Annotated in this window: 57 protein-coding genes and 3 pseudogenes (2 of these 60 only partly in view); 34 read left to right on the top strand and 26 right to left on the bottom strand. The window is 40.3% G+C overall.

Annotated features, from left to right (window positions below; genetic code table 11):
• On the top strand, window positions 1-65 hold the final stretch of the coding sequence (locus tag ACO1QW_RS15545; protein WP_486260075.1) for an MBL fold metallo-hydrolase. The gene continues 832 nt to the left of window position 1, outside the view; the window shows 65 of its 897 coding nt (coding positions 833-897); its start codon lies beyond the left edge, outside the window; it ends in the stop codon at window positions 63-65.
• 3 nt (window positions 66-68) lie between these two features.
• Here the strand turns inward: ACO1QW_RS15545 and ACO1QW_RS15540 are convergent, their stop codons facing one another.
• Window positions 69-626 carry a UbiX family flavin prenyltransferase gene (locus ACO1QW_RS15540; RefSeq protein ID WP_486260073.1) on the bottom strand — a complete coding sequence of 186 codons (558 nt, stop codon included), beginning with the start codon at window positions 624-626 and terminating at the stop codon, window positions 69-71.
• A 38-nt stretch (window positions 627-664) separates the two neighbouring features.
• Between ACO1QW_RS15540 and ACO1QW_RS15535 the strand changes: the two genes are divergently transcribed.
• Complete coding sequence (locus ACO1QW_RS15535; protein ID WP_486260071.1) at window positions 665-1,198, top strand: thioredoxin family protein; 534 nt, start codon at window positions 665-667, stop codon at window positions 1,196-1,198.
• Between the two features lie 346 nt (window positions 1,199-1,544).
• Here the strand turns inward: ACO1QW_RS15535 and ACO1QW_RS15530 are convergent, their stop codons facing one another.
• Window positions 1,545-1,970 carry a hypothetical protein gene (locus tag ACO1QW_RS15530; protein ID WP_486260069.1) on the bottom strand — a complete coding sequence of 142 codons (426 nt, stop codon included), beginning with the start codon at window positions 1,968-1,970 and terminating at the stop codon, window positions 1,545-1,547.
• A 98-nt stretch (window positions 1,971-2,068) separates the two neighbouring features.
• Window positions 2,069-2,551, bottom strand: coding sequence for a YkgJ family cysteine cluster protein (locus tag ACO1QW_RS15525; RefSeq protein ID WP_486260068.1), 483 nt, complete (start codon window positions 2,549-2,551; stop codon window positions 2,069-2,071).
• A 170-nt stretch (window positions 2,552-2,721) separates the two neighbouring features.
• Here ACO1QW_RS15525 and ACO1QW_RS15520 point away from each other — a divergent pair, with 170 nt between their 5' ends.
• From ACO1QW_RS15520 to gcvP, 4 genes are read left to right on the top strand one after another with little or no spacing between them, the layout of a single operon-like run.
• A complete protein-coding gene (locus tag ACO1QW_RS15520; protein WP_486260066.1) occupies window positions 2,722-3,042 on the top strand; it encodes an ArsR/SmtB family transcription factor in 321 nt (106 codons plus the stop codon).
• Window positions 3,039-3,536, top strand: coding sequence for an SRPBCC family protein (locus ACO1QW_RS15515; protein ID WP_486260064.1), 498 nt, complete (start codon window positions 3,039-3,041; stop codon window positions 3,534-3,536). The genes ACO1QW_RS15520 and ACO1QW_RS15515 overlap by 4 nt, the downstream gene beginning before the upstream one ends.
• Window positions 3,537-3,577: 41 nt before the next feature.
• Window positions 3,578-3,781, top strand: coding sequence for a hypothetical protein (locus tag ACO1QW_RS15510; RefSeq protein WP_486260062.1), 204 nt, complete (start codon window positions 3,578-3,580; stop codon window positions 3,779-3,781).
• Window positions 3,782-3,795: 14 nt separating this feature from the next.
• The gene (gene gcvP / locus ACO1QW_RS15505) at window positions 3,796-6,660 is read left to right on the top strand and encodes an aminomethyl-transferring glycine dehydrogenase (protein ID WP_486260060.1); all 2,865 of its coding nucleotides are present in this window, start codon (window positions 3,796-3,798) and stop codon (window positions 6,658-6,660) included.
• Between the two features lie 65 nt (window positions 6,661-6,725).
• On the opposite strand, the gene ACO1QW_RS15500 is transcribed toward gcvP, so the two are convergent.
• The 3 genes from ACO1QW_RS15500 to ACO1QW_RS15490 all read right to left on the bottom strand — a co-directional run bounded on the left by ACO1QW_RS15500 (window position 6,726) and on the right by ACO1QW_RS15490 (window position 9,794).
• Window positions 6,726-7,526 carry a DUF5694 domain-containing protein gene (locus ACO1QW_RS15500; RefSeq protein WP_486260058.1) on the bottom strand — a complete coding sequence of 267 codons (801 nt, stop codon included), beginning with the start codon at window positions 7,524-7,526 and terminating at the stop codon, window positions 6,726-6,728.
• Window positions 7,527-7,603: 77 nt separating this feature from the next.
• Window positions 7,604-9,322 carry an amidohydrolase family protein gene (locus ACO1QW_RS15495; RefSeq protein ID WP_486260056.1) on the bottom strand — a complete coding sequence of 573 codons (1,719 nt, stop codon included), beginning with the start codon at window positions 9,320-9,322 and terminating at the stop codon, window positions 7,604-7,606.
• Between the two features lie 94 nt (window positions 9,323-9,416).
• Entirely contained in the window at window positions 9,417-9,794 is a 378-nt protein-coding gene (locus tag ACO1QW_RS15490) for a DoxX family protein (protein ID WP_486260054.1), read from the bottom strand.
• A gap of 220 nt (window positions 9,795-10,014) precedes the next feature.
• Here ACO1QW_RS15490 and ACO1QW_RS15485 point away from each other — a divergent pair, with 220 nt between their 5' ends.
• The 6 genes from ACO1QW_RS15485 (at window position 10,015) to ACO1QW_RS15460 (ending at window position 15,682) form a co-directional block, all read left to right on the top strand.
• Entirely contained in the window at window positions 10,015-10,563 is a 549-nt protein-coding gene (locus ACO1QW_RS15485; protein WP_486260052.1) for a hypothetical protein, read from the top strand.
• A 78-nt stretch (window positions 10,564-10,641) separates the two neighbouring features.
• Window positions 10,642-11,493, top strand: coding sequence for a dienelactone hydrolase family protein (locus tag ACO1QW_RS15480; protein ID WP_486260049.1), 852 nt, complete (start codon window positions 10,642-10,644; stop codon window positions 11,491-11,493).
• 152 nt (window positions 11,494-11,645) lie between these two features.
• Window positions 11,646-13,532: a glycoside hydrolase family 10-like protein gene (locus ACO1QW_RS15475; RefSeq protein ID WP_486260048.1), complete on the top strand. Its 1,887-nt coding sequence runs from the start codon at window positions 11,646-11,648 to the stop codon at window positions 13,530-13,532.
• Window positions 13,533-13,538: 6 nt separating this feature from the next.
• Window positions 13,539-14,072, top strand: coding sequence for an STM3941 family protein (locus ACO1QW_RS15470; RefSeq protein WP_486260046.1), 534 nt, complete (start codon window positions 13,539-13,541; stop codon window positions 14,070-14,072).
• A gap of 47 nt (window positions 14,073-14,119) precedes the next feature.
• Complete coding sequence (locus tag ACO1QW_RS15465; protein ID WP_486260044.1) at window positions 14,120-14,614, top strand: GAF domain-containing protein; 495 nt, start codon at window positions 14,120-14,122, stop codon at window positions 14,612-14,614.
• A gap of 12 nt (window positions 14,615-14,626) precedes the next feature.
• Window positions 14,627-15,682 (top strand): saccharopine dehydrogenase family protein, encoded by a 1,056-nt coding sequence (locus ACO1QW_RS15460; protein WP_486260042.1) that lies wholly within the window; start codon window positions 14,627-14,629, stop codon window positions 15,680-15,682.
• Here the strand turns inward: ACO1QW_RS15460 and ACO1QW_RS15455 are convergent.
• Window positions 15,679-16,281 carry a hypothetical protein gene (locus tag ACO1QW_RS15455; protein ID WP_486260040.1) on the bottom strand — a complete coding sequence of 201 codons (603 nt, stop codon included), beginning with the start codon at window positions 16,279-16,281 and terminating at the stop codon, window positions 15,679-15,681. The two genes, ACO1QW_RS15460 and ACO1QW_RS15455, sit on opposite strands and share 4 nt — an antisense overlap.
• Before the next feature lie 2 nt (window positions 16,282-16,283).
• Between ACO1QW_RS15455 and ACO1QW_RS15450 the strand changes: the two genes are divergently transcribed.
• The 3 genes from ACO1QW_RS15450 to ACO1QW_RS15440 all read left to right on the top strand — a co-directional run bounded on the left by ACO1QW_RS15450 (window position 16,284) and on the right by ACO1QW_RS15440 (window position 19,702).
• Window positions 16,284-16,946, top strand: coding sequence for a J domain-containing protein (locus ACO1QW_RS15450; RefSeq protein ID WP_486260176.1), 663 nt, complete (start codon window positions 16,284-16,286; stop codon window positions 16,944-16,946).
• Between the two features lie 117 nt (window positions 16,947-17,063).
• Entirely contained in the window at window positions 17,064-17,621 is a 558-nt protein-coding gene (locus tag ACO1QW_RS15445) for a fasciclin domain-containing protein (protein ID WP_486260038.1), read from the top strand.
• Between the two features lie 167 nt (window positions 17,622-17,788).
• On the top strand, window positions 17,789-19,702 hold the full coding sequence (locus ACO1QW_RS15440) for an ABC-F family ATP-binding cassette domain-containing protein (RefSeq protein WP_486260036.1): 1,914 nt from the start codon (window positions 17,789-17,791) through the stop codon (window positions 19,700-19,702).
• Between the two features lie 147 nt (window positions 19,703-19,849).
• Here ACO1QW_RS15440 and ACO1QW_RS15435 read toward each other — a convergent pair whose 3' ends face one another.
• The 5 genes and pseudogenes from ACO1QW_RS15435 to ACO1QW_RS15415 form a co-directional block, all read right to left on the bottom strand.
• A complete protein-coding gene (locus ACO1QW_RS15435) occupies window positions 19,850-20,284 on the bottom strand; it encodes an acyl-CoA thioesterase (RefSeq protein ID WP_486260034.1) in 435 nt (144 codons plus the stop codon).
• A 168-nt stretch (window positions 20,285-20,452) separates the two neighbouring features.
• On the bottom strand, window positions 20,453-22,111 hold the full coding sequence (gene glgP / locus ACO1QW_RS15430) for an alpha-glucan family phosphorylase (RefSeq protein WP_486260032.1): 1,659 nt from the start codon (window positions 22,109-22,111) through the stop codon (window positions 20,453-20,455).
• 85 nt (window positions 22,112-22,196) lie between these two features.
• Window positions 22,197-22,589: a RidA family protein gene (locus ACO1QW_RS15425; RefSeq protein WP_486260030.1), complete on the bottom strand. Its 393-nt coding sequence runs from the start codon at window positions 22,587-22,589 to the stop codon at window positions 22,197-22,199.
• 91 nt (window positions 22,590-22,680) lie between these two features.
• Window positions 22,681-23,091, bottom strand: a pseudogene (locus tag ACO1QW_RS15420) (endonuclease domain-containing protein).
• Between the two features lie 54 nt (window positions 23,092-23,145).
• Entirely contained in the window at window positions 23,146-24,099 is a 954-nt protein-coding gene (locus tag ACO1QW_RS15415) for a hypothetical protein (RefSeq protein ID WP_486260028.1), read from the bottom strand.
• 166 nt (window positions 24,100-24,265) lie between these two features.
• Between ACO1QW_RS15415 and ACO1QW_RS15410 the strand changes: the two genes are divergently transcribed.
• The 4 genes from ACO1QW_RS15410 to ACO1QW_RS15395 all read left to right on the top strand — a co-directional run bounded on the left by ACO1QW_RS15410 (window position 24,266) and on the right by ACO1QW_RS15395 (window position 29,478).
• Window positions 24,266-24,925 (top strand): metal-dependent transcriptional regulator, encoded by a 660-nt coding sequence (locus ACO1QW_RS15410; RefSeq protein ID WP_486260026.1) that lies wholly within the window; start codon window positions 24,266-24,268, stop codon window positions 24,923-24,925.
• Window positions 24,926-24,944: 19 nt separating this feature from the next.
• The gene (locus ACO1QW_RS15405) at window positions 24,945-26,825 is read left to right on the top strand and encodes an Nramp family divalent metal transporter (protein ID WP_486260024.1); all 1,881 of its coding nucleotides are present in this window, start codon (window positions 24,945-24,947) and stop codon (window positions 26,823-26,825) included.
• A 162-nt stretch (window positions 26,826-26,987) separates the two neighbouring features.
• Window positions 26,988-28,541, top strand: coding sequence for a redoxin domain-containing protein (locus ACO1QW_RS15400; RefSeq protein ID WP_486260022.1), 1,554 nt, complete (start codon window positions 26,988-26,990; stop codon window positions 28,539-28,541).
• Window positions 28,542-28,680: 139 nt separating this feature from the next.
• On the top strand, window positions 28,681-29,478 hold the full coding sequence (locus tag ACO1QW_RS15395; protein ID WP_486260020.1) for a 3-keto-disaccharide hydrolase: 798 nt from the start codon (window positions 28,681-28,683) through the stop codon (window positions 29,476-29,478).
• A 139-nt stretch (window positions 29,479-29,617) separates the two neighbouring features.
• On the opposite strand, the gene ACO1QW_RS15390 is transcribed toward ACO1QW_RS15395, so the two are convergent.
• The 6 genes from ACO1QW_RS15390 to ACO1QW_RS15365 form a co-directional block, all read right to left on the bottom strand.
• Window positions 29,618-30,319 (bottom strand): head GIN domain-containing protein, encoded by a 702-nt coding sequence (locus ACO1QW_RS15390; RefSeq protein ID WP_486260018.1) that lies wholly within the window; start codon window positions 30,317-30,319, stop codon window positions 29,618-29,620.
• A gap of 322 nt (window positions 30,320-30,641) precedes the next feature.
• A complete protein-coding gene (locus ACO1QW_RS15385; RefSeq protein ID WP_486260016.1) occupies window positions 30,642-30,851 on the bottom strand; it encodes a hypothetical protein in 210 nt (69 codons plus the stop codon).
• A 148-nt stretch (window positions 30,852-30,999) separates the two neighbouring features.
• Entirely contained in the window at window positions 31,000-32,202 is a 1,203-nt protein-coding gene (locus ACO1QW_RS15380) for a sensor histidine kinase (protein ID WP_486260014.1), read from the bottom strand.
• Window positions 32,203-32,425: 223 nt separating this feature from the next.
• Window positions 32,426-33,493: a sensor histidine kinase gene (locus ACO1QW_RS15375; RefSeq protein WP_486260012.1), complete on the bottom strand. Its 1,068-nt coding sequence runs from the start codon at window positions 33,491-33,493 to the stop codon at window positions 32,426-32,428.
• 9 nt (window positions 33,494-33,502) lie between these two features.
• On the bottom strand, window positions 33,503-33,946 hold the full coding sequence (locus tag ACO1QW_RS15370; RefSeq protein WP_486260010.1) for a response regulator: 444 nt from the start codon (window positions 33,944-33,946) through the stop codon (window positions 33,503-33,505).
• A gap of 25 nt (window positions 33,947-33,971) precedes the next feature.
• On the bottom strand, window positions 33,972-35,768 hold the full coding sequence (locus ACO1QW_RS15365) for an ATP-binding protein (protein WP_486260008.1): 1,797 nt from the start codon (window positions 35,766-35,768) through the stop codon (window positions 33,972-33,974).
• 388 nt (window positions 35,769-36,156) lie between these two features.
• Between ACO1QW_RS15365 and ACO1QW_RS15360 the strand changes: the two genes are divergently transcribed.
• The gene (locus ACO1QW_RS15360) at window positions 36,157-36,345 is read left to right on the top strand and encodes a CsbD family protein (protein WP_486260006.1); all 189 of its coding nucleotides are present in this window, start codon (window positions 36,157-36,159) and stop codon (window positions 36,343-36,345) included.
• Between the two features lie 300 nt (window positions 36,346-36,645).
• Complete coding sequence (locus ACO1QW_RS15355) at window positions 36,646-36,942, top strand: DUF202 domain-containing protein (RefSeq protein WP_486260004.1); 297 nt, start codon at window positions 36,646-36,648, stop codon at window positions 36,940-36,942.
• Between the two features lie 8 nt (window positions 36,943-36,950).
• Here ACO1QW_RS15355 and ACO1QW_RS15350 read toward each other — a convergent pair whose 3' ends face one another.
• The 6 genes from ACO1QW_RS15350 to ACO1QW_RS15325 form a co-directional block, all read right to left on the bottom strand.
• Window positions 36,951-38,138 carry a Kelch repeat-containing protein gene (locus tag ACO1QW_RS15350; protein ID WP_486260002.1) on the bottom strand — a complete coding sequence of 396 codons (1,188 nt, stop codon included), beginning with the start codon at window positions 38,136-38,138 and terminating at the stop codon, window positions 36,951-36,953.
• An 85-nt stretch (window positions 38,139-38,223) separates the two neighbouring features.
• On the bottom strand, window positions 38,224-38,865 hold the full coding sequence (locus tag ACO1QW_RS15345; protein WP_486260000.1) for a response regulator: 642 nt from the start codon (window positions 38,863-38,865) through the stop codon (window positions 38,224-38,226).
• Window positions 38,862-39,509 carry a sensor histidine kinase gene (locus ACO1QW_RS15340; RefSeq protein ID WP_486259999.1) on the bottom strand — a complete coding sequence of 216 codons (648 nt, stop codon included), beginning with the start codon at window positions 39,507-39,509 and terminating at the stop codon, window positions 38,862-38,864. Before ACO1QW_RS15340 ends, ACO1QW_RS15345 begins: the two co-directional genes overlap by 4 nt.
• Before the next feature lie 98 nt (window positions 39,510-39,607).
• A complete protein-coding gene (locus tag ACO1QW_RS15335) occupies window positions 39,608-40,249 on the bottom strand; it encodes a hypothetical protein (protein ID WP_486259998.1) in 642 nt (213 codons plus the stop codon).
• A gap of 6 nt (window positions 40,250-40,255) precedes the next feature.
• Window positions 40,256-40,828, bottom strand: coding sequence for a hypothetical protein (locus ACO1QW_RS15330; RefSeq protein WP_486259996.1), 573 nt, complete (start codon window positions 40,826-40,828; stop codon window positions 40,256-40,258).
• Between the two features lie 321 nt (window positions 40,829-41,149).
• The gene (locus ACO1QW_RS15325) at window positions 41,150-42,061 is read right to left on the bottom strand and encodes a pYEATS domain-containing protein (RefSeq protein ID WP_486259995.1); all 912 of its coding nucleotides are present in this window, start codon (window positions 42,059-42,061) and stop codon (window positions 41,150-41,152) included.
• 109 nt (window positions 42,062-42,170) lie between these two features.
• On the opposite strand from ACO1QW_RS15325, the pseudogene ACO1QW_RS15320 reads away from it, so the two are divergent.
• From ACO1QW_RS15320 to ACO1QW_RS15290, 7 genes and pseudogenes are all read left to right on the top strand, one after another.
• Window positions 42,171-43,721, top strand: a pseudogene (locus ACO1QW_RS15320) (type I restriction-modification system subunit M).
• Window positions 43,722-43,759: 38 nt separating this feature from the next.
• The gene (locus tag ACO1QW_RS15315) at window positions 43,760-45,007 is read left to right on the top strand and encodes a restriction endonuclease subunit S (protein WP_486259994.1); all 1,248 of its coding nucleotides are present in this window, start codon (window positions 43,760-43,762) and stop codon (window positions 45,005-45,007) included.
• A 146-nt stretch (window positions 45,008-45,153) separates the two neighbouring features.
• On the top strand, window positions 45,154-45,471 hold the full coding sequence (locus tag ACO1QW_RS15310; RefSeq protein WP_486259992.1) for a hypothetical protein: 318 nt from the start codon (window positions 45,154-45,156) through the stop codon (window positions 45,469-45,471).
• A gap of 10 nt (window positions 45,472-45,481) precedes the next feature.
• Complete coding sequence (locus ACO1QW_RS15305) at window positions 45,482-46,582, top strand: hypothetical protein (RefSeq protein ID WP_486259990.1); 1,101 nt, start codon at window positions 45,482-45,484, stop codon at window positions 46,580-46,582.
• Window positions 46,583-47,031: 449 nt separating this feature from the next.
• On the top strand, window positions 47,032-48,747 hold the full coding sequence (locus tag ACO1QW_RS15300) for a hypothetical protein (protein WP_486259988.1): 1,716 nt from the start codon (window positions 47,032-47,034) through the stop codon (window positions 48,745-48,747).
• Window positions 48,748-48,812: 65 nt separating this feature from the next.
• Window positions 48,813-49,369 (top strand): annotated as a pseudogene (locus ACO1QW_RS15295) (type I restriction endonuclease); the annotation flags it as partial.
• Window positions 49,346-52,075: a type I restriction endonuclease subunit R gene (locus ACO1QW_RS15290; RefSeq protein ID WP_486260174.1), complete on the top strand. Its 2,730-nt coding sequence runs from the start codon at window positions 49,346-49,348 to the stop codon at window positions 52,073-52,075. The pseudogene ACO1QW_RS15295 and the gene ACO1QW_RS15290, both read left to right, overlap by 24 nt.
• Before the next feature lie 413 nt (window positions 52,076-52,488).
• Here the strand turns inward: ACO1QW_RS15290 and ACO1QW_RS15285 are convergent, their stop codons facing one another.
• Entirely contained in the window at window positions 52,489-52,701 is a 213-nt protein-coding gene (locus ACO1QW_RS15285; protein WP_486259986.1) for a helix-turn-helix domain-containing protein, read from the bottom strand.
• 456 nt (window positions 52,702-53,157) lie between these two features.
• Between ACO1QW_RS15285 and ACO1QW_RS15280 the strand changes: the two genes are divergently transcribed.
• On the top strand, window positions 53,158-53,796 hold the full coding sequence (locus ACO1QW_RS15280) for a DUF6266 family protein (protein WP_486259985.1): 639 nt from the start codon (window positions 53,158-53,160) through the stop codon (window positions 53,794-53,796).
• A gap of 177 nt (window positions 53,797-53,973) precedes the next feature.
• On the opposite strand, the gene ACO1QW_RS15275 is transcribed toward ACO1QW_RS15280, so the two are convergent.
• Complete coding sequence (locus ACO1QW_RS15275; RefSeq protein WP_486259983.1) at window positions 53,974-54,096, bottom strand: hypothetical protein; 123 nt, start codon at window positions 54,094-54,096, stop codon at window positions 53,974-53,976.
• On the opposite strand from ACO1QW_RS15275, the gene ACO1QW_RS15270 reads away from it, so the two are divergent.
• The 5 genes from ACO1QW_RS15270 to ACO1QW_RS15250 form a co-directional block, all read left to right on the top strand.
• Complete coding sequence (locus tag ACO1QW_RS15270) at window positions 54,095-55,321, top strand: sensor histidine kinase (RefSeq protein WP_486259981.1); 1,227 nt, start codon at window positions 54,095-54,097, stop codon at window positions 55,319-55,321. The genes ACO1QW_RS15275 and ACO1QW_RS15270 overlap by 2 nt on opposite strands.
• A complete protein-coding gene (locus tag ACO1QW_RS15265) occupies window positions 55,318-55,917 on the top strand; it encodes a response regulator (protein ID WP_486259979.1) in 600 nt (199 codons plus the stop codon). Before ACO1QW_RS15270 ends, ACO1QW_RS15265 begins: the two co-directional genes overlap by 4 nt.
• Window positions 55,918-56,121: 204 nt before the next feature.
• Entirely contained in the window at window positions 56,122-56,796 is a 675-nt protein-coding gene (locus ACO1QW_RS15260) for a hypothetical protein (protein WP_486259977.1), read from the top strand.
• A 77-nt stretch (window positions 56,797-56,873) separates the two neighbouring features.
• Window positions 56,874-57,251, top strand: a complete 378-nt coding sequence (locus tag ACO1QW_RS15255) for a YccF domain-containing protein (RefSeq protein WP_486259976.1) — start codon at window positions 56,874-56,876, stop codon at window positions 57,249-57,251.
• Window positions 57,252-57,379: 128 nt separating this feature from the next.
• On the top strand, window positions 57,380-57,478 hold the 5' end (the start) of the coding sequence (locus ACO1QW_RS15250) for an oxidoreductase (protein ID WP_486259974.1). 738 nt of this gene lie beyond the right edge of the window; 99 of the gene's 837 nt are visible here — the first part of the coding sequence; its start codon is at window positions 57,380-57,382; the stop codon falls past the right edge of the window.

Genomic DNA, 57,478 nt, shown 5'->3' with positions numbered 1-57,478 from the left:
AATGGATCGGCGATGGTATTCAACGTTCATTAACTGCGGCGTATGAAGAGTTGACGATGAAGTAGACATCACTTCCCCCACCGAAACGTTTTCACATCAATCCCAGCAAGATCAAGCACACGATCAACAACTGTTGCGGCCACTTCTTCAATTGTTGTTGGTACGCTGTAAAAACTTGGTGTGGCAGGACAAATAATTCCGCCAGCAAGCGTGATCGTTTCCATATTACGGATATGTATAAGATTGTAAGGTGTATCACGCACCACGCAGATCAGTTTTCTTCTTTCTTTCAATACCACATCAGCCGCACGTGTAATCAAATCGTTTGACACACCTGTTGCAATGCGACCCAACGTACCCATGCTGCAGGGAATAATGATCATGGTATTGAACTGGCCGGAGCCTGATGCAAATGGTGCATGAAAATCAGTTGTTGAATAAGTTTTGAATGGAAGATCGTTGTATGTTTCATCCTGCAACTCAGTGCGCCACACTTCTTTAGCGTTCTCCGTCATTACCACTGCTACCTCCTGCCATTGGTCTTTGGCTGCCAAAAGCTTTTGCAATAACAGTTTCGCATAGATCGAGCCACTGGCGCCTGTAACAGAAATAACAATTTTATGCACGTGTAAGCGTTTAATTTTGTACAAGTAACAAAAATACTATGCAAAAGTTTTGTTTTTACTCCGCCCTCTTTTTTCTCTTCATTAGTATCAGTTCTTTCCAGCGAAATGATTCAAAAGAAAAGTTGAATTGGATCACTCTGGAAGAAGCTGAATTAAAAATGAAAACTGATCCACGGCCCATTCTTGTTGATCTTTACACCGACTGGTGTGGTTGGTGCAAGGTGATGGATCGCAAAACTTACACAAGCCAGGACCTCATTAAGTACCTCAACACAAACTTTTATACCGTAAAATTAAATGCAGAAACCAGATCGGAGGTAACATGGAAAGGCAAAACCTATAAGTTTAACCCGTCTTATAAAACCAATGAGGTGGCTTTAATGCTTACAAATGGTGAGTTAGCTTATCCCACAACTGTGTTTATTCCTTCGTTAACTGATGAACCTCAGCCTATTTCCGGGATGTTAGAGGTGAAAGAAATGGAGTTGGTAACAAAGTATTTTGCCGAGCGAAAGTATGGCCAGGTAAGCTTCGACGACTATGCGAAAAATTTTAAACCGAGTTGGAAATAATTTAACGTTTCAACAATAATTCAAAAAAATATTCTATTTTGCCATTGATGATAAGGTTTAATGGTTAATGGTAACTGATTAGCGCCTCTTCCCTCACCGGAAGAGGTTTTTTTATGCCCACAATAATCGCACTTCGTTAATTTTCGACGCCCCTGTTGAATTATGACAAAACGATGCAACTCTTCAAAATAATAATCAGTCTATTTGTGTGATGATAAGGTTTAATGGTTAATGGTAACTGATTAGCCATATCCCCTCCTTTCCAGGTGGGGATATTTTTTTGTTTAAGTTTCAACATAAAAAAAGGCTCATCACTGAGCCTGGCAACAGAAGAAAAGTCGACTCCTTATTTGCTTGCTACAACTGAACTTGCAAAAATGATATACATCGGCCCCTGCGGAATATAAGCAGCAGGCATATGCTGATTTTTTTCGGCCGGTACACTTACAATAGTTTTATTTCCAAAAGAAGCTACTTTATAAAAATTATAGCGCTCCATGATCTTCCGGTTGGCAAGTCGGTCGTCTAATGTATTCACTCCATCGGGCCAGGTGTTCTCTTTCGCATAGCGCACAATTTCATCGAGTAATGATTTATTATTCAACTGGCGTGTGACTTCTGTTTTTTCCGCTTGCGATAAATTATAAGTGGAATACATTTCTCCCAAATCGGTAATTTTTACTGTCGTTGCTTTTTTCCCATCAATATAAAATCCTTTTGTGCAGGCAGTAACTGTCAGAACAACTAAAAGCAAAACAATTCCAGATTTCATTGTATTCATGTTTGAGTTTTATATGCAATGAAAGTAAAGATTAATTTCTTCAAACAAAACAATTAGAGCCGGTGCCTGTAAAATTAACAGGTTGCTGATTATTTCTGCTGCATCAATTTCTCCAATACAAAATAGGTGGCAGGACAAAAAGTGCTGTTCTTTAACGTGAGCTGTGGCCGTTTAAGAATTACATCTTCATCTGTGTAGGGGAAACGCTCACAATCGGACGGACGCACTTCATAAATACTGCAATAATTATCGGCACCAAGAAACGGACAAGGTTTTGACTTAACAACATAATCGCCTTCGTTATCGAGATAGAGGTATGTATCAATGAAGTCACTCTCCTTCATGCGGAGGTGTTTGCTGATGCGTTTTATATCGGGCGTTTTGAAACGAGGCGAATAATTTTTACAACAATTTGCACATTGCAGGCAATCAACTTTTTCAAATGCCTCTTCATGCAAATCGGGCAATTGCTTCAACACTTTATTCTTATCGGCACGTTTTAAAAAACGGGCATAATCTTTCTGATGTTCCGCCGCCTTCTTCTCCCAATTATGTAATAACTCATCAGCCATCGTGCAAAGGTACTGGTTAGCTGAAAGCGGCAAGCTATTTGAACCTCCCTAAGGCACAACAAAGTCTCCTTTTCTTCCATTCTTTTAAAAACACCGCCAAAAATTTGCGAAACCAAATGGTTGCATGTATATTTGCAACCGAACGGTTTCATAAAGAACCTTTTTAAATAATGAGAAGAGACGTTTTCCAGGCAATTGCCGACCCAACGAGACGGGCAATTATTGTGTTGATCGCTACCCAGTCGATGACGCCCAATGCAGTTGCAGAGCAGTTTGATACCAGCCGGCAGGCAATATCGAAGCATCTGCGCATTTTAACCGAATGCCAGCTTGTGAAACAGGAACAAACCGGCAGGGAGATCTATTACCATTTGAATGCTAAGAAAATGAAAGAAGTAGCCGATTTTATTGATCCCTTCCGCCAAATGTGGGATACTAAATTCAACCAATTAGACAAAGTATTATCAACTATAAAAACAACAAAGAAATGAGTACGAATAAAACAAACGTTACAAAAGATTTCCAGGAGAAATCGGTTGTTGTGTCAAGAGAATTTGCTGCACCCGTTGCCGATGTATGGCGGGCATTTACAGAACATGAATTGCTTGATCAGTGGTGGGGACCAGCACCCTGGCGTGCCGAAACAAAATCGCAGGATTTCAGACCCGGTGGCTATTGGTTATATGCTATGGTTGGGCCCGAAGATCAACGGCATTGGGCACGCATGAACTACATCGCTATTAATAAGCATAAAGATTATGACATTGAAGATAGTTTCTGCGATGAAGATGGCACAATCAACACCGAACTTCCAGTTTCAAAAGGAAAAAATGTTTTTACTGAAACTGGCTCGGGAACAAAAGTGGAGTTCAAAATGATCTATCCAACAGAAGCCGCACTTCAAACTATTGTAGATATGGGTTTTGAGCAAGGAATTTCTATTTGCTTCGACCAACTGGAAGAATTACTTAAGAATAAGCTGTAAGCTACAGGCAAGCTGCTCGCAAATACAGGTTTGCTTCATTCATGTATCAACTTGAAGCTAATAGCGAGCAGCTTGCAGCTTCATTCTCCCTGCGCAACCGTTTTCACAGCCTTTCCCCAACTGCTAACAGCTGTTTATTTGAATCGTTTCTGCCCGTAACTTTGCCCCTCTTTAAATTCTCCCTGAGCATGAGAGAAAAATTAAAGGAAACTGCGGTGCAGTTTTACTATTCCGGATTTGAATAAACGTAACACATCACATGAATCTTTTTGAAGCGCAACAAAACGAATTTTCCCGTCGCCACATTGGAACAACTGGTGCAGAAGCAAGCCTTTTGAAAACAGTTGGCGTTAGCAGCCTGAACGAATTGATCAGCAAAACTGTACCTGCCTCCATCCGCAATCATGAAAAATTAAATATTCCTGATGCCATGAGTGAAGCTGACTTGCTGAAACATTTGAAAGACGTTTCTCTCAACAACAAATTATTCAAAAACTATATCGGGCAAGGTTACTACGATACTATCACTCCTTCAGTGATACTTCGTAATGTGTTCGAAAACCCGGGCTGGTACACACAATACACACCTTACCAGGCCGAAATTTCGCAAGGTCGTTTGGAAAGCTTGCTGAACTTTCAGACAATGGTGAGCGATCTTACAGGTTTACCTATTGCCAATGCGTCGTTACTTGATGAAGCAACTGCTGCTGCTGAAGCAATGAACATGTTGTTTCATCATGTAAACCGCACCGATGTTATTGCGTCACCAAAGTTTTTTGTTGACAACGAAGTATTCCCACAAACAAAAGATCTGTTGATCACCCGTGGTACACCATTAGGAATTGAATTGGTATTTGGTGATTATAAAACAGCAAGCATAGATAAAACTTATTTTGGTGCATTGGTTCAATATCCAAACAATATTGGTTCGGTTGAAGACTATCGCCAGTTTATTCAACAGGTACAAGCAGTTGGTGGATTTGTAGCAATGGCTACCGATCTGCTGGCATTAACCTTAATCACTTCTCCCGGCGAATTAGGTGCCGATGTTGCGTTTGGTTCAGCACAGCGCTTTGGTGTTCCTCTTGGTTACGGCGGACCACATGCGGCTTTCTTTACCTGTAAAGATGAATTTAAACGTTCTATTCCCGGCCGTATCATTGGTGTAAGTATTGATGCACAAAACAACCGTGCATTACGTATGGCGTTGCAAACACGTGAGCAACACATCAAGCGTGAAAAAGCAACGTCAAATATTTGTACTGCACAAGCATTGCTGGCTAACATGGCAGCGATGTATGCCGTGTATCATGGTCCGCAGGGGCTCATCAATATTGCAACACGTGTGGCACTACTTGCACAAACAGTTGCTGATGGCTTGAAAGAAAGAGGTTTTGAATTAGTAAGTGATTTCTTCTTTGACACCATTGCCGTGAAGGTAAAAGACCTTGCAACTGTAAAAGCAAAAGCAGAAAAACAAGAGATCAATCTTCGATATGTTGATGCAACAACAATTGGCATTTCGATAGATGAAACAACAAACATCGAAGATTTATACGACCTCATCAATTGTTTTGTAAACGATGTTGATCCGGTGCATTTTTCTGTTGAAGAAGAAGTGGTATTAAAACATATTCCGGTTGTACTGGCAAGAACAAGTTCGTTCTTAACTCATCCAAACTTTAATACGCATAACAGCGAAAGCCAGATGATGCGTTACATGAAACAACTCGAGAATAAAGATCTCTCGTTGAATACTTCAATGATCTCGTTAGGTAGTTGCACCATGAAATTAAATGCAGCTACGCAAATGATGCCATTGAGCTGGGCACATTGGAGCAGGGTGCATCCTTTTGCACCTGCTGATCAAACAAAAGGTTACCAGCAAATTGTTGATGAGTTATCGCAATATTTAGCTGAGATCACCGGCTTTGATGCAACAAGCCTTCAGCCTAACAGTGGCGCTCAAGGTGAATATGCAGGTTTGTTAGCCATTCGTGATTATCATTTGGCAAACGGACATGCAAATCGCAACATCATACTTATTCCAATTTCTGCACACGGCACTAATCCTGCCAGTGCGGTAATGGCAGGTATGAAAGTGGTGGTAGTAAAAGCGTTGGAGAATGGTTATATTGATGTAGCCGACTTTAAAGCAAAGGCTGAACAACACAGTGCAAATCTTGCAGGTATTATGATCACCTACCCAAGCACCTATGGCATCTTTGAAGAAAGCGTAAAAGAGATTTGCGAGATCGTTCATCAACATGGTGGACAAGTTTACATGGATGGCGCAAATATGAATGCACAGGTTGGTTTAACATCACCTGGTTTAATAGGTGCCGATGTTTGTCATCTTAATCTTCATAAAACATTTGCAATTCCGCATGGTGGCGGTGGTCCTGGCATGGGTCCTATTTGTGTGAAAGCACATCTTGCTCCTTATTTACCAGGACATGTAAATCAAAATACTAAAGGTGCTGTTAGTGCAGCTCCGTATGGTTCAGCTTCTATCCTTCTCATCAGTTATGCATATATCCGTTTGCTTGGTGCAGATGGTGTAAAGCGTGCAACAGAATACGCAATCTTGAATGCGAATTACATGAAGGCAAGGTTGAAGCAGGACTTCGATATTCTTTACACAGGTGCAAATGGCACTTGTGCACATGAATTCATTGTTGATCTTCGTCCGTTTAAAAATACAGCTGGCATTGAAGCTGAAGATGTAGCAAAACGTTTGATGGATTATGGCTTCCACGCTCCTACGATGAGCTTCCCGGTACCTGGCACGATCATGATCGAACCAACAGAAAGCGAAGACAAAGCTGAGCTTGATCGTTTCTGCGATGCATTGCTGAGCATTCGCCAGGAAATTCGTGATGTGGAAGAAGGTAAAGCTGATAAAGCAGATAATCCATTGAAGCATGCTCCTCATACCCAGTTTGTAATTACTGCTGACGAATGGAACCATAGCTATACTCGTCAGCAAGCTGCGTTTCCTTTGTACTATGTAACACAAAACAAATTCTGGCCAAGTGTGAGCCGTATCAACAATACATATGGCGATCGAAATCTTATTTGTACTTGTGAACCGGTGAGCAGTTATGCAGAAGAAGAAGCGTAATACAATAGGCAATAAATAATTGGCAATAGACAAACGTCCCGCTCAGTGAACGGGACGTTTTTATTTTATTTCATTACCTCGGCCAGCGGCACCAATTCCAGTTTTTGATTGTACTTCATCATTTCATGCAACAAGGCTGTATGACCTGATCCGAATAAGATCAGTATGCGTTCTTCTTTACCGTCTAAACGTTTCAGCACATTTTCATAAATGACCATATTTCTTCTCCACCACTCGCTTGTTAAATAAGAACCAACATGATTTCCTTTTTCGCCGGCAATAAGAAATTCATAATATACTCCCACTGCCATTTTTATATATTCAGCTGAATTATGCTGTAAGAGGATTTCTTTAACCGTTTTAGTCTTCAGCGATTCGTTAAAATCTTTTTCAATGGCTCCAAGTGTTTGTTTAACCATGTCTAAAAAGCCAAATTGTTTTGCCGCAGTTGCAGATTGCATCAGGCTGTCAAACGGAAAATTTGCTTCTGTATAATCAACTGCATACAAACCTGCATGATTTAGTTCTTTGGCCACACGATAAGCAATTTGATGAGTTTCTGAAGCACCCAGTTTAAGTTCACCTGTTTTGTATTTACTAAAACTGCTGTCGAGTTGTGGTTGTCGCTCAACCGGCGTTTCAATAAAAATTTTATCCGGCTTGAATTGTTTGATCTTTTCTACTACTTCCAGCACTTCCTTCTGCCGTTGTGCCGAGAGAATATTTGCATTTTCAAATTTTGCCACATCCAAGCCCGGGTTATCGAAATGAAAACTGCCTAACAATAAAACCTGTGTTTTCTTTTGTTGTGCATTCACTGTTACAACCAGTAAACTAAATATGCAGAAAATAAATAGCCGTTTCATATTATCGTTTTGCATGTTACGATAAAGCTATTTTAAACGTTACAGTTTATCGAATTTTTTCAGCCGAACTGTAGCCATTATTGAATGAAGTGTACTTTACTGATCTTATTTCCTTCGATTGTATATATAGCAATTGCTTTCAGCGGCTTTTCTTCAAACCCAATTACACTTTCATAATCAATCACGGTATTACCTAATACCATACGGTTCACCAGTTCACAATGAAGGTTAGTAACCTGTTTAAACAAACCAGTATACATCTCCCGCATTTGCGCTTTTCCCTTTCCGATAAGTTTGGCAGGATATTCATACAACTCAACGCTATCACTGTAGGGAGCAAGAAAGGCTTCCATATTGCGGGCATTGTAAGCATTGAGTTGTTGCTGAACCAACAGCTCTGCTGTTACCTCCAACAATGTATCACGTTCAATCAACTGACCCCGGTTAATAACAACAGCAATATCGTTGACGTGCTCCAAATTGTCAAATGGGTTATTATTCAACAGTAGCAAATTGGCCAGCTTTCCATTTGTAACAGAACCAATTTCTGTCTCTTTCCCAAAAGCAACAGCGGCATTCCAGGTGGCAGAACGGAGAATCTGAGCATTCGTTAATCCGGCTTCTTTCATTGCAAGCAATTCGGTGTAAAACGATGACGCATGTTGTGTACCTATATTGCCTGCATCCGTTCCTGCAACCACGTTTATCCCTGCATCTGCAACAAGCTTCATGTTTTTTAATATGGTACTGTCTTCAGTTGAAGGAATCTTCACTTGCTTCCGCAGCGTCATATAACTGAACCCGGTTTCTTTTTCGGGCAGGTGCTGCAAATCGAACAAAGTACCAAGTGGAAATGGATTGGCATAGGTAAGATCATGCGTGCTCATGCGATGTTGCTGACTAAACACTTCACGGTATTTTGATGCAACAATAGCAGTAGGAATATAAGTTACTTTCTTTTGTTTCATTAGCTGCAGAAACGAAGCATCAAGCAATTTATCGTCAACACTATGAACTAAAATATCTGCACCGGCTTCCACTGAAAGTTTTGCTGTTTCATATTCAGTTGCATGAACACAAACCTTCAATCCATTTTTATGGCTTTCATCAATTGCAGCTTTTATAATTGGAAGCGTGCTTGTTGCCGGTTGATTGGGTAGTACGATATACCAAATCTTGATAAAGTCGGGCTTATACGGCAGTTGTTTACGAACGAGCTCTCTCGCCTCTTCTTCTGAATTTACTTTTAAGATGGGCGGATCTTTTGGATCGAGATTAGGTGGCTGGAAAGTAGAGATCAGCGGACCCGTAACCCATGCCTCAGGCATTAACGTACTGCGGTTGTTTTGTTTTCTTACCTCATAGTTACTTAAGGGACCGCCCACATCTACGACAGTTGTAATACCAACAGCGAGGTAACGCCGCATGATATCAGCATGATTGTCCCTGATCCACTGTTGATCTTTTTCATAGGAGTAAAACTTACCCAGGTTCACTGCATCAGGTCTTGTATATAGTCCCCCGCTTTGAAAAAAGTGGATATGACCGTCAATCATTCCCGGCATCAGGTATTTTCCATTGCCATCAATGATTTGTACCGTATCAGGAATTTTAGCAGTGGCCTTATATTTTACCAACTGTTGAATGCGGTCGCCGTTCAGAACAACAGTTATTCCCGGTTGAATTACTCCATCTTTTGTATTGACGATTGACACATTCGTAATCCATGTTGTCTTTTGCTGCGCCGACAGGTTGAATAAGAACAAAAGGAAACAGGAAGAAAAAAAGATTTTCATACTAATTGTTTTGGTTGGCATTATGTAAGATAACCAAAAGAGGATACCCGTCAAAAGTTCACAATGCGTTCAACCAAATTCGTTCGAATGCAGACTACAAAGAAGTCTTCTTCTTCCAGAAATAATAAGAAAGAATGCCGGGAATAATCCACATAAGCATACCCAACATTTGAGGATCAAATTTTCCTGATGCCGCAATACCTGAATAAACTGCAGCTCCTAAATCAAAAAACAAACCGGCATATGCCCATTCTTTAACAGTTTTGTTTGTGGGAACAAGAAGTGCTATAACACCAATAATTTTCGCCCAGCTGATGAACTGGATAAAATAAATGGGATAGCCCAGAAATTTATGAAAGATATTGATCGTTTGTTCATTTGGGCCAATCCCACCGATAGATGAGAAAACCATTAATGCCCCGAAGATGATAGTGAATACCCAGTAAAGAATGTTGATTGTTTTTGGTTTCATACTAAATGATGATTGTTTGTGGTATAAGATAACAAATACACTGCGTAACAGGAACAAAACTAATGGGCTGTTCTGAATATTATCCAGTGCCCCTGCGACAAATTTCATGGCTACTTGCGACAAATCATTACTCAATATCACTTACGGAAGATGACAAAAATCAGCTTTACAACTGAATCTCCTCATTATGACCCCGTAACGACAAAATTAGTTTTGCCCAATGAAACAATTCACCATTCTCTTTAGTGCAGTATTACTTATTGGATTTTCGCCACAGGCGCAAACCACCAAAAAGAAAGTGCATGCAGGCCTCGAGCTCGACGCCCTTCCTTATGCAACAGGTGGTTATTTTGGTGCTGCATGGGTTGGAAAAGATCATGTTCGTTTGCGTGTATTAACCGCAAGAGTTAACATGCCCGATTTTATTACGAAAGATGGATTCACTAATCATTACGTTACATCTTATGCAATTGTGGCCGACTATTTCATGAAAGAAAACTGGCAAGGCTGGTGGGCAGGTGCCGGGTTGGTTTACTGGAAAAGCAGTATACAAACAGATGAACGTTTGCAAACTGTGCATTTTCAAAATTACCTGTTGAACGGAAGTATTGGTTACAATATTCCGTTGTACAAAAAATTATACCTCTCGCCATGGGCGGGTTTAAGTATTCGTACAGCAGGTGATAAAAATGTAGCCGTTGATGCAAAGCGATATACGTTAGCATTGCTGAATCCCGAAGCTTCGTTGAAAATCGGTATCTCTTTTTAAAACCATATAATATTTCGATAAGCGGCAAAACATTTGCTGTTGAAAGGTTGTAACTTCTCATCCTAAATCAACATGCAGATGGATCAGCAAATCATTAATCTTTACGATGAATATACGCATAAGCCACTTCCACGAGGTGAGTTTATGAAACGCCTTGCAATTTTAACCGGCAGCACTGCAGCCGCCATCGCTATTCTTCCATTTCTTGAAGGCAACTATGCAAAAGCAGCCGTTACTCCCGATGATGATCTCTTTACAGAATACATCACATACCCTGCGGTAACAGGTGAAATGAAAGCATATGTAGCCCGTCCTAAAAAAGAAGCGAAGTATGGAACCGTTATCGTGATTCACGAAAACCGTGGATTAAATGCACATATTGAAGATGTAGCCCGTCGTGCTGCAAAGGCAGGTTTCCTGGCAATTGCGCCAAATGCGTTGGCACCATTGGGCGGTACGCCGGCTAATGAAGATGAAGCAAGAACACTCTTCACCAAACTCAATGCAAAAGAAACCGAACAAAACTTTATCAATATCTTCAGTCATCTCAAAACAAGAAAAGACAGCAACGGCAAATTTGGAAGCGTTGGTTTTTGCTGGGGCGGTGGCATGAGTAATACATTAGCCGTTAATGTTCCTGAATTAAAAGCTGCTGTTGCATTTTACGGAAGGCAGGCAGCTGTTACTGATGTGCCAAAAATAAAAGCAGCCGTGCAATTGCATTATGCTGCATTGGACGAACGCATCAATGCAGGTATTGCAGCTTATGAACAGGCATTAAAAGATAACAAAGTAACTTACGAGTTATACATGTATCCTGATGTGAACCATGCTTTTCATAATGATACTGCTCCTACACGTTATAACGAAGCAGCAGCAAAACTTGCATGGCAACGAACCATTGATTTCTTTAAAAAACATTTAGCGTAATACCGCTCCTTAACCATTAAACGCAACAAAGGAAGTCATTGGCTTCCTTTTTGATTATAACAAACTTTATAAAAACTAATTTCATCTTAATTGTTTTCTTCATTGGCTAAATCATCTTCAAAAAACTTATTTTGCGCACCTATCTACAACTTATGAATCGACTGATCATTTGCTTACTTAGCCTGTTTATTTTTAACTCATCTGTTATTGCACAATCATCTCCAAAAAGAGAATTACGCTCTGCATGGTTGTCTACCTTTTTAAATCTTGATTGGCCCAGTACTTCCGGAAGAACTGTGCAGGAAGTAAAAGATTCTGTTGTGAAGTTGCTTAACATGCATCAGCAAACAGGTATCAACGCCATTTATTTCCAGGTAAGAAATGAATGCGATGCAGTTTATCAAAGTTCGTTGGAACCATGGAGTGCTTCGGTAACAGGCGCTCAAGGCATTGCGCCTGCTGCAGGTTTTGATCCACTACAATTCATGATAGATGAATGCCGCAAGCGTGGTATTGAAATACATGCTTGGTTCAATCCTTATCGTGCAGTAAATAGTTACAATAATATCGGCAGTTATTCTTCCAGTCATGTTTCGAAAACACATCCTGAATGGTTGCTGGCACAGGGCTCATTACGCATTCTCAATCCCGGTATTCCTGCTGTTCGTGATTATGTTATTTCTATTGTGATGGATGTGTTGCGTCGTTACGATGTAGATGGTATTCATTATGATGATTATTTCTACCCCTACCCTGGTGCAGGCAACACCAACTCCCGTTTTAATGATAATTCGACGTTTGCTACATACCCCCGGGGTTTTAGCAATCAAGCCGATTGGCGAAGAGATAATATCAACCTGTTTATACAACGCAGTTATGATAGTATTAAAACAGTAAAGCCCTGGGTGAAGTTTGGTGTTTCGCCGTTCGGTATCTGGCGAAATCAAAACAGCGATGCAACTGGATCAGCAACAAACGGTTTGCAGAGCTACAGTGAAATATATGCTGACACAAAGAAATGGTTACAACAAGGCTGGGTCGATTATGTTACACCGCAGATCTATTGGAGCATTGGAAATAATAATGCGGACTATGGCGTTCTTGTACCCTGGTGGAATAATAATGCAAATGGAAGGCATGTGTACATTGGTCAGGCGCTATATAAAATAAATGCAGATTTAGACAATGACTACAGGTGGAACAATTCGTCGCAGATCAATAACCAGATCCGGCTAAATAGAAAATACAGTAACGTTTTAGGCAGCACCTTTTTCCGCACCCGTTATTTTGTTATTAACCCTTTGCGATTCCGAGATTCATTGGAAGAGCATATGTATACTGCCCCTGCCTTACTACCCCCTATGCCGTGGCGTGATAACATCGCACCGCAACCTGTAAGCAATGTAAAAGCACATGTCCAAAGCAATCATGTACAACTCAGTTGGACCAAACCTTCAGCCACAACAAATGAGCTGGACAAGGTAAGACAGTTTGTTGTCTACCGTTTTAACGACGCAACTGTTAATTTAGAAAATGCAGAAGCAATACAGTTTGTTACTGCCAACGATCAAACAACAACATTTGCCGATAGTAACCTTGCACCTGCAGTTTATTATTATGTAGTAACAAGTCTTGATCGATTCCATAACGAAAGTGCAGCAAGTAATGTAAGAGAAGTTTCGCTTCTGTCGGTAACCAATGCAGTTACACCTCCACCTGTTGTTGAAAAACCCAACCCTGTAGTTGAAAAACCGCAACCCCAGGTAGTAAGTCCCGCCCAGGATATTGAAATGATCGCTAATCCTAATCCTTCAATAACATATACGATCATCAACTATTCTTTAACTAAGCGAACTGCCGTTTTACTCTTTGTCGTTGATAGCAATGGAAGAGAAATTATAAAACTGGTGGATGGCATTCAATCGGTCGGCAAACAACTCGTACGCTTTAACACCAGTAATTTACTTGCGGGTACATATTTTGTAAAATTGCAGGTAGATAACATTGAGAAAACATTAAAAGTAGTGGTGACAAAATAGAAAATCATGTTTATTCAAGCAAAAAAGAGAATGATTCCACTTGCTCCACTATTCATGTTAATCATGACAGTGTCAATTGGTGTATATTTTTATTCATTTACGAAAGATGTTAATCAAGATTCTTTTGGAACGATAGCTCCGGTTATTATTTTCTATGGCCTAAGCTTAATCTTTTTATTTGCTTATTTTGTTGTTGCTTTTGTTGACTATTTAAAACCATTAAGGGACCAAGCTGCTGGTGTTACAATTAACGATTTAGGAATAGATGACAATCTCTCTGTTTTTTCCCTTGGATATATTCCCTGGAACAATATTCATGGCGCAAAAATCATAAAGACTTATGGAACCAACCTTGTGGTAATATATCTCAGAAACGAGAATGATATTCTTCGTTCCCAGCCATATTGGAAAAGATATTTTTTGCAGAAATGGAAAAAGAAATGGGGAAGTCCGATGGTAATATCTGAAAAAAGAATAAGCTATGATATCATTGCATTGACAAAAAGTATCAATTCTAGAGCTGGAACTTATAAATCCTGACAATATAGCTTTACACCACTACACCTACCTTTGCAAAAATACTTCTCATGGCTGAAGACCTTCATATCATACAGGGAACAAAAAAAGAACAGTACCAGCAACTCCTGCCCCAGATAAAAGCATTGCTTGAAGGCGAGCCTGATCGTACGGCAAATCTTGCTAACATCTGCGCAGCATTGAAAGAACAGTTTGGCTGGTTGTGGGTTGGTTTCTATGTTGTAAAAACAGCAGTGAATTCCTCTGAACCTGAATTGGTACTTAGTGCATTCCAGGGGCCGGTTGCCTGCACACGTATAAGAAAAGGACGTGGTGTTTGCGGCAGTTCATGGGACCAGTCAAAAACATTGATCGTTCCAGATGTAGAAAAATTTCCTGGTCATATTGCATGCAGCAGTTTAAGCAAATCAGAAATTGTAGTGCCTGTTATTCGAAATGATGAAGTTGTGGCTGTGCTGGATGTTGATAGTGTTGATCTCAATACGTTTGATACAACCGATCAACAATACCTTGAAGAAATTATCAGCTTTATTGAATGGAATTAAGTAACAATCCTAATGCAAAAAAACAAAGTGCTGCTTTATGGTGCCAACGGTTACACCGGTGAATTGATTTCACGTTATGCGCATGAATACAACCTGCAACCTGTTCTTGCAGGAAGAAATGAAAACAACATAAAGTCTTTAGCTGATCGCTTACAACTTACTTACCGTGTTTTTTCTTTGGATGATGCCAATGAATTGCAACGGCAATTACAGGATGTACAATTGGTGATTCATGCGGCAGGGCCTTTTTCTCACACTGCAAAACAAATGGTGGAAGCCTGCATTGCAACACGCACACATTATATTGATATCAACGGTGATATTAGTGTTTTTGAACTCATCAAAACATACGATGCAGCATCGAAGGAGGCAAACGTCATGCTGATGCCCGGTGCAGGTTTCGATGTAATACCTACCGATTGCACAGCGTTGCATTTGAAAGAACAATTGCCAGATGCTACACATCTTCAATTGGCATTCATCAGTAATGGCGGCGGTTTAAGTCATGGTACGGCAACCACTATGGCACAACGCATTGGTGAAAAAGCAGTGATTCGTGAAAACGGAGTATTTGTAAAAAGACCATTAGGTTTTAAAGGAATGTGGCTGGATGTATTGGGTAAAAAACGTTTTGTAATGAGTTTACAGTGGGGCGATATTTCAACTGCTCATCATACAACAGGTATTCCCAATGTTGAAGTATTTACAGGCATGCAACCGAAGACTTATCGCCTGCTGAAATTTCAATTCCTGTTCAATTGGATATTACGCACAAAGTTTGTCCGCAGTATTATTCAGCAAAAAATTAACGAACGACCTGCCGGACCGAGTGATGAACAACGTGCAAAGGGAACAACAACTGTTTGGGGAAAAGTCTGGAATGCAAAAGGCCAGGAAAAAGAAAGTGTATTGCAATGTGCCGATGGCTACAGTGTTACGGCATGGGGTTGTTTACTCATCACTCAAAAAATATTGAAGGGAGAATTTAAAGCCGGTTATCAAACTCCCGCTTCCTGTTATGGTAAGGATCTTATTCTTGAAATTCCAAAAAGCAAACGGATCAGCTAAGGCTTCACGAAAGCATCAGCACCATATGTTACAATAAAGGGACGTGAAGAAGCCGGTGCCAGCATACGAAATACACGTGTAACAATTTCATTCTTTAACTTTCGTTTGCCCTTTTCTTTTTTATCAAAATCATAATAATCGGCAAAAGAAACAATTGTCCGATCGTTGGTTTGATAAATTACAGTGACATTACCAAGCCCCCACCCGAAATAATCATCATCGTGCAGGTTTACATATTGTGTGCAATAACCCGGCGTTCCGTTCTCCAATGATTTGCAATTGGTACCAGTTGCATAGCGGGGTACAACTTCCTTCAGCCGGTTAAAATCTGCATCACTAAAGAGAAATGCATCGCCACTACCTAAAAGATAATGCTGCAACATTTTTTTCTCTAACGGTGAATTTAATTTAGGATGCAAACACACCAGTTTATAAAACAGTTGACGATAGCCACGCAACTTTTTCTGTTTAGTAAATGCAACATGTGCCGAATCGCCGGCAACCAGCAGGGACGGAATAAATAATAGCAGAAAAAGATAGCTATGCTTCATGAAGACCATAAAAATAAGATTTTTCTTATTCTGCACTTCTTCTCTCATGCCTGCTTAGTTTTGCCACTCTGAAAGATTATTACAGCATACTAAACATTCCACTAACCGCTACGGTTCCTGAAATAAAGCAGGCTTACCGAAAGCTGGTGATGATTTACCATCCCGACAAAAACAACGATGATCCATACGCATTGGCACGCTTCAACGAAATAAAAGAGGCCTACGAAGTGTTGATGAACCCTGGCAGAAAAGAATTGTACCTGCAGGAACGATGGCTGCACAAAGCATCGGGCAAGAAAATCGGTGATGAATTAATTACGGCTCCTTCCGTTTTAAAGAAATGCCTGGAACTGAACAGGCAGGTGGCTGCAATGGACATTCACCGGATGAACTACAAATCAATGGCCGATCGTATGACTGCTCTCTTGAATGATGATACCATTGCGATTTTGCTTGATCAAAAAGAAACAGATATTCATGCAACCATCATTTCAAGTTTGAATAAAAGTATTCAGCCCTTCCCTTATGCTGCGGCTAAACCTGTAGTGCATCAATTAAACAAGTTAGCTGCACATCTTCCCGATTGGCAAAAAGAATTAAACAAGAATCTACAGCAAAAACAACAACAGGAAAAATGGCGCTGGTTAAACCCATTGCTCATCTTTCTACTAACCGTTGCCCTTTGCTTTTTGATCTGGTTGTCGGGTAAATAATCCTGATGTTGAACATTCTTTTGAAAACGGAATTATTTCCTAAACACCGTGCATTCATTGTGATGAGTGGCAAAACGATCATTTGAATTCATTGTTATTGTTTCAAACAAATCAAAAATGAAAAAAACATTTATCTCAATGATGATGACTGCATCATTTGCAGTAATGCTAACTGCCTGCGGTAGCGGCGAAGGAACCGAAACATCAACTGATACTGCAGCATCTGAAACCACAGCCGTTGTCGACACTCCTGCAGCAGCTCCTGCAACAGTGGTTGATATTGCTGTTGGCTCTCCTGATCATTCAACATTAGTAGCTGCTGTAAAAGCTGCAGGTTTAGTTGAAACATTAAGCGGTGCTGGTCCTTTTACCGTATTTGCACCAACAAATGCAGCATTTGCTGCATTGCCAGCAGGTACCGTTGACAATTTATTAAAGCCTGAAAACAAGGCTGATCTTACAGGCATTTTAACATACCATGTTGTACCGGGATCATTGAAAGCTGCTGATCTTACTGATGGTCAAAAATTAAAAACAGTGAATGGTGCCGAATTAACTGTATCAGTGAAAGATGGCAAAGTAATGATCGATGGTGCTAATGTAACAGCTGCAGATCTTACAGCAGGTAATGGCGTAGTGCATGTATTGGATGCTGTAGTAATGCCGAAGAAATAAGTCAGCTATTCATTCTTTCCATAAAAAGTTGTTTCCCGAAAGGGAAGCAACTTTTTTATTACCTGTGACCTGAACCCTGTCTCTAGGGTTTTTCTTCTTGTACCTTGTTTCTTCCCCTTCCACCTTGTGCCTTTCACCTTCTGCCTTGATAGAGTTATCTTTGCGCCATGCATTATGTTTCTGTTGAAGGTTTAAGCAAAAGTTACGGTATCACTCCCCTTTTTTCGAATATTACGTTTCATATTGAGGAAGGCGATAAGATCGCATTAGTGGCCAGGAATGGATCAGGCAAGTCAACACTGCTGAAAATACTGGCAGGCAAAGAAACAGCTGATGATGGTAAATGCTGGATCAATAAAGATGTGGATATTGCCCTGTTTGAACAGGAACCCAATTTTGATCAAAGCAAAACCATTCTTGATAATATCTTCCAGCATAATCATCCCGTGATCAATGCCATTAAAGAATACGAAGCAATCAGTGAAGAAAATGATACAGAAAAACTGGGTGCTGCCATTGTAAAAATGGATGAACTCGGTGCATGGGATTTTGATGCGAAAGTGAAACAGATCCTCGGCAAACTGAATATTCATCACCTGCAACAATCAGTAGGAACATTATCGGGTGGCCAACGTAAGCGTGTGGCATTGGCAAGAACACTTATTGATATTGGGTTCGATCATAAACATGTATTGCTCATTATGGATGAACCTACCAACCACCTTGATGTGGAAATGGTGGAATGGCTGGAACATTATCTCAGTAAAGAAAATATTACACTACTGCTTGTAACACACGACCGCTATTTTCTTGACGCAGTTTGTAATGAAGTATGGGAACTTGATGGTAGCACACTCACTGAGTACAAAGGTGATTACGAAAATTATTTAGAAAAGAAAACGGCTCGTATTGAAAGTGACCAGGCAAGTATTGACAAAGCAAAAAATACTTATCGTAAAGAATTGGAATGGATGCGTAAGCAACCCAAAGCACGAACAACTAAAAGCAAAAGCCGACAGGATAATTTTTATGAAGTAGAAGCAAGAGCCAAACAACGCATCGAAGATCAGCAGGTACAGTTGAGCATGAAGATGAGCAGGCTTGGTGGCAAGGTTGTGGAGATGAAAAAAGTGTACAAGAGTTTTGGCAACAAGCAAATACTAAAAGGATTTGATTACACTTTTAAGAAAGGCGAACGTGTGGGAGTGGTTGGGAAGAACGGCGCAGGCAAATCAACTTTTATTGATATTATACAAGGGATACAGCAACCCGACAGCGGCAAGATCAACGTAGGAGATACAATCGTGTTTGGCAATTATTCGCAAACGGGTTTAATTGTAAAAGAAGATCAACGTGTAATTGAATATGTAAAAAACATTGCAGAAAATTTTCCATTAGCCAGCGGCGGTTCGTTAAGTGCAGCACAGTTCCTTCAATTATTTTTGTTTGATCCCGATAAACAATATACCTATATCTCAAAACTAAGTGGTGGTGAAAAAAGGAGATTGCATTTGTTATCGATCCTTTTTCGTAATCCAAACTTTTTAGTGCTGGATGAACCTACGAATGATCTTGATCTGCCAACACTTGCCGTACTCGAAAACTTTTTAAGTGAGTATCCCGGATGCTTACTCATCGTAAGCCATGATCGTTATTTCATGGATCGCTTGGTTGATCATTTATTTGTTTTTGAAGGCGATGGTGTGATCACCGATTTCCCCGGCAATTATGCCCAGCTTCGTTTGTATCAAAAAGACAAAGAGAAGTTGGAAGCCGATAGCAAAGAGTCGGGAACCAGCACTGAGCGTAGTCGAAGTGGGGTGCAGGAGAAACCGAGCGAAGTCGAGGTTTCGACCATCGAAAAAAAACGTTTCAGCTTTAAAGAAAAACGTGAGTTTGAATTATTACAAAAAGAAATTGAACAGCTTACTGCTGAAAAAGAAACCATCACTGCGAAACTCAACAGCGGCAATCTTCCCTTTGATGAATTGCAGCAACTCAGCAACCGCATTGGTGAAGTAACAAACCTTCTTGATGAAAAAGAATTTCGCTGGTTGGAGTTGAGTGAGTATGTTGATTAGGATGGATGATTTATGATGTAGGATTTATGATGTATTCCAACATCAGTTTGTTTTCATTGCTATTTTAGATTGCTTCGCCAAACAACAAGGCTTGCAATGACGTAGATCCTGATCGTCATTGCGAAGAACGAAGCAACCTAACTACAATTACTCGCTATAAACAAAATCATCTGCCTTCGGCATTTGTTCAACAATAGCAGCTGCAATTAATGGTGTAGCTAATTTTCGCTCTATGATATCCAACCATGCAAGATCAGCATGCATCACAGCAGCTAATGTCCCGTCTTCTTTCTTCATTTCATGCTTTACACTCCACCTCGATCCATCACGTTTGCATTTCGTGAGCTGCAGATCAACAATAACAGTTTCACCTGCATTGATTTCTCTTCTGAAAATACATTCCTCACGAAAAAGAATAGGACCGATCTTCAATTCTTTCATCAGCTCAAGCGTGTAACCATGTTCAATTAAAAAACTCATACGTGTATGTGCACCCAGTTCATAATACTTCGAATGCATCACATGCTGGTTGGCATCCACATCGGCCCAGCGTAGTTCAAATGTTTTGATGTATGCGTTCATTGTTTGAAGATAAGAAAGAGAATGGCAATGGTTAATGGTTAATGGTTAGTGGTTAATTGTAAATTGGCAATCGACAACTTAGAACTATAGAACTCAAAACTTGTTATAGTTAAAAACAAAAAGCCCCGGCTACAAATCGCCAGGGCTTGTATCATCAGGATAAATAACTCACTTTTTGTTGTACATCAATTCATAGTATTCATGTGCCATGCGGTTGCTATCGAACTGGAAGCGAACATCACGCATACCGTTATGTGTGATCTGGCGCCATACAGGGAAATTGTCGTAGTACAACGGTAATATCTGGCGTTCAAGAATTTCATACATCTGGTCAAGATCATATTGATCCTGTTCATGCACATTCATTGAAGTATAATCAACCGGTGGTACAATGAAACTGTTGTTACCATGATTAGCAAACTCGCAGATCCATCCATCAAATGTGCTGAAGTTAACAGCGCCATTCATGGCAGCCGTCATACCACTTGTTCCACTAGCTTCACGTGGCACACGTGGATTGTTTAACCACACATCAGCAGCTTGCTTTAAACGCTTGCTTAATGCAAGTTCATAACCGGTACACACTGCAACGTTTTTATAATTCTTACTTAGGTGAACAAGATTATTAAAATCGCTGATAGCAGGATAATCAACCGGGTAAGGCTTACCTGCCCAAATAATTTGCACAGGATATTTTTTATTACTCATTAACGCATTGAAACGATCAAGATCACGTGTGATCAATTCTGCACGCTTGTAACCTGCAAAACGACGGGCCCACACAATCGTCAACACATTAGGGTCAAACAATTTTCCTGTTTGATCAGCCACCAGGTCAAACGCACGACGTTTCAGATAAGTTTTACGATCATCAAAACGTTCATCGTTATGCTCATCCATCGAAAAGTATAATTGCTTATCGGCCCAGTAACGCCAGTTTTGCGCATTGGTAACATGAGTAATGGGCGCCACTGAATCGTAATGACTCCACATTTTCCTGCTCACTTCTCCATGTAACGCACTTACACCGTTTGCATTTCTTGCAAAACGCAATGCGGCCAATGAATGATTAAACTGATCATCATAAATACCTGTGAGCTTTCGCACTTCTGTCATTGGTATGCCACAGAAATAGCTCATTTTCTCACAGAGATACATATCATGCTTTTCATTACCTGCTTCTTCAGGCGTATGTGTAGTAAACACTAAACGCTTCTTCACTTCTTCTAAACTGCCGAATTTATTATAGAGATAAAAAGCTGAAGAAATACCATGTGCTTCATTGAGGTGATATACATCCGGTTTAAATCCTATTTCATCAATAAGCTTTGCACCACCCACACCTAACAAAATAAATTGTGCCACTTTGGTTGCCACGTTTGCATCGTATAAACGATGACAAATTGTTTGTGATACATAATCGTTTTCAGGAAGATCAGTGCTCAACAGAAACATAGGCGCACTCTTAAATGTTTCAGGGTTAAGATACCATGCTTTCACCCATACCGGGTGCTCATGAATAGTGATCTGAAACTTAATGCCTGTATCTTCTAGGAAATTATAAATTTTTTCGTTCCACTGCACCTGCAGTGTCTGGTCCTGGTTGCGTGCCTGGTCGTAATATCCATACTTCCAGAGAATGCCAATACCCACCAGGTTTTGTTTTAGTTCGTATGCACTACGCATATGTGAACCGGCAAGAAAACCCAAACCACCACTATAAATTTTTAAGGGTTGATGCACTGCAAATTCCATGGAGAAATAAGCCACTTTTTTTGCATAAGCATTTTCTGTGGCATAAGGAACATTGAAATGATTAAACGTCATAATACAGTTATTCGTTTGCTTTAGGGTGCGCAATATAAAGGGAAAAATTCAAAACAGCTTTTTTTGTCAAGGGGGGTTATGCACATCAAACGCTTGCTACCACTGCGGTTACTTCAACTTCAATTAACAGTCGTTTATCGATCAAAGCGGACACTTCTACCATCGTAGAAGCTGGTTTTATATTGGCGAATACTTCGCCATGCGCCTTGCCTGCTTCCTCCCATTTAGAAATGTCGGTAATAAACATGCGGGTGCGAACAACATCGCTTAACGAAGCACCAGCTTCCGCTAACGCTTTACCGATCTTGTGAAGAATAAATTGCGTTTGTTCGTAAACACTTCCCTCACCAACCAGTTGGTCGCCGTCCATAGCTGTTGTGCCAGCTACTTCTATAAAGTTACCAATACGCACTGCTCTTGAATAACCAACTACATCTTCCCAAGGAGAACCGGAGCTTATTAATTGACGATCATGCATCTTAATTATTTAACTAATGAAAATATTATTTGCTCGTTGTTTTTTTTGAGCTGAAGCAAAAATTTCAGCTTTATATTATTCAACCACTGGGCTATCCCCTCCCCGGGAGGGGTTGGGGTGGGTTATTACGCTTTCCATTTTTTGGATGTTGCAAATAATTTCGCTTCCGCTCTACTGCGTTACTCACTCCATTGATTTCTTCGAATTCAAAAATCCAGTTCTCTATCGCCCTGATTACGTTTTTCATATCATGAACTACATCTAGCGCATTGAACCGAAGAAATGGTACGCCATGCATTTCTATTTCATCCTGTCTTATTGGATCTTTTATTAGCACCTTTTCATCTTCATGCGTAATACCATCCACTTCAATAGCAAGCATCAAATCTTTGCAGTAAAAATCGACTAATGTAATTTAACATGGGTTTTGTCTGTCAAAATCATAACCCATCATACTTCCGTTTCTTAATTCCATCCACACCTTTACTTCTGAGAATGTTATATTTTTACCTTAGAATTTTTGCGTACTCTAAAGCTTTCTGGGCGTATGGAATAACTATTTCTTCTTTTTCTTCACCGCTTCCTTCTTCTTAGGATAACTGCCTTCAAAGAAACAAGTGATGCCACGATACAATCCGCAGTTTTGCTCTGATAGACGAACTGATGAACTGGTAAAGTCAAAGGTGATACTACAATCGCTGCTGCCATCACGAAATACAGCTTTGGTTTTACTCACCCATTCAGCCACACCTTTTACTTCACCTACGCAGTCGCCATTTTGTTTACTGAAGTGAATAAAGAATTCAAATGTTTTATCTGTTGCGCCATCACGAATAGAGATGAGATTCTTTTTATCAGTGGTATAATCAGCTGAATATTTTCCTTTGCGAGGCAAACTATCAATAGGATTACCCATAATGATATCACTTAAATCCTCCGTACTGTTTGTCATAGCAATAATGAACTTTCCACTTTCATCCATGAAGTAGATGGTTTCGTTTGTCCATAATTCACCAGTGGGTGTTTTGCGCTCCTGGATAAACGTGATCGTATGTTTACTATCAATCTTGCAATAGCTGCTGGCTTTTCCTTTTGGCAGTAATGCACCAATATTCAACGCACCCAGGTATTGCGACTTTTTATTGAAGTAAAGTAGTTGTGCACCACGCTCCTTTCCAATAGCCGATTTGATCAACACATAATTTCCTTTATCGCCATCGGCCGATTTACCAACAAGGTATAGTTTTAAGTTTTTTGTTTTTGGGTAAAGCGCTTGAAAAACAGAATCGGGAAGAAATGTTTTAAACGTTTCCTGGTTCACCAATACAGAATCTTTTTCTTTAGCATTCAGCAAACTGTCGTTCACGAGAATAGGATGACTCAGGTCTTTTGCCAGCATAATAAAATCAGCGGCAGTAAGATCTTTATCTTTTATTTCCTTTTGCTTCTTGCCTTTACAGGAAACCATGGCCAAAACAAAGAAGAGACATGCGAATACAGAATACTTCATATCAGTAGTTGTGAATCTAAAAATAAAGGATTTGATTGATTTAAGATGTCTGATGTATGATTTTGGATGTACTACCTCTTGAAATCAAAAAACCGGGCAACAGAAATAATTTTCATCTGAATCAGGAAAATATTTTAGCTTCGTCTAAATTTTAATTTCATACTAAATGAATTTTTCGATAGCCGAAGAAAACTATATAAAAGCTATTTGGCGGCTGCAGCAATCTGATGCCAATGTAACTACCAATGAACTGGCAGCCGAACTCCAAACCAAACCCGCATCTGTTACAGATATGCTCAAACGCCTCAGTGAAAAAAAGCTGTTGCATTATGCACCTTATTATGGCGTTACGCTTACACCGGAAGGAAAAAAACTGGCGCTCAATATTATCCGCAAACACAGGTTATGGGAATATTTCCTGGTAGAGAAATTACAATTCAACTGGGATGCAGTGCATGAAATAGCCGAAGAACTCGAACACGTGAGCAGTCCTGAACTTATCGAGCGGCTTGATGCCTTTCTGGGTTTTCCCAAAGCAGATCCGCATGGCGATCCTATTCCCGACAGCAAAGGCCGCATGACGAGCAGCAACAATATGAGCCTGCAACAATTACCCGAAGCGCAACCCGCAGTTGTAACCGGCGTGGGAGATCAAACCAGCAGCTTACTTGAATTGCTACGACAGAAAAACATTGGCATCGGTACAAAGCTTGAAATAAAACAACGCCATGCGTTTGATGGTTCGGTTGAAATCAAGCTACGCAATCAACCATTGATCAACCTGAGTGAACAATTAGCCAAAAACATTTTCGTGAAGCCACAGTAACGGCCCTAAATCATTACCAATGAAAGTACAGCATACAGAAACATCGTTGAGTGAAGTAAATGCATCGGTTGATACCACCAAACCTGTAAAAGGCTGGCGAAGAATACTGGCTTATGCGGGGCCAGCTTATTTAGTAAGTGTTGGTTATATGGACCCGGGTAACTGGGCAACCGATCTGCAAGGTGGTGCAAAGTTTGGCTACCAACTTATTTGGGTATTGCTGATGAGTAACCTGATGGCATTGCTGCTGCAGAGTTTAAGTGCAAGATTAGGTATTGTAAGACGAAGAGATCTTGCACAGGCAAACCGTGAAACTTATCCGCCGCTTGTGAACTTTTGTTTGTACATACTTGCTGAAATTGCTATTGCTGCCTGCGATCTTGCAGAAGTATTAGGAATGGCTCTCGGCATTTACCTTTTAACAGGTTTACCATTGATCTATGGTGTGGGTATTACTGTATTTGATACTTTGCTTTTATTGTGGTTACAGAATTATGGTATCCGTAAACTGGAAGCATTCATCATTACATTGGTGGTGATCATTGGCGCTTCCTTTTTAATTGAAATTGTATTAGCCAAACCATCGTTGCCGGAAGTAGCAAAAGGATTTATTCCAACGGCACTAACCAATGAAGCGTTGTACATTGCCGTGGGTATTATTGGTGCTACGGTGATGCCGCATAATTTATATCTCCATTCAGCATTGGTGCAAACAAGAAAGATTGGCGATGATAAAGCCAGCATCAGGCGGGCATTGAAATTTAATTTTATCGATAGCACCATTGCATTAAACGCAGCCTTTTTTGTTAATGCTGCTATTCTTGTATTGGCGGCAACAGCTTTTTACAAAACAGGTAATACACAGGTGGCAAAAATTGAAGATGCACATACGTTGTTATCACCCTTACTTGGCACACAACTCGCTCCTATCTTATTTGCAGTAGCACTTATTGCAGCAGGACAAAGCAGCACCATTACTGGTACATTGGCCGGACAAATTGTAATGGAAGGTTACCTGCACATCCGCATTAATCCATTGCTGCGTCGTTTGCTTACACGTTTAATTGCCATTATTCCAGCAGTTGCAGTTATTCTTATTTATGGCGAAGAAAAAGTGGATGCACTGCTCGTATTCAGCCAGGTAATATTAAGCTTGCAGTTAGGCTTTGCCGTTATACCACTTATTCATTTTGTAAGTGATAAACAAACCATGGGCGAGTTTGCCATTAACACCTGGGTGAAGATTGGCGCATGGTGCATTGCCGCTGTGCTGGTATTCTTAAATGTGCGGTTGGTATTACAGGAAATCATTTCTGTGTTTAGCAGCGAAGGAAACTTATTCTGGAAAATAGTAGTGATCATTGTGGCATTGATCTTTATCTGGCTTTTTCTTGCTATGACTTTGTTGCCATTAATGAAAAAGCATGAGCGGAAAGAGCATGGTAATCTTCATAGTCCTGCACCATCTTTAGAAAATTTAAAAGTACCTGATGTTAATCGTATTGCTATTGCACTTGATTTTTCAGAGAACGACGAGAAGCTGATTGCTTATGCATTGAACCAGGGAAGAAAAGAAGCCGAATATTTTTTGATGCATGTGGTTGAAACTGCGCCATCCCGGTTGTTGGGTGACGCAACCGATGATGATGAAACCCGTGCCGACAGGCAACGCCTGCAACAATATTGCATTACGCTGAAACAGCAGGGCTATTCTGTAACCGGCTCATTAGGTTACAATAAACGGACACGTGAAATTTTGCGACTGGTAAAAGAAAACAATTCCGATATGCTCATCATGGGCGCTCATCGTCATAAAGGTTTAAAAGACTATGTATTTGGTGAAACCATTGAAACGGTTCGGCATGAACTTGATATCCCGGTACTAATAGTAAATGTGTAGTTTTTAAAATTACTACCTCATTACTCCTTTGGGGGTATTTGCGTAATTAAACGATGATGTAATTTTGCCCATCGTATCAAGTAATCATCAATCGTAAAAAGAGCAATGCAATATACAGATCTACGGATCGTATCATTGCACTCCATTAACCCGCCTTTAATCATGTTATATCGAAAACTCGTACCCGTTCTCCTGTTTGTTATTGCATGCAACTTCGCAGAGGCGCAGGCAACCGTTGGTTTACCTAAAGCTGTGCTATACGACAGGGCAGGCAGAAAAATAAGCACATCTTCTATTTCCGATTTTGATAACCCGGTTATTGTAATGACCTATTCCGATAGCTGGTGTAATTCCTGTGTGGATATGGTCAGCCGCTTCGATCGCAACTATGCACAGTATGGAAAAAATTCTTCGGTAAAGCTTATTGCCATTAATGTTGATCCCACCGCTGTTCCCTCGCAAATGTTTGCAACAGCCGACCGTTGGAAAAATGTAGAAGTGCTGCACGACAGGGACGGTAGTTTCCAGGAAGCCATGTACACAAGGTCGGCACCACGAATTCTTTTCATGAACAGCATGCAGGAAGTGGTACATAGCGAAGCCACTTTTCATATTGATGTGGTAAAGGCGTATAAACTTGCCGATGATATTAAACGCAACCTTATAAAGAGCGACAGAATATACTATGACTCGGCATGGTTTCCTGTGCCACAACCGGAAGCATGGTATTACCGGCAAGTAACGAAAACAAGCGATGGCAAATGGCAAATAAACGACTATCACAATAATGGCATTTTACAAATGAAAGGAAAAGCGTTGCTTGTTCATCCCCTGGTGCGCACCGGCTTGTATGAATATTATTACAACAATGGAAGGAAGCAAAGCGAAACTGTTTACAGTGAAAATAAAGCTACCGGTAAATCAACCGGCTGGTACCAGGATGGAAGTATTCGCTATGAATACAATTTAGTTCAGGGCCAGTATGATGGCAAATACACCTACTATCATCCTAATGGAAAAATTGCTTACACTGGTTTATACTCCGAGGGTAAAGCCATTGGCACATGGTATCACTATTACGCTTCAGGTAAAAAAAGAAAAGAAACCAACTGGGCTAACGGCAAACGTGAAGGACGTTGTGTGGGTTGGTTTGAAGAAGGTTTGACAAAGTTTGATGTAACCTTTGCGAATGATAAAATTGTTTACAAGCCAGCGCCCAAATATATATATGCAAATGGTAAAGCGGCCGTTACCACAAAAGAAGAAGGCGATCAAATGACGCTGAGCTATTTTTATGAAAACGGAGTAGTATGCATGGTGTCGGAAATGACCAACACGCTTTCAGAGTTGATCCTCTATTATGAAAATGGAAAACCAATGCTTAAAACAACCATGAGTGATCCTAAGACGGTTCACGGGAAGTACATCAGCTATTATGAAAGCGGAAGTAAACGGGTGGAAGGCACTATTTTCAACAACAAACCTTCTGGTAAAGCCATGAGCTGGTATGAAGATGGCGCTGTATCCGAACGTGTAGATTTTACACAAGACAGCTGGGAATATTTTGATAATAAAGGAAACAAGATCAGCAAACCAACGCAAACAGTTATCGGCATCAGGAAAAATGAAACACTCGATACAAAATTTATTACCGACACTTTCAACTGGCTTGAAACAACAGTAAAAAATGACGGCGAAATTGCAACTGCAGATTAATGTATGCCCTGCAAACGTTTGAACTGACTGCATCTAACCTGATCGACTTTTTCTTTTTATAAAATAAACAGTATTCAATACTTTTAAACGCAGCAATAAACCGCTGCGTTTTTTTGTTCATCAAACTTTACTGTTTATCATGAAATCAATTAAGGCCAGGTTCAGTTTACTAAGCATTACTCTTGCATCTTGTGCAATCACGATCGCTCAACAAAAACCCTATGTAAGTCCGGTGCCTGCCACTTCTCCCATGGCCATGAAACCCGAGATGACAGAAATATGGAACCCTGAAGTAAAAGTGATCAGCCCCGGAAAAAAAGACAGCGATGCACCTTCTGATGCAATTATATTATTCGATGGAAAAAATATGGATCAATGGGTAAGTCAACGTGATAAAACAAAACCAGCCGGCTGGAAAATTATCAACAACAGTTACTTTGAAGTAGTGCCCGGCTCCGGTGGAATTGAAACCAAACTTTCATTTGGCGATTGCCAGTTGCATATTGAATGGAGTGCACCTGACACTGTTGAAGCTGGCGGACAAAACCGTGGCAACAGCGGTGTATTTTTTCAAAACAGGTATGAGTTACAAGTACTCGATTCTTATGGTAACAGAACGTATCGTAACGGACAGGCAGGAAGTATTTATAAAGATCATGCGCCATTGGTGAATGTTATGCGTGGCCCGTTGGAATGGAATGCCTACGATGTTATTTATACCGCTCCCCGTTTCAAATCAAATGGAGAATTAGATGCGCCTGCAAGAATCACCGTGTTACACAATGGCGTACTTGTTCAAAACAATGCAACCATTAACGGCCTTACAAATTATATAGGCCTGCACACTTATACTACTGCCCATGGCGAAGATGTGATTTCATTACAGGATCATGGTTGCAAAACACAATTCCGCAATATCTGGATCAGGAGATTGTGAGAAGCACCGCAGACGATGCACACCCATCATTACAGGTTGATAGTTGATGATCTTATATAACAAAAAGGCGCTGGTGATTTTACCAGCGCCTTTCTCTTACGACCAATAATTTATTTGAAACAAACCTGATGTTTGGATTTTATTCTTTTATGATCCTGCTGTCGCCGCTCACAAATAAATTCTCCTGTTGAGGATTACCCTTGTAATAGATCTTACTTTTTCCGCTGGCATCAGCAATGATCCATTGCAGCACCTGCACTTTTGCAGTTGATTCACCACTTGCTTCCACCGTGGCTTTTGTAACCGGAATGGCATAAGCATCAATAAACGATTTTCCGGATGCTTCAGCTTCCAGCCGATCAGTAATGCCTTGTGCTGTAATAGTAGAAAGACCAGAAGCAAACAGTTGAATAAAAGGTGCCTGAACATTTAATTGCATACTGCTTTCGCCGCTTACTTCTGCACGCAAGGCATCCGGCTCATGAAAGCCTTCTACATTACCCGTCGTTATGCCTGCAAGTATTACTTCTTTTAAGGAAGGCATTGTAACAGTTAGCTGCACTTTTTTACGAAACGCCCTGTAGCGTGAAAAATCGATGATCAGTTGTCCGTCGATTAACCTTGTGCGAATATCGGAAAGGTCTCTTTCCTGACCTGTTAAAACAGCGCTGTAGTTGGGCGAATATTTTACCAGCACTTCAAATTCGCCACCCACTTCTACTTTATTAAAATCCTGTACAGTGAGTGTGTGTGTAATGATCTGCATACCTTCTTTGCGACAGGATGCAAGAAATAAACAAATAAATAACGCAGCAATAGCGACCGTGTTTTTCAGGTTCATGATGATAAGGTTTTGAAGTTGAATACTGATGCAAAGATCACCGCTTCAAGCAAACCATGTTACCACATGAATATGTGAAAGAAAATAGTATCAAATAATGCCGCAATGCCTGGAAGATAACAGATGATTGACAACAGACCACTACAGGTTAATTGTTTATGGTTGATTGTTATTGGTTCATAGCAAAAACAAAGGCGCAGATCTACCGACCTGCGCCTTTGTGTAATTAATAACATTTACGATACTCCTAGTACAGCAACCTGCTTTCTGAAAAGAGGAGCAACTACCGGAGCGTATAAAACTCATAACCCAGAACTTTCCCCTACATATGGTCATTTCGCTTTTTGGTAGCTTCGTCTTTTGATTCCTTATCATTTTCTTCTACTACATCTTTAACACCATTCACAAGCGAAGAAATGGGACCCTTCATGTTATCCTGCGGATCTGTTTTATGCAGTGTTTCCGGATCGGGTTTAACTGGAGGTGCTTTTTCTTCCTTTTTGTCTTTGTTTAATTCTTTGTCTTGTGCCATAACGTATGTTTTTATACATACAATATTTCAAATATGAGGCCAGTTGAAACGGGGAAGAAATAATTAACGGTGAAATTGCGACTGAAGCATTTACTAACAAACTGTATTTTAGGCAACTGTGCCAGGAATAAGGAGTTACTGATTTTTGTTAATCAAGCGACAACTCAATAAAAGAAGTTTCAAATTGATCTTCTACCTTTTGATGCATCACCCCATTAAAATAAGTAATGCGGTTACTGATGCTGCTTTGTGTGGAATTTTTTATTGCTTCCACAAAATTGAACTCCAGGTCATTCTGACTAAGCATAAGTGTTACATGCGATGGCTTGTACACTACATTTAACTTAACCTTTGTGGCTGCAGAATTGTTTAACACCAGGTCGAGATAATCCTGCAAAATCCTGAACAAAGAAAATTTATCGTTCTGGCTGATGCTTTCAACCGCTTCATCGTTGTATTCAAAATTTACGTGAATATCATTCACCTTTTTTAATTCAACAATATATTCACGTGTGCCATCCACCAAACCCACATCGGCAATAACAGCAGGGTGCAGTTTAATACAAAGCATCGTCACGGCATTAATAGCATCCTTTGTAAGCAAATAACTTTTTTCAAGTAACTCTTTATTATCCTGTTTTGTCATCGCCTCACCCTGGTACATTTTTGAAGCAGCCAGCATCTGGTTCACGCTGTCTCTTAATTCATACACAATATTCTGGTTGGCCGTTTCCTGTTTTTCAATAAGCGCCCTTAATTCTGTTTTACGGTTAGCAGCCCTTAATGCAAGAATGCCGTTATAAAGTTCTTCCTGGTAATTGTAAACAAGAATAAAATAATACACCGTTAGTGAAAAGGAAATAAAAAACGAAAGATAAAATGTACGCTTGGCTTCAATAATCTGTTCGGGCGGAAACTGGAAATTATCATCTGCAAATACCAGCGAACAAACAAGGAAAAGAATAGTGGTGGCCGAAAATATCATCACATACTTTTTCTTTCCTTCCGTGCGGAACATGTAGATGTATGCCAATATCAACGGGAAATAATAAAGGTAAGTGGCGCTCTTAATTCCCATGTGCAGGTTAATGAGCAGGAAGGCAATATTGAACGTAAAATTTGAGGTGATCTTTGCTGCCAACGTATGCCCCCTTTCGTGCATTACCAAAGAAACGATGAGCAAAGCAGCCGCCACCGTTAACACATACACATCGTAATGATCGCCGTAACCCGATTGCAAAGTATCGGCCATATTAATACCAATGGCAATAAGTGCGAGGTAAATAAACCGGTTGAAGCCGGTTAACACGTTGTGCTTAACAACATCATCTTGGGATGAAGCACGGTTCATACAAAAAGAGATTCAGGATATTGGATAATTAAAAGTTGATAATAAAAATAGATCAAAAACAACCCCTGCAGGTTAATGACAATTGTTTGTTTTCAGAAATAGGGATTTCTACTGAGGCCAGCTAGCAGCTATTACTGTTGATCATAAATAAATGTTTAACCTGAGAGTTCGCATTAAGAAGCGAGAAGTTGAAAGATATAGTGACATGTGCACAATTGCACAGTTAGTGTACATCGGCCGCCGACCCGGCAGAATCAGCAACAGGAATTTTTGCTTTCAACACAAAACCTTTACCGGGCGTTGTTTGAATATCGAGATCACCGTCAAAATAATCGATCCTGTTTTTAATGTTGTTAAGCCCTATACCGGTTCCCTTTTCATCAATATCGGCACCTCGGCCATCATCGCCAATTAACAGTATCAATGATTCTGCTTCGGGATAAAGTTTGATGAAGGCATTACTTGCGTCGCTATGTTTTATGATATTACTCATTTGCTCCTGCACAATTCTGTAAAGAGTAAGTTTTAAATCCCTGCTTATACTTTCTTCATCAAAAAAATCAGCATTAAAACTTATTTGCAGTGAAGAGCTTTGATGTATATCCTCAATAAGATCACGAATGATTTGTCCTAAACTAATACTGTCAAGTGAAGGAGTAACTGTTTGGTGCGATAAACGCCTGATCTCCTCAATGGCATTCATTAAATGTCCCTTGCAGCGCAATAACAATTCTTCCTGTTCAGGATTTTGTTTTAATGCTTTATCCAGAAAAAGTTTCGACGCAGCAAGTATCTGGTTAATATTATCGTGCAATTCGATACCTATTTCATTACGTACTTTTTCCTGCGCCTTGAGGCTGGTACGAACAATCAACTTCTCCTGCAATACACGTTGACGAAGTAATGCTGTTTCCGCATCGTACTTATCCATTGATGTGGTAACAGCGCTCGGCAAACGTTGCATACGGTCTTTCAGGATATAATCACTTGCTCCCTGTTTCATGATCTGCACCGCATAATCTTCCGACACAGTGGATGTAATAAGAATGAACGGAATAGAAGGATCTACCGTTTGCGAAATCTGCAATGCCTCCTGGGAGTTAAACGTTGGAAGCGAATGATCACTTAAAATAAGATCAGGCCTGCTATAAGCCAGTAACTCTTCAAACTGTTGCCTGTTTACCGCCCGGTGTATTACGCAATTGATACCTCCTTTTTTCAGCACATAGGCCACCAGCTCTGCATCAGAATCAAGATCTTCAATATGTATGATGTGCAACACTTTTTTCATACGCCCCTTTTACAAATTTTTCACCGACTTATTTAACAGCATCCAGTAAAGACCAAGTTCACCCACTGCTTTTGCAAAATCTTCGAACCCCACAGGCTTTACCACGTAACTATTTACCCCTAACTGGTAACTCGAGAGAATGTCCTGCTCTTCACTGCTGGAAGTCATGATAACAACAGGAATCAGTTTTGTGTGCTCATTCGTTTTAAGCTGCCGCAACACTTCAATACCATCCACCTTCGGCATTTTTATATCAAGCAAAATTACCTTAGGTAGTTGTGTAAGATCTCTACCGGAATAAATACCTTTTCCTAACAAATAATCAAGCGCCTCTGCCCCATCTTTTAAATGCAGTATATGGTTGGCAATATGTGCTTTGCTAAGTGCCCTGATGGTTAATTCAGCATCGGCCATATTATCTTCCACCAGCAATATTTCCACTTCCTTTAACATTGTACAACGGTTTTTTTATGAATAATCAGCAAAGACTAAAGCTTACAACCGCTCCCTTGCCCACACTTCCTTCGGCACGAATGCTACCGTTCTGCCGGTCAATGATCCGTTTTACCAATGCCAAGCCAATACCCGTTCCTTCAAATTCATTCTGGCTGTGCAAACGTTGAAAAACACCAAACAACTTATCACTGTATTTCATATCAAAACCTACACCATTATCCTTCACAAAGTACTCAACCTTGCCATCAGTAGCATTGCTGCCAATTTCAATAACCGGTTCAGGTTCCAGCGACGAATATTTCATAGCGTTATCAACCAGGTTTATCCACACCTGCTTTATTAAATGAGGATCTGTTTTACAGTCAGGTAAATCATGCACAATAAATTGATATTTTTTTTCACGTCGCTGTATTTGCAGTTCAGTAACCACTTGGTTTACGAGTTGCTGCATATTCACATCCTGTATCGCATTTTCTTTTCGGTTGATACGTGAAAAACTAATCAGGTCGTCTATAAGTTGACCCATCATTCGTGCATTACTTATCACCGTATCAACCAGTCGCTTTCCCTCAGCATCAAGAGCGGCAGCATGATCTTCTTTCAGCATGGCAGCATAACCACTCACCGCACGCAGGGGTGCACGCAGATCGTGTGATACCGAATAAGAAAATGCTTCGAGTTCTTTATTGGCTTTCTCCAGTTGCTCGGTACGTTTCGCCACATTTGCTTCCAGGTTTTTTTGCGTTTCATTTACCTCTCTCGACATCATATTAAATGCATGTGAAAGCACACCCAGCTCATCGGCACGTTTTAATGAAACTGTTTGTGAAAAATCGCCACGGGCAATATTGCGTGCAGCAACGGCCAGTGTTTCAAGGGGGTTGGTGATACTTCGGCTGATGAGCCACGTTAGTACAATACCCACAAGCATCAAAATAACGGCACTACTGATAGCCGTTCCTAAAAAAGCTTTTGCCGGCTGCATCACATTATGTTTGGGTTGGGTAACCATTACTTTCCACTCCGTATTACGCACCGGCGACTGCGATGCCATATAATCTTCCCCCCCTTTTGTATAATTGATAAGGGTACTGTCGGTTTTAATAGCAACCGGCAAATCGTTTACCACCGTACGCAAATCACTCCACAAACTACCATCGGCATTGCCCACATACATCACCACTTCTTTCCCCAGCAATTGCGACACCCGCTCAATATTTTCTTTTGAGTTATACATTTTCCGCCAGCGAAGCAGGTATCCAACAAGCTTACCTTCATTAACTACTGGTGCGCATATGGCATAATAGAAGGCTTCTCCATTTACGTGTAAACGGCTTACAAGACTAGTATCGCCCACATTGGGATAACCAGGTATAAGCGCAGAAAATTTCAGCGAATCATGTGCATTATCACGAACCACCGTTGCCAGCTGTTCACCTGCCGCATTCAGCAATTCCACATTTATCCAGGTACTGTCCGATTTTAATTTGCGTAATACCTGATCTACTGCAGCGGCTGAATCTTTACCGCTGGAAAGAACAAAGGATTTGATGGCAGCACCGGCGGCAGCTGATTTGGTAACATTGATAACAGGCACGGCCGATTGCGCATACATACCAGCCAGTTGTTGGGATAAGGTAAGCAAGCGTTCCTTGGCTGCTTCCTTTGCTGTTTTACTGATACCGAGGTAGCATAACCAACCAAAGGCCAGCATCATTACCAATAATAAAATAAAAATGAGAAAAGGCAATTTACGTTGAATAGATTGCCGTTTTAATAACGGAAATGTAGAGGTATAGGCAGGGTCGATGCTTTTCATTGATGATTGTAAGTTGGCTGTTTGAAATGGCAAGTTAGTTTCCAGGTAGCAAAAAACACATAACAGTTATTACTTGGCGTAAACAAGTGAAAACATCTATTTAATTCTGTTGGCCTAACCGATGATGAACACTGTTATGGCTGCTTCCTGTAAACAACCTTTTGTTGAATGACTGTTAAACTCCCACCTTATGCATGTGCCGCACCGCACTGATAATATAAATATAATTAATTATATATAAAACTGCAAGTCTCGGTACATAATAATCCATTTATGATGTGTTACTGCCAACGTAAATGCAACTTTACAATTCCCCACTTTTTTTTGGCACAGTTTTTTAAACTATATACAGGTATAAACTATTTATAACACCTAAAAACTTTGAAGTATGGACAAGTTAGAAGTAAAAGGCCACTGGAACGAGTGGAAAGGTAAACTCAAACAGGAATACGCCGATTTAACTGATGATGATCTTACCTACGAAGAAGGTAAAGATGATGAAATGTGGGGAAAAATTCAGAAGAAAACCGGCAAAGCCAAAGACGATCTGATTCAATGGCTGAGAGATTTGGGTTAACGAGTGCCTCAATAATTTTGTAAACGGATTCCGTAAATGGGATCCGTTTTTTCGTCGGTACAGCCTCAGCCGTCAACCGCAAAAAGGTTGGTTACACACAGATGGCGCAGATGATGCTGATGTTTAATTACCACGAAGGCGAAACGCATAGCAGCAAAAGAAGAAAACATGGCACGGCTCACATAAGAAAGTTGCGTCAGGTTAAAACAACACATAAACGAATGATAAGCCAGTGCAACCCGGTAAACATATACGCACACTCATTTCGTATATTCATACAACAACTGTAATGAACAGCACATGAACAAAGATCTCATCTTACGGGAGAAACTGGCCTTGCAACGTACAGTGCTGGCTAATCAATCAACCTTTCTTGCTTTCCTGCGCACATCTATGTACTTTCTTGTTGCCGGGCTCACCATCAATAATCTACTTCAGGTAGAGTATGGCAGCATTATCAGGTCGGTTATGTTTGTGATAGCAGGGCTGTTATTTCTCACAGGCATCATCAATTATTTTTACCAGCACCGTGCAATTAGAAGCAGTGAGCAACATATAGGGAATTATAAACTGGATTATGAAGATGATGATTTATAAGTGTTGTTTTATTCCGGCAGGTATTCCCAAAACTCATTGGCGTAAGTGAGATTGTTGATATACATAAAAAACAATTCTTCACCAGCACTTGTATACATACTAAACTGTTTGTTGCCCGGAGTAGTTGGGAATTGATAGGAAGTGGACATCAATGCTCCGTCGAACCTTTGCGTTACCCGGTACATTTCATTGCCCTTTAACAGGTAAGCCATATTATCCCAACGTTGTGAAGAATGGATAGCTGCAAACCTTGTCTGTGGCCCGCCCTGTACTACACGCCACACATTTGTTGCAGGGTTAAACTCAATTGTTTCATAATTGGTAGTGGGTATATAAAATAAACTACCCACCCTGTAAGCATTGCCTTCAATTTCAACGGCTGCAGGCAAATCGGGTAAACGTGCCCATGTATCTGTTTGCGGATCGTAGGTCCAGCATTGTTGATACACGGGATTGTTATACACTTCATGCCCACCCAGCACATAGGCTTTATTGTTATACACAAACGAAAGTGGATCCATACGGCCTGCTGCAGGCATCGATGCTTTTTTTGTCCAGCTGTTTGTTTGCGGATCATAGCAATACAAACTACTGGCTCCGTTGCCTGCACTTGCTGTAAGACCGCCGAATACATAGGCTTTGCCATTAATGACAAAAGAAGTTGTGCGGCTTGCCCACTCGGGCATATCGGCCACCCGTTGCCATGTTAGTTGCTCCACATCAAACTTCCAGAAATCATCGAACCCGATGTACACAAATCCATTGATGGCAAACATCGTGCTGGGAAGATTTTTCTTGCCCGGGTAATCGGGCAGGCGCTGAAATGTATTCTGCATACCATTGGCAGCCGAAATAGTAAACGGTGAAGGCGCACAGTATTTTTTAGATTTCCATTCCACGCATACCATTCCGCTTTTTGCATTGGAGGGAACAAATACTTCCAGCAGTGTATCGTTTATTACCGATGCATCGCACCGCACATCAGCGATATATAATGAAAACTGGCTGCTGCTATCGGACAGCAGTAATTGTTTAAACCCTTTACCGGTAACTTTTACTGTACTGTTCACCCTTGCCATTGCTGGCGTTACAGCATTTACTTCAATGGAGGCAGAAGCCGAAGGATCGTCTTTTTTACTACAGGAAACAAACGACCATACAAACAGCAGAGCAGGAATTAAGAGATACGTTTTCATACAAGCAGATAGCAGTAAAAGGATTGCTTCCCCTCAAAATTAATTCATTTGGGATTAAAAGTAGTGTGTACTGTAAAGTACTCTGCTACAGCTTTGCAAAACCCTTCCTCAACGCTTCTAAACAAAGCCCTACCCTGCTTTGCACATGAAATTTCTGAAACAATGCTTCACGGTAACCATCAATGGTACGCTCACTTAAATTCATTTCAGCAGCTACTTGTTTATACGTTAGTTCGCTGCAGGCATAACTCAGAAACTGTTTTTCTTTTTCTGTCAACACAATGGTAGGAGGTTCATTTGATTTTAACAGCAACCTGCGAAAGTTGACATTGCTTGCGTCTGCATTATAATAACCTTTGGTCACTACTTCCTGCAATGCTTTTTCCAATTCATTGGGATGTGTATCTTTTAACAGGTAAGCACAGCAACCCGCTTTAATCATATCAATGATGGCTGTATCCGTATCATTCATCGAAAGTGCAATCAGTTTCATTGCAGGATAATGTTCACTTAGCCATTTGCTGGTGGCAATGCCATCCATTACCGGCATGTTAACATCCACCAACATCAGGTCAGGAATTTTACCACTGCTTTTCAGTTTGTTTTTCAAGTCCTCGCCATTGAGTGCTTCAATCACTACTTCGTACACCTTAAAACTTTCCAGCATTAACTGAAGTGATTTTAAAAACAACTGGTGATCATCAACTAATCCAATCGTGAGCTTCATTCGTTATTTGTGTTTACAGGTAAACGGATGGCAACCGTTGTGCCTTTATCCATAATAGAATTGTATTGAATCGTTCCTTTCAGCAATTGCACACGATGCTGCATATTGGTAAGTCCCATACTTTTTGCCACCGACCCTGGATCAAACCCTCTACCGTCGTCACTAACTGTTATTCGATAATTATTTTCTTCCTGTTCAACAGCAATACGCATATGTGTGGGTGCTGCATGTTTTACCGCATTTTGTATCGCTTCCTGCACAATGCGGAATAAGATGATCTGTTCATCGCTGCGGAGTGGCAACTCAACTGATTGCACATAATCTGCCTCAATGGTTTTACCAGCATTGATACGTTCGATCATGGTTTGAATATTTTCGGTAAAACTGAAACGCTCAAGCCATTCTTTATCCAATGACTTCGCAAGTGAACGGATCTCATTGATTGCCTGTCCCAATGTAGCATTCGCAGTTAATAACGTATCAGGAGGGTTTTGCAATTCACGTTCGGTTAAACCAATAAGCATACGGGATGTACTTAACAACTGGCCAACATTGTCGTGCAGTTCTTTTCCTATTTGTTGGAAGGTTTGCTCCTGCACTTCAAACTGCGATTTTAAAAACTGTTTTTCAAATTCTTCTTTCATAAGTAATTTTTCATGGAGGTGTATCTGCTGCTTTTTTTTATAATTGACCATTACGAAAATGACCACAAGCGACAGCATAAGTATAATAAATGAAACAACTACAACTGCGCTGAGTATTTCCGGTCCTGGTTGTGGCATAGTATTCCTATTGTAAGCAAAATATACAAAACGTAGTTTGAAATGGAATTAAAGATGCTGTATATCTTTTTTGCTGTTGCTGCCTCTTGCGATAGCAGGTAGTTGTAAATTCCATTAATACCAAGCGTGCCCGAAAAATAAATAAAGAAGGCAAGTGTGATCCAGAAAACAGGCAATTGATAAATTGCTGTATTCTCTAACGGAACAATGGAGAAAAAGGACACAATGCACCAGGTAATAATCAGCAAGCCTTCAATATTTGCATTAATGCTGGGAAAAAACGAAAACCCTTGCACATACAACGAAACAAACAGTGAGGTTAAACAAAATAAAGCCAGCGATACCCGCATTATTTTCTTCACTGTTCCGTTTGTAACCCATCGTTTCAACATAAGTGTAATAAAGATGTATTCAATAATGATGAAAAAGTGATAAAGAAAATAATAGCTGTTTGTTTCTTTACCAATCACCTCTACCGCAACTTCAGTTATAATTGAAAAAGAAAGCAATGCCACCAGGAGCTTTACATAAGTATATTGTAAATAAAAGCAACCGGTGGCAAAGCAAACCAACATCAAAAAATAATAGATGTAAACCAACATTCCATCTTATTTTTTTGCTAACGCATTAAATAGCGTTTCCATAAATTGACGCAAAGTTTGAGGTGCTAATGGCTGCTGCGATAACGATTTTAATGGAGCGGGCCCTTCTTCTTCTTCACCATTTCCTCTCTCTTCATAAAAAGGATCGCCGTCGTCATGAATATATGCGTCTTTTTTGTCTGCAGCATCCAGCACGATTTCTTTTTTTATTGGTTGGTGACTTTCGTCTAAGCCCTCCAGTACAAAACTAACTTTTCCATCCCCATCTGGCATGGCCTGCCAAATACGAATCGCCTCGCATTTTTCCTGGCTCAGGATACGAAAAATGGAGGCCTTGCTGAAGGTAACACACAGCAACTTGCTGAAAATAGTTGGATCTTTTGCCGCTTCTAGTCTGAACCTTTCAACCATTGCAAGATATGCTTCCAAAGTGGTTGGCATTCCAGCCGATTGTTCAGTGCCGGTTGTATTTTCTTTACTATGTGGCATATCATAGCGGGTGTCTTTTGGTGTTTTTTCCATGCTGTTGGAATGTTTATCCCAGTGATATGCCTTTACTGTCATTTTTTCTCTAGCCATAATAAATGATTTTGGGTTTAAGTGATTATTATCCGTCAATATCAACATTAAATACAACAACCAGCACGGGGTTTTTCCCGTATTCAACTTCCTCTTCTACCCTTTTCAATGTTTTGCTAACTGTACATCTTTACATCATCACCTAAATCAGTATTGTAATTCCATCCGGCCGTTGTTAACCTTCCACCAACAACTTATGAAGTTCAGCACTTGCCCCTCACAAAGAGGGGCTTTTTTTTGGCCGCTGATATACGCAAAGAAACACAGCTCGGTAAAGCTATCCAGCAGTATGAATTACTTAAAAACTGTAGATGAAATCTGTTAACGGCTTTTGAATGGTTCAGGAGCATTTGGCTCTTGCGACAAATCTAATTCCAGGAATGTTTCACCAAAATCAGCATCAGCACCTACAGTAAAGGCACCCCATGCAGTAAAACTGTATTCGGCAATTCCGTTAATTACATAAATTTTTACGTTGGGCTGAGGAAAGGTCGGATGCAAATGAAACAGTACATAATCAGTTAAGGGAGCAGATGCTGTATTGAGGCTTTCAACCTTCAGTGTTACACGCACCCACTCACTTTTATCAATGGACTTAAATGATGCTGACATTTTCCTGTTCCTTACACTTGCTAAACCGCCCCACAATCCTTTTTGCGGGTCTTCTTCTACGTTCGCATCTTTTGTCTCTTCTTCAAAACCGTCATTAACCTTAAGGTTTACTTTTCGTAAAGTTGGTTTAGCTACGGCTTCACGTTGCGCATCGGCATTTACTTTTTCAAGTTCAAGGTTTTGAGCCTTCTTTTCTTTCTCTGAGAGTGTTGCTGTAATACCGTCTTTGTTGATGGTAAATGATAATATCCTGGGTAAAAGCAACAACAACAACAGCATTCCGAATATTAGAAGGAAATAAAAAAAAGCAGTATCCAAACGCTCTTTAAGCGTTCCATACGTCGGCGTTGGTTTTACTGCTTTCACCGGAGAAGTATGTGTTACTTTTTTAGAACTGTAATAAGCTGTATCGGATCCTTTTTTATAAACAGTATCGGTAATGGTTATAGCTGTCGAGTCTTTGGCTGACCCATCTTTTCCATATGTTGTTTCAGCTTCTAAGGAGGGAACAAGAACGTAGCCTAATAAAACAAGAAACAATATAGAACCCAGTACACTCAATAACACAATCAAATTTTTGCCGGATTCTTCTTTTTGCTGATTATTTTTTGTTGTACCCATAATAATTGTTTTTTGCAAAAACAAAATATTCAATCTCGATCATCTTCCTACCCGTATTTTTCCCGTTTCACAAAAGTTCTTTTCCTAACTTCCATTTTTTTCTTAAACTATGGCCAAAGCAAAAAAGACCGAACAACAGGAGCCTCTCGAAAAACAACTTTGGAAAGCAGCCGATAAACTCCGCAAGAATATTGATGCAGCCGAATACAAACACATTGCACTCGGCCTTATCTTTCTTAAATACATCAGCGATTCGTTTGAAGAAATGTTTGAGAAGCTCGCAGCAGGCAAAGGCGATTATGCCGGTGCCGATCCTGAAGACCGTGATGAGTACCGTGCCGAAAATGTATTCTTTGTACCACCATCGGCACGCTGGAAATATTTACAAAGCCGTGCAAAACTTCCTGAAATAGGCAAAGATGTAGATGAAGCAATGGATGCCATTGAACGTGATAATCCATCGCTCAAAGGGGTGTTACCTAAAGTATATGCACGACAAAATTTAGACCCTGCAAGCCTTGGCGGATTGATTGATCTTGTAAGCAATATTGCATTGGGCGATGCAAAATCAAGAAGTGCCGATGTACTCGGTCATGTGTTTGAATATTTCCTCGGCGAGTTTGCATTGGCCGAAGGAAAAAAAGGCGGACAGTTCTATACACCACGCAGTGTGGTTGAACTGTTGGTTGAAATGCTGCAACCCTACAAGGGTCGTGTGTTCGATCCCTGTTGCGGCAGTGGTGGTATGTTTGTGCAAAGCGAAAAGTTTGTATTGCAACGCCAGGGTAAACTCAACGATATTTCTATTTACGGACAAGAGAGTAACCAAACCACCTGGCGATTGGCGAAGATGAACCTGGCCATACGTGGCATTGACAGCAGCCAGGTAAAATGGAACAGCGAAGGAAGTTTTTTAAACGATGCGCATAAAGATGTAAAGGCCGATTTTATTATTGCCAACCCGCCCTTTAATGTAAGCGACTGGAGTGGCGAACTGTTGCGTAACGATGCACGCTGACAATACGGTGTGCCGCCTGCAGGCAATGCCAACTTTGGGTGGCTGCAACATTTTATTTATCACCTTGCACCTAACGGACGTGCAGGTGTGGTATTGGCCAAAGGTTCGCTCACCTCTAAAACAAGTGGCGAAGGCGACATACGCAAAGCATTGGTGGAAGCAGGCTTGATTGAATGTATTGTAAACCTGCCTGCCAAACTGTTTTTAAATACACAGATACCTGCCTGTTTATGGTTTATGAAACGTAGTCCCTCCCCTAAAGACAAGCCTAAGCAAATTCTTTTCATTGATGCACGCAAACTCGGCCACTTAATTAACCGCCGCACTTTAGAATTTACTACCGAAGACATCAATCAAATTGCAGATACCTATCATCGTTGGAAAAACATCCCCGAAGGGAGGCCTAAGGTCCCGAACGAAGCTTCGGGAGAGTTTGGGGTGGGTTATTCTGACATACCCGGCTTCTGCGCCTCTGCCTCCATTACCAAAGTAAAAGAACTCGATTATGTATTAACCCCCGGCCGTTATGTGGGCCTGCCCGATGATGAAGATGAGTTTGATTTTACTGAACGCTTTAGTAAACTGCAAACTGAACTCGAAGCACAACTGAAAGAAGAAGATGCGTTGAATAAATTGATATAGGAGAATTTGAGAAAGATAATTCACATAAACGAATAACAATGAGTGTTTGGACTGAGACTGAAATAGGACAAATACCTGTTGATTGGGAATTAATAAAAGTCGACACTGTACTGCAAGACAAGGGTATTTCTGTTGGTGTTATGTATCCTGGAGCAGATACTCCGAATGGTATCCCATTAATAAGAGCAGGTGACATAAAAAAAGGAAAAATTGATTCTAATATAAATTATAGAATAAGTAAGGAGACCAATGCCCTTCATAAAAGAACAGTTCTACAAGGAGGAGAACTGTTTGTTGTATTAGTAGGTGACCCTGGGGTTTCAGTAGTTGTCACTTCAGATTTCGAAGGATGGAATGTTGCAAGAGCTATTGGCGTACTAAGATTAAAAAATAAAAATGAAGGTAAATACATTTCGTATAGCTTTCGACATCCGGGAGTACGTCATAATATCTTAGCATCATGTAATACAACAGTCCAAGCAACTCTTAATTTAAAAGAGTTAAAAGAAATTTCAATCCCCTGGCCTGAAAAAAAAATCAGAAATAGCATCACGACGATACTCAGCAGTTTAGACGATAAAATCGATTTGCTCCAACGCCAAAACGCAACGCTGGAAGCGATGGCCGAAACATTATTCAAGCAGTGGTTTGTAGAAGAGGTGAACGAAGAATGGGAAGAAGTGAAGCTGGGAGATTTTATTTCTCTTAAACACGGATATGCGTTTAAAGGAGAACACATAGTTAGTGAGCCAACAAAATATATTCTCGTAACTCCAGGCAATTTCAAAATTGGCGTCGGATTTAAATCCGAAAAGTTTAAATACTGCTTATCAAATGAGATTCCAGCTAATTATACTTTTAAAGAAGGAGATTTAGTGGTTACTATGACTGACTTAAGTGTTGATGGAAACACATTAGGTTACCCTGCAATTATTCCAATAAGTTATTCTGGAGAAACATATTTACATAATCAACGTGTGGGAAAAGTTGAATTTAAAAAGCAGCTAGGCAAATACTTTCTTTACAATCTGATGAAAACAGAAGATTATCAGTGGTATATTTTAAGCGGTGCATCTGGAACATCAATAAGGCATACTTCACCTAGTTCAATCAGTTCCTATACATTCAAGTTACCGCCAGGTGAGATTATACTAAAGTTTGAAAATTACGTTTTATCTCTACAAGAAAAATTAGCAAAAAATAAACTACAAATCCGCACCCTCACCACCCTTCGTGATGTGTTGTTACCGAAGTTGATGAGTGGGGAGGTAAGGGTGGTTGTCTGAACCGAGGATTTACAGGATGAAGGAATGGGTAGGATGTTTTTTTTCGTTTAATTACGTTTAGTGGAAAAGCCCATACAAAAACGGGATTTTTCACGGGTACAGGTTAATTTCTCTCCATTAGTTTAGCGGTAATAAATAAATCTATTATGCCGCAACACACCATTAGTTTTTCATTTACTGTAGAAGGTACTGTTACAGATGTTCTTGCATATGCCAACGGAATTCAAATTCCTAAATGGCAGTCAGGCGGGAAATTTGTAGGAGGATTTTCCAACGCCTTAATAGACGACGGAACCCCCATCGTTGTTGATTTTTACATTTTCGGGCTAAATGGCACAGATTATCAAATAACAACACAATTCAGCGATAACGGTGTAACTGAACCCGGCTCTCAACCAAGCCCGATTCCAGGTACTATCTCATCAAACATGCAGGCGCACAAACAAGTAATTTATACTGCTTAAAAAATCTCTCATGAAAAAAGATACAATCCTTTTAATGTTGCTTTCAATTTTTTTTTCAACTAAAATAAGTGCACAGGATTATTTTGAAGATGCTTCAGGAAGTGGTTTTCCTATAATCCTAAATCCAACGGGAGGTAATTTTAATATAAGGCTTACGCCTAAAGACAATAGTTTAAAGGTGAATTTCTTTAAGTTTTTTTCTTATAAACCAATCTACAAATCAAAAGAGTCTTATGAAACCGACACATTATTTGTCACTGAAGGTTTTAAACTACCCCCTCCCCCTGGAAATAAACCGAAGTTACCTGTTGCAATTTATTCCAAGGGTTTTGGGCTTTCAATAAAAGGCAAAACAGAACAAAACCTGGGCAGCCTTTTTTCAGAAGGAACTTTTTCCCCCGGCACTGTTTTAGGTGGTTATTTCGCAACAAGAAAAATAAGCATAGGCAATGGTGATGATAACATCACGAAAATTGACAACTGGTTATTTTCAGCTCAATATGCAGCATCTTCTTTACGACTTTTTGATGCCACCCGTCCTTTCGATGATATGAAAATTGATACAGCCTTTAATGGCTTTTCAGCAAGCATTGCTTTTTTCCAGGCTTTGTCAACTGGTCAGAAAAAAAATAACAATCTTATATGGGGAGGGTCGCTGGAGTTCGCAATAAAAAACAATTATTCAACACTGAAGACTTATGAAATAAAAGATTACGAGGTTCAAATCACCGACCCGCAAAGTGGTAACACGAGAACCGTTCAAATTTCGGATGAAGACGGATATGGCTATAGCAAAAACAACTATGCCGTAAAAAAGTATTTAACATTCAGGCCACATATAAATTATATCCCTGCCTTTTTGAATTATAGAGTTGGTGTGATATTTTATCCATCGTATGTGATTGTAGAAAACAGCAAACCAAGAACAAATTTTGAACTTGCCTTTCATGTACTTGAAAAAGGTTCACCTGTATTATCAAATCTAGCAGTTTACTTTTCGCTGAATGATGTTTTTAACGGGAGGGATATAACAGACAAAACATTTACACAGAGATCATTTGGTGTAGGTATCGGAGCATCCTTTAATATGTTTACTGGCAAACAAAAATAAACCAAGTCATATTTATTTATAACCATTAACTATCTTTCTCAGCAATGTCTACCACTGATCTAAAGTTTAAATGTTGCACAAATCCAAATGGGGACGTTGTGCAGTATGTAAATATAAAGGTAAACAAACGCAATGTCTCTTTCAGGGGGCATTGTTGAGAAATCATAGCCCAGGTACTAAAAATACTCCTTTAGGGGTATTGCAAACAGGTTTTTATTTGGATAGATTTAGATACCCGGAATTCATTTAATCACCAAAACCACTTAACTGTATGACCTTTCTTTGCGTTGTCCCCAGCGGCTGAAATTGCTGTTTAAATCTCTTTTGCTTTCATTTACCCCGCTCAACAACGTTATATAGTTGTCGGCAGATGCAGGCTATAACTCACTCGCCTTTAATCTTAGATGCCATTCAGGCAAATTAGATATTCTCCTTTAAAACTCATCACTATGTTACATAACAAAGCAAGCTTGGCCATCCTGCTTATTTTGACATCTTTTTTCTTTGAAAGCTGTAAAAAGAAAACTGAAGAAAACATCTTTAATGAAAACAGTATAAAATTTATAGCTGCTAAAACAAGTGTAAAAACTTATGAGATTGTAAGGCTGAGCACAACAGGAGCAGTTGTTGCTGAATACAGCGCACAATTTGGGTCGGAACATGTTTCAATTGTTAAAACGTCTGACACTTCATATTCCTTTATTATCCCTGATGTATCAAATGGAACATACTATTTAAAATTTGATTCTTCTTCCATTAAGTTCAATGTATCGAAGACGATCGAAGGCAACCCAGATCAATTAGTTGATGATGTTTTAAAGGAATTTGATTCATATATTTTGGGTTTAAGCTATGCAACTATTGTCGATACACCATTCGTTGAAAGTTTAAACCTCAGCAAGATAGATATAATGGATATGTTTAATTCACTAACGGCAGATGAAAGAAAAATAATGACACTCTTTTATGAGGCAAATAAAGAGATGTTTAATTCTCTGCATTACAATCTTGGAACAGGGCTTAACGGAAGAATCATATCGTACCCTGAGAAAATATCTGAGTGTAATTCTAACTCAACCAAATACGAACATGGTATTTGTAAGGCCTCTTTTTTTGTGGGAGCGATAAAACCTTTAATCAAGGAAATTGGTGACGCTTTAATAACCTTGCCGGCCGGAAAATGGAAGATCCCGTTTTTAACAGCTACTTATCTTCATTTAGTTCATGGGAAATACATTAATGAACTAAGAAGAACATTGGGTATATACTTCAGTGCTAAATGGATATTTAGCGAAGAGTTATTTGAAAATATTAACCGCTATTACTGGGACGAAAGGTTTGAGGATTTGAACCTTGAAGCTGGATTTCGCACCATGCACCCTGAAAAAGACGGGTCAAATAAGGAGTTACAGGAGTTTTTCGAAATATTTGAACGATTAAAAACCATTTTTGATTATCTACCAGCTTTAGGAGGTCTTCCCGAGTACCGTAACGACTACGAAGCTATTACCCTGTTAAATAATTTACCAAACAGAGATATTATCATAAATATCACTGACAACAAAGAAAATGTTAAGCTCTTAGATATTGATGGTGAAAGTGTAAAATTTAATTCTGTAACGGATAAAATAGAAACTTTTGTTTATTCCATTCAGGTTAAATTGGAAGGGTTTGCTTATTCTACAAGCGTAGTAGGAACAGTAACTCCTGCGCCACTCGATACTCCTGCTATACTTGTTTCGCACGGAGCATGGTCGGTGTATGAAGGAAATGACGGGCAAGGACATGATTTTGGAATTACCTACAAAAAAACCACTCCGTTCGTAAGTGGAAATTGTTCACTTTCAATCTCTACAACCCAACGGCTAGAAGCGGTTTCAGCCAGTTTTTCTGCTGACGGCACTGGTTCATATACCTACAAAGATTTTTATAAACGTGAAAGGGCCGACTTAAATACATGTTCAATAACAGAAATAGATGAATCGCTACACGCTACCATTAAAATGAAATGGGAATATCTTGCCGCTTCAAAGTCAATCAAAATTATTCCTTTAGAGAGAGGCACTGATTTGGAACCTGGTAAATCCTATTATTTTACGTTTGTGGATTTTAAGAAAACGGAAATGGAATTAACCAATGGCCCTTGGCAGTATAAGTTTAAATAAAAACCAGATAATCTTTCTTTCAGCCGTTAGCAAAACCTAACGGCTTTTTTTTATTTTTAAACTCCATGAGCCACATTTCTGAAAACCACATTGAGCTGCTAACCATCCAACGCCTTGAACAATTAGGTTATTCGTACATCTATGGCCCTGCTATTGCACCGGATAGTGATACACCTGAACGGGAAAGTTTTGAGCAGGTGCTCTTAACCGCTAGACTGCAAAAAGCTGTACAAAAGATCAACCATTCGTTGCCTTCTACAGCACATACAGAAGCCATTCGTGAAATGCAACGCATTGCATCGCCGGAGTTACTGGCCGATAATGAAACCTTTCACCGTTATCTTACCGAAGGTATCCCGGTGAACAAACGTGTTGATGGCGATGATCGTGGCGACCGTGTTTGGCTCATCGATTTCAACAATCCGCACAACAACGAATTTGTAGTAGCCAACCAGTTTACCATCATTGAAAACAGCCATAACAAACGACCTGATGTAATTCTGTTTGTAAACGGCATTCCGTAATGGAACTCAAAAATGCAGCTGATGAAAATGCAACCATTAAATCGGCCTATCAGCAGGTCGATACCTACAAGGCCATGATCCCTTCCTTGTTTGTGTACAATGCGTTCAATATAATTTCGGACGGGCTGGAAGCAAAGGCTGGTTCTGTTTCGGCTGGGCTTAGCAGTTATATGGCATGGAAAACGGCCGATGGTAGAGCAGAAGCATCGCACCTCGTAAGTCAATTGGAAACATTGATTGCAGGTATGCTCAATAAAGAAACGCTGCTTGATATTATCACGCATTTTATTGTATTTGAAAAATCGAAGAAGGAGGATACAGCAACTGGTATTACAACTATCAGCACTGTAAAAAAGCTAGCGGCTTATCATCAATACTATGCAGTGAACCGTGCGGTAGAGAGTACACTAAGAGCTTCGGGTTTTACCGAACCCACCCCTAACCCCTCCCAAGAGAGGAATACGTTCCATAACAACCTTACCGTTCAAGAATCACCTGAAAGTTATGGCCTACCTGCTGTAAAGCACCAACCTGTTGGCGATCGTAAAGGCGGTGTGGTATGGCATACACAGGGTAGCGGTAAATCACTGTCGATGGTGTTTTATACAGGCAAGATTGTTTTGGCTATGCATAACCCAACAGTGTTGGTAATCACAGACCGAAACGATCTTGATGATCAGTTGTTCGATACGTTTGCAGCATCCAAACAATTACTACGTCAGGAACCTGTGCAGGCAGAAAATAGTTTTCACTTAAAAGAATTATTGAAAGTGGCAAGCGGTGGTGTGGTGTTTACCACCATTCAGAAATTTCAACCCGATGAAGGAAATGTGTATGAAACACTATCGGAGCGTAATAACATTATTGTGATTGCTGATGAAGCACACCGCACTCAATATGGTTTTAAAGCAAAAACAGTTGATGAAAAAGATAAAGCAGGGAATGTAACCGGGAAGAAAATTGTGTATGGCTTTGCCAAATACCTGCGTGATGCATTACCCAATGCAACCTATCTTGGCTTTACAGGTACACCTATTGAAAACACTGATGTCAATACACCGGCCGTATTCGGTAACTATGTGGATGTATATGATATTGCACAAGCGGTGGAAGATGGTGCAACGGTGCGTATTTATTACGAAAGCCGCTTGGCCAAGGTAAGTTTAAGTGAAGAAGGAAAGGAACTCGTAAAAGAAGTAGATGATGAACTGGACAAGGAAGAATTAACTACTACACAAAAAGCAAAAGCAAAGTGGACACAGTTAGAAGCACTGGTGGGAAGTGAAAAACGAATTAAAAATATTGCTAAAGATATTGTTACACATTTTGAGCAACGGCAACAAGTGTTTGAAGGCAAGGCGATGATTGTCACCATGAGTCGACGTATTGCGGCTGAATTGTATGCAGCCATCATTGCATTAAAATCTGAATGGCATCATAAGGATTTAAACAAGGGTGTATTGAAAGTAGTGATGACATCGGCATCAAGTGACGGTGCTGCTATTTCAAAACATCATACATCAAAAGATCAACGTCGCTTGCTGGCCGAACGGATGAAAGATCCAGAGGATGAATTAAAACTCGTGATCGTAAGAGATATGTGGCTTACGGGTTTCGATGCACCAAGCATGCATACCTTGTACATTGATAAACCAATGAAAGGCCATAACCTCATGCAGGCCATTGCAAGGGTAAACCGAGTGTATAAAGACAAACCTGGTGGTTTAATTGTCGATTATCTCGGTATTGCTTCTGATTTAAAGAAAGCGCTCTCCTTTTATTCTGATGCAGGTGGCAAAGGCGATCCAACTATTCTGCAGGAGCAGGCAGTGGAACTGATGCTGGAAAAACTGGAAGTGGTATCGCAAATGTTTGATGCTTCGCCACCAAACGGAAAGAATTTTGCATATGAAGATTATTTTGATGCAGATACATCACGCAAACTATCACTCATACTTGCAGCAGAAGAACATATACTTGGTTTAGATGATGGCAAGAAACGATTTATCAATGAAGTAACCGCTTTATCAAAAGCATTTGCCATTGCTATACCACATGATACGGCAATGGATGTAAAAGATGAAGTATCATTTTTCCAGGCTGTAAAAGCAAGGCTTGCAAAGTTTGACGGTTCAGGTACAGGACGAACAGATGAAGAAATTGAAACAACTATTCGACAAGTGATTGATCAGGCGTTGGTATCAGATAAAGTAATTGATGTGTTCGATGCAGCAGGCATCAAGAAGCCGGATATTTCCATTTTATCAGAAGAGTTTTTGCTTGAGTTAAAAGGCATGGAGCACAAGAACATTGCCATGGAAGTATTACGCAAATTGCTGAATGATGAATTGAAATCACGCATTAAAAAGAACCTTGTAAAAAGTAAAACACTCATGGAGATGCTGGAGAACAGCATTAAAAAATACCATAATAAAATTCTTACCGCAGCAGAGGTAATTGATGAACTCATCAAGCTTGGGAAAGATATTACCGACATGGACAAGGAAGCCGCAGAATTGGGAATGACGGATTATGAATATGCTATTTATACTGCAGCTGCCAATAACGACAGTGCAAAAGAGTTAATGACTAAAGATAAACTCCGTGAACTAGCTGTAGTATTGTACGAACGTGTAAGAGAAAATGCATCTATCGACTGGACGATCAAAGAAAGTGTAAAAGCAAAACTGAAAGTAATTGTAAAAAGAACACTACGCCAATATGGTTATCCACCTGATATGCAACAACTGGCAACTGACACGGTATTGAAACAAGCGGAAATGATAGCTGCGGAAATGAATTAAGTAACTAATCTTAACTATTACTTAAAAAACAAAAAACGATTGCCCCGCATTCTCCAAGCTCACTACTTAACCAAAGTGTTTGCCAGGTTGCGAAGCAATCGTTCGATAAATCTATACAACGATGCAGTGCTAAGATGTAACAGGAAGAGAATATAGAAAACCGTTAAAACACCCTTTGTTGAAAATGGTTAATGGTTAGTTGTTAGTTGTTAGTTGTTAATGGTTAATGAGCAATTGACAATCCTTCAAGACGCCCAGGACCAATTGGCAATTGGCAATAGGCAAATCTTTAACTTCAAACGATCGTCAATCACTTAGAACTGCAGAACACAAAATTATAAACTACCGACTACCGGCTACCAACTCAGAACTCCAGAACTTCAAACTAGCAATTAACAACTAACCATTAACAACTACCTTCTCCGGTACTTCTCCAGCTGTGCTTCCACTAAATTCTTCGGGTAATAAATTTTGCCGCCTACCTGTACAAATGGGATGATGCCATTCTTTCGCCAGGTGGCCAGGGTGCGTGTGCTGATGTGGAAGAGTTGCAGGATATCCTGCTTATCGTACATGGGTTCATCCAGTGTAATGGATGGCATGTGGGTTTGATCGTGTTTTTCCATGCAAGTAGTTTGGTGTATAGCAATCAGGTAAAATAAGAAGCCGGTTTTGTTTTTGCAAGTGTTGCAACACGGTAAATGGTACTGTTGCACAGAAAATTTATAAACGGGTCAATACAGCCATAACTGCTTTATGCCTGGGGCTTGTTCGCACCCGCTTCGTGTTTTCTTCGTGTTTTGTTCGGAGTTATCCGAACAAAACACGAACATGATCCGAAGAAGGTCCGAAGAAAACACGAAGACGACCCTTACTAACGGTGGGCCACAGGTGAAAAGCAGAACAAGGCAACACAAAGCAACACGATGCAACAACATGCAACTGCAGGCAAACGATAACGGGCATATACCAAAACAGCAGCTAACGAAGTTTCAATAATGGCAGCAGCCTTGTTCCGTTAGCGCTGCGGATAGAGGATGTTGCCACAAACACTAATTCCAAACCTTAAAAAAACAACCCTCATGGCCATCATGAACAAAGGGATCTTAGGACCCATCAGTGGTACCGTTGGTACCGTAATTGGCGGTAGCTGGAAAGGCATCAGCTACGTACGCAGCCAAAGCACAAGTCGCCGCACCAGCTTTACACAACCGCAACTGGAACAGCAGGCGAAGTTTTCAACCACCATGAAATTTCTGCAACCAATGACGGGGCTGCTCTCAACCAGCTTTCGTGAATTTGCTGTGGAAATGACGGGCTTTAACAATGCCATGCGTTACACACTGAAGAATGCAATTGGCGGCGCTTACCCGGCTTACACAATCGACTATTCGTTGGCGTTAGTCAGTCGTGGTGATTTGCCCAATGCAGGTAACCCGTCTGCAGCGAGCACAGTGGCTGGTACTGTTAACTTCCAATGGACAGACAATACAGGCGTTGGTCGTGCACAAAGCACCGATGCGGCTATCCTGGTAGTGTATTGCCCTGCCCGCCAGCAATGTATTTACACCACTGCAGGTGCTGCCCGCAGTGCAGGTGCTGATGCATTTGTTGTAAGCAGTTTCAGCGGTGAGCAGGTGCACACGTTCGTCGGCTTTATTTCGACCGATGGACGGAATATTGCCAACAGCATTTACACAGGTGCACTAACGGTGCTGTAACAGTGCTTTTCCTGTGAACTTAAAAAGGCTGCCTTTGTGGGCAGCCTTTTGTGTGTAGTTTAACGTCATTGCGAAGCACGCCTGCCCGGCTTCGACGGGAAGCAATCTAATCTTATTGTAATAGATTGCTTCGCCAAACAACAAGGCTCGCAATGACGCTTCGGAGTTCCTCCCTCCCTAATAAAGCGGGCAATTATCCTGACTAAACAAATATTTGCCATCAATCGTTTTCTCTTTAATTTCAACCGCAGCAGAGAAAAAATCAACCAAACTAATACAATCGGTACCTGATCGAAACATGTTACGTAAGTTTTACTATACCATTGCCGGCACAGACAACAGGTTTTCATTTGAACAGCGCATTTTCAACCTCAGTAGTTTTGTGCTGGCTGTGTTTTCAATACAGGGTACCATCTTCAATTCGCTGCTGGGTTTGCACCCCGTTACCATTATGCTGGGTATAACGGGTGCCTTGCTTACGTTGTTTACCTTTTATCTTTCACGCTTTCGTAAAGTCTTTAACAATGCATTGCTCATTGGTTTTACCATTGCAACCATTGCTGTACTGGGGCCTTTGTTTTTTTACAATGGTGCCTCACTGGGGCCTACCATTTATTTAATGGTGATGATCCTTACCAGCCTGCTTCTTATTTCGCCACCGGGCATGCAGTTGTTTTTTTATATGATCTATGTGGCATCTATCATTGGTATGCTGGTGCTGGAGTATTATCATCCCAACTGGATTATACCCTATAGCACCAATGCACAGCGTATTGCCGATTATGCAATCTCCCTTTCTTATACGTTGTTTTTTACTGCACTGGTGATCTGGTTATTCCGCCGCAGTTACGACAGGGAGCAACGCACCATTACCCAGCAGAAAAAAGAACTGGAAACATTGTATGCCGATGCGCAGGAACGGAATGTGTATATCCAATCGCTGATACGTGAACTGCACCATCGTGTAAAAAATAATTTGCAGGTTGTATCGAGTTTAATGAGTCTTCAATCGAACAGGATTGAAGACATCAATGCAAAAAATGCATTGGAAGAAGGTAAAACAAGGGTGGATGCCATGGCCATGATTCACCAGAAATTATATGTTGATCATGACCTGGCGGCCGTTAATATGCAGCAATACCTGCAACAACTAACAACTTCGCTTGCAGGAAGCTTTGGCTTATCTTCTTCGTCAGTAGAAGCAACTGTTGAGTTACCAGATCCATCTATGAATCTCGACAGGGCTGTTTCAATAGGTTTGATTGTAAATGAACTGGTGACGAATGCCTGTAAACATGCATTTAAGAACACCACTGATCCAAAAATTTACATACAACTCCGGGAAGAGGATAACCAATTGCTGTTAACTGTTGCAGATAACGGCGTGGGTGTAAAAAACACCAAAGAACAGGGAAATAGCTTTGGCCTGAAACTGGTACGCATATTAGTGAACCAGCTTGATGCAACCATGCAGGTAAGTAATGAAAGCGGCACCTGTTACCGCATACAAATGAAAACAGAATGAGCACGACAAATAATATATTGATTGTAGAAGATGAACTCATTATTGCCAATGGCATTGCCGAGTTATTGGTTGATGAAGAATATGAAGTGATGGGTATTGCTAAATCGGCAGCAGAAGCATTAACACTGTGCAGGAAAACGGATGCGGCACCTGCTGTTGTGTTATGCGATATCAATATCAAGGGCGACATAAAGGGCACAGAACTGGCCTTGCAGCTGAAAGAAGAGTTTGATGCAGAAATTATTTTCTTAACGGCTTACAGCGATAGTAAAACGTTACAGCAGGCATTTGCTGCCGATCCCGTGATGTATTTGGTGAAACCATATAACGATACACAATTACTGGTGGCAGTGCAGATGGCCTTTCATAAATTTATTAAACGACAAACTGCACGTAACTATCCCAAGCTTGATCTTACCGACAGGGAAAAAGAAATTGCACGATTGATTGCTGAAGGTCTTACCTCAAAACAGGTAGCCCGTCAACTCTTTATTAGTATTGAAACGGTGAAAACACATCGTCGCCGAATGTTGCAGAAAAATAACATCAGCAACTTCCCTCATCTTGTTTATATCATGAACAAAGAAGCATTGTAATTCTTCATTTAAATCTTTTTCATGCAAAGGAAGAAAGCCGCAATCCTCAATACCGGGCGCCTCTTCACCTTATGCCCCTTTGCGTGAAACAATAACGAATTTCTTTTTAAGGTAAAAACCACATTGCTATTTCCAGCGGCAATGTTTATGTTTATGCCCGTAACAAATAAGCTTATTTTATAATTCAACCAAACCTTTACCTGTATGAGCAAAGCAGAACCCAATAATGGTTATGTGATTTCATTTTTAACCTTGCGCAAAGCAGTTGGTATTCTGGGCATGGCTTTACCCTTTGTGTTGTGGATCGGTTACCTGCTGTTTGAAAAAGGATGTAAGTTTCCTCCCAGCATCAGTCACTTTTATTATACGAATATGGGTAACCTGTTTGTGGGTGTGCTTTGTGCAGTGTCGCTCTTCCTGTTTGCATATAATGGTTATGATGAAAAAGATAAATGGAGTGCGAAGCTCGGTGGCTTGTTTGCAGCCTGTGTGGCCATGTTCCCTACCGATTATAATAGTTATGCTGCTGTTGATTGTTCACGCATGGCACGTGTTGAAAATGCATTCTTCAATACCATGCATTATGGTGCATCGGTATTGTTGTTTCTTACTTTCGCCTATTTCTCTTTATTTCTTTTTACACGCACAAAACAAACAGGTGATGTAAAAGGAAATAAACGCATCCGTAACCGGATCTATATTATTTGCGGTGTCGTTATTGTGGTGAGCATATCTGCGATCGCTCTCATTGGTATTATTCCTTCCTGGTATAGAGCTGTGGCCCATCTTAAACCAATTTTTGTATTGGAAACAATTGCGCTGCTGGCCTTTGGTTACTCCTGGCTCATTAAAGGTGAAACGTTTTTTAAAGATGAATGACAATGGCGTCATCACAATTGATAATGGAAAAGGAGCCGGAATTTATAGTAACCTTGCAGCCTTAACTTTATCATCATATGAATTTTCTCGGCAATCTTATCTGGCTCATTTTTGGTGGCTTCTTTGCAGCGCTTGGTTATTTCTTTGGCGGCATTGTATTGTGTCTTACCATCATTGGTATTCCTTTCGGTTTGCAATGTTTTAAACTCGCCGGCCTTGTGCTATGGCCTTTTGGTAAAAAAGTAACAAGCGATTCTTCCCAATCGGGCTGCTTTTCAGTTGTTGCTAATATCATCTGGATCATCGTGGGCGGTATTGAAGTAACCATCATTCATCTTGTGATGGGCGCCTTTCTCTACATCACGATTATTGGTATTCCCTGGGGCCGGCAGCATTTTAAACTTCTTGAAATTTCATTAATGCCATTTGGTAAAAGGGTGGTTGATGCGGACTAACTTTGCACTTCATTTAAATTTATTGGCATGAAATAATGATTAAAAATGAGCAGTCCAATTTAAACAACAAGGGAAGATCATTTTTAATACATTATACTATATGGCCAAAAAACAATAAAAATAATCATATGAAAAAAGTATGGCTTATCACCGGTTGTTCCACCGGTTTTGGAAGGGCGTTAGCAACAGAAGCTTTGGCGCAGGGTTATCGTGTTGCCGTTGCTGCA

The sequence above is a fragment of the Lacibacter sp. genome (assembly GCF_057361365.1).
This window is presented reverse-complemented; position numbering and strand designations above follow the sequence as displayed.

Bases quoted from the DNA above. Each gene is read 5' to 3' on its own strand.
- ACO1QW_RS15280 (WP_486259985.1), top strand. From the start codon at position 53,158: ATGGCCATCATGAACAAAGGGATCTTAGGACCCATCAGTGGTACCGTT.
- ACO1QW_RS15390 (WP_486260018.1), bottom strand. From the start codon at position 30,319: ATGAACCTGAAAAACACGGTCGCTATTGCTGCGTTATTTATTTGTTTA.
- ACO1QW_RS15395 (WP_486260020.1), top strand. From the start codon at position 28,681: ATGAAATCAATTAAGGCCAGGTTCAGTTTACTAAGCATTACTCTTGCA.
- ACO1QW_RS15480 (WP_486260049.1), top strand. From the start codon at position 10,642: ATGGATCAGCAAATCATTAATCTTTACGATGAATATACGCATAAGCCA.
- ACO1QW_RS15360 (WP_486260006.1), top strand. From the start codon at position 36,157: ATGGACAAGTTAGAAGTAAAAGGCCACTGGAACGAGTGGAAAGGTAAA.
- ACO1QW_RS15410 (WP_486260026.1), top strand. From the start codon at position 24,266: ATGAATTTTTCGATAGCCGAAGAAAACTATATAAAAGCTATTTGGCGG.
- ACO1QW_RS15530 (WP_486260069.1), bottom strand. From the start codon at position 1,970: ATGAAATCTGGAATTGTTTTGCTTTTAGTTGTTCTGACAGTTACTGCC.
- ACO1QW_RS15345 (WP_486260000.1), bottom strand. From the start codon at position 38,865: ATGAAGCTCACGATTGGATTAGTTGATGATCACCAGTTGTTTTTAAAA.
- glgP (WP_486260032.1), bottom strand. From the start codon at position 22,111: ATGACGTTTAATCATTTCAATGTTCCTTATGCCACAGAAAATGCTTAT.
- ACO1QW_RS15535 (WP_486260071.1), top strand. From the start codon at position 665: ATGCAAAAGTTTTGTTTTTACTCCGCCCTCTTTTTTCTCTTCATTAGT.
- ACO1QW_RS15490 (WP_486260054.1), bottom strand. From the start codon at position 9,794: ATGAAACCAAAAACAATCAACATTCTTTACTGGGTATTCACTATCATC.
- ACO1QW_RS15475 (WP_486260048.1), top strand. From the start codon at position 11,646: ATGAATCGACTGATCATTTGCTTACTTAGCCTGTTTATTTTTAACTCA.
- ACO1QW_RS15350 (WP_486260002.1), bottom strand. From the start codon at position 38,138: ATGAAAACGTATCTCTTAATTCCTGCTCTGCTGTTTGTATGGTCGTTT.
- ACO1QW_RS15515 (WP_486260064.1), top strand. From the start codon at position 3,039: ATGAGTACGAATAAAACAAACGTTACAAAAGATTTCCAGGAGAAATCG.
- ACO1QW_RS15330 (WP_486259996.1), bottom strand. From the start codon at position 40,828: ATGGCTAGAGAAAAAATGACAGTAAAGGCATATCACTGGGATAAACAT.
- ACO1QW_RS15385 (WP_486260016.1), bottom strand. From the start codon at position 30,851: ATGGCACAAGACAAAGAATTAAACAAAGACAAAAAGGAAGAAAAAGCA.
- ACO1QW_RS15425 (WP_486260030.1), bottom strand. From the start codon at position 22,589: ATGCATGATCGTCAATTAATAAGCTCCGGTTCTCCTTGGGAAGATGTA.
- ACO1QW_RS15380 (WP_486260014.1), bottom strand. From the start codon at position 32,202: ATGAACCGTGCTTCATCCCAAGATGATGTTGTTAAGCACAACGTGTTA.
- ACO1QW_RS15275 (WP_486259983.1), bottom strand. From the start codon at position 54,096: ATGTTTCGATCAGGTACCGATTGTATTAGTTTGGTTGATTTTTTCTCT.
- ACO1QW_RS15270 (WP_486259981.1), top strand. From the start codon at position 54,095: ATGTTACGTAAGTTTTACTATACCATTGCCGGCACAGACAACAGGTTT.
- ACO1QW_RS15365 (WP_486260008.1), bottom strand. From the start codon at position 35,768: ATGAAAAGCATCGACCCTGCCTATACCTCTACATTTCCGTTATTAAAA.
- ACO1QW_RS15265 (WP_486259979.1), top strand. From the start codon at position 55,318: ATGAGCACGACAAATAATATATTGATTGTAGAAGATGAACTCATTATT.
- ACO1QW_RS15405 (WP_486260024.1), top strand. From the start codon at position 24,945: ATGAAAGTACAGCATACAGAAACATCGTTGAGTGAAGTAAATGCATCG.
- ACO1QW_RS15440 (WP_486260036.1), top strand. From the start codon at position 17,789: ATGCATTATGTTTCTGTTGAAGGTTTAAGCAAAAGTTACGGTATCACT.
- ACO1QW_RS15315 (WP_486259994.1), top strand. From the start codon at position 43,760: ATGAGTGTTTGGACTGAGACTGAAATAGGACAAATACCTGTTGATTGG.
- ACO1QW_RS15525 (WP_486260068.1), bottom strand. From the start codon at position 2,551: ATGGCTGATGAGTTATTACATAATTGGGAGAAGAAGGCGGCGGAACAT.
- ACO1QW_RS15370 (WP_486260010.1), bottom strand. From the start codon at position 33,946: ATGTTAAAGGAAGTGGAAATATTGCTGGTGGAAGATAATATGGCCGAT.
- ACO1QW_RS15445 (WP_486260038.1), top strand. From the start codon at position 17,064: ATGAAAAAAACATTTATCTCAATGATGATGACTGCATCATTTGCAGTA.
- ACO1QW_RS15500 (WP_486260058.1), bottom strand. From the start codon at position 7,526: ATGAAACGGCTATTTATTTTCTGCATATTTAGTTTACTGGTTGTAACA.
- ACO1QW_RS15415 (WP_486260028.1), bottom strand. From the start codon at position 24,099: ATGAAGTATTCTGTATTCGCATGTCTCTTCTTTGTTTTGGCCATGGTT.
- ACO1QW_RS15520 (WP_486260066.1), top strand. From the start codon at position 2,722: ATGAGAAGAGACGTTTTCCAGGCAATTGCCGACCCAACGAGACGGGCA.
- ACO1QW_RS15485 (WP_486260052.1), top strand. From the start codon at position 10,015: ATGAAACAATTCACCATTCTCTTTAGTGCAGTATTACTTATTGGATTT.
- ACO1QW_RS15305 (WP_486259990.1), top strand. From the start codon at position 45,482: ATGAAAAAAGATACAATCCTTTTAATGTTGCTTTCAATTTTTTTTTCA.
- ACO1QW_RS15340 (WP_486259999.1), bottom strand. From the start codon at position 39,509: ATGAAAGAAGAATTTGAAAAACAGTTTTTAAAATCGCAGTTTGAAGTG.
- ACO1QW_RS15290 (WP_486260174.1), top strand. From the start codon at position 49,346: ATGATCCCTTCCTTGTTTGTGTACAATGCGTTCAATATAATTTCGGAC.
- ACO1QW_RS15300 (WP_486259988.1), top strand. From the start codon at position 47,032: ATGTTACATAACAAAGCAAGCTTGGCCATCCTGCTTATTTTGACATCT.
- ACO1QW_RS15435 (WP_486260034.1), bottom strand. From the start codon at position 20,284: ATGAACGCATACATCAAAACATTTGAACTACGCTGGGCCGATGTGGAT.
- gcvP (WP_486260060.1), top strand. From the start codon at position 3,796: ATGAATCTTTTTGAAGCGCAACAAAACGAATTTTCCCGTCGCCACATT.
- ACO1QW_RS15495 (WP_486260056.1), bottom strand. From the start codon at position 9,322: ATGAAAATCTTTTTTTCTTCCTGTTTCCTTTTGTTCTTATTCAACCTG.
- ACO1QW_RS15460 (WP_486260042.1), top strand. From the start codon at position 14,627: ATGCAAAAAAACAAAGTGCTGCTTTATGGTGCCAACGGTTACACCGGT.
- ACO1QW_RS15335 (WP_486259998.1), bottom strand. From the start codon at position 40,249: ATGTTGGTTTACATCTATTATTTTTTGATGTTGGTTTGCTTTGCCACC.
- ACO1QW_RS15465 (WP_486260044.1), top strand. From the start codon at position 14,120: ATGGCTGAAGACCTTCATATCATACAGGGAACAAAAAAAGAACAGTAC.
- ACO1QW_RS15260 (WP_486259977.1), top strand. From the start codon at position 56,122: ATGAGCAAAGCAGAACCCAATAATGGTTATGTGATTTCATTTTTAACC.
- ACO1QW_RS15310 (WP_486259992.1), top strand. From the start codon at position 45,154: ATGCCGCAACACACCATTAGTTTTTCATTTACTGTAGAAGGTACTGTT.
- ACO1QW_RS15255 (WP_486259976.1), top strand. From the start codon at position 56,874: ATGAATTTTCTCGGCAATCTTATCTGGCTCATTTTTGGTGGCTTCTTT.
- ACO1QW_RS15470 (WP_486260046.1), top strand. From the start codon at position 13,539: ATGTTTATTCAAGCAAAAAAGAGAATGATTCCACTTGCTCCACTATTC.
- ACO1QW_RS15375 (WP_486260012.1), bottom strand. From the start codon at position 33,493: ATGAAAAAAGTGTTGCACATCATACATATTGAAGATCTTGATTCTGAT.
- ACO1QW_RS15510 (WP_486260062.1), top strand. From the start codon at position 3,578: ATGTATCAACTTGAAGCTAATAGCGAGCAGCTTGCAGCTTCATTCTCC.
- ACO1QW_RS15355 (WP_486260004.1), top strand. From the start codon at position 36,646: ATGAACAAAGATCTCATCTTACGGGAGAAACTGGCCTTGCAACGTACA.
- ACO1QW_RS15285 (WP_486259986.1), bottom strand. From the start codon at position 52,701: ATGGAAAAACACGATCAAACCCACATGCCATCCATTACACTGGATGAA.
- ACO1QW_RS15400 (WP_486260022.1), top strand. From the start codon at position 26,988: ATGTTATATCGAAAACTCGTACCCGTTCTCCTGTTTGTTATTGCATGC.
- ACO1QW_RS15455 (WP_486260040.1), bottom strand. From the start codon at position 16,281: ATGAGAGAAGAAGTGCAGAATAAGAAAAATCTTATTTTTATGGTCTTC.
- ACO1QW_RS15325 (WP_486259995.1), bottom strand. From the start codon at position 42,061: ATGGGTACAACAAAAAATAATCAGCAAAAAGAAGAATCCGGCAAAAAT.